At 68.3% G+C, this 57,671-nt stretch carries 50 protein-coding genes and 3 pseudogenes; 32 read left to right on the top strand and 21 right to left on the bottom strand.

What is annotated here, in order from left to right; all coding sequences use genetic code 11:
- Nucleotides 1-57: 57 nt before the first annotated feature.
- A complete protein-coding gene (locus tag AC07BS_RS03510) occupies nucleotides 58-297 on the top strand; it encodes a hypothetical protein (protein WP_478929885.1) in 240 nt (79 codons plus the stop codon).
- On the opposite strand, the gene AC07BS_RS03505 is transcribed toward AC07BS_RS03510, so the two are convergent.
- From AC07BS_RS03505 to AC07BS_RS03450, 12 genes are all read right to left on the bottom strand, one after another.
- On the bottom strand, nucleotides 285-968 hold the full coding sequence (locus tag AC07BS_RS03505; RefSeq protein WP_478929883.1) for an NAD-dependent epimerase/dehydratase family protein: 684 nt from the start codon (nucleotides 966-968) through the stop codon (nucleotides 285-287). The two genes, AC07BS_RS03510 and AC07BS_RS03505, sit on opposite strands and share 13 nt — an antisense overlap.
- Nucleotides 965-1,690, bottom strand: coding sequence for a coenzyme F420-0:L-glutamate ligase (locus AC07BS_RS03500; RefSeq protein WP_478929881.1), 726 nt, complete (start codon nucleotides 1,688-1,690; stop codon nucleotides 965-967). Before AC07BS_RS03500 ends, AC07BS_RS03505 begins: the two co-directional genes overlap by 4 nt.
- Nucleotides 1,687-2,748, bottom strand: coding sequence for a hypothetical protein (locus AC07BS_RS03495; RefSeq protein ID WP_478929879.1), 1,062 nt, complete (start codon nucleotides 2,746-2,748; stop codon nucleotides 1,687-1,689). Before AC07BS_RS03495 ends, AC07BS_RS03500 begins: the two co-directional genes overlap by 4 nt.
- Complete coding sequence (locus tag AC07BS_RS03490) at nucleotides 2,745-3,629, bottom strand: phosphoenolpyruvate carboxykinase (ATP) (RefSeq protein ID WP_478929877.1); 885 nt, start codon at nucleotides 3,627-3,629, stop codon at nucleotides 2,745-2,747. The genes AC07BS_RS03495 and AC07BS_RS03490 overlap by 4 nt, the downstream gene beginning before the upstream one ends.
- On the bottom strand, nucleotides 3,626-4,792 hold the full coding sequence (locus tag AC07BS_RS03485) for a methionine adenosyltransferase (RefSeq protein WP_478929875.1): 1,167 nt from the start codon (nucleotides 4,790-4,792) through the stop codon (nucleotides 3,626-3,628). The genes AC07BS_RS03490 and AC07BS_RS03485 overlap by 4 nt, the downstream gene beginning before the upstream one ends.
- Nucleotide 4,793: 1 nt before the next feature.
- Entirely contained in the window at nucleotides 4,794-5,714 is a 921-nt protein-coding gene (locus AC07BS_RS03480; RefSeq protein WP_478929873.1) for a Gfo/Idh/MocA family protein, read from the bottom strand.
- A complete protein-coding gene (locus AC07BS_RS03475) occupies nucleotides 5,714-6,490 on the bottom strand; it encodes a sugar phosphate isomerase/epimerase family protein (protein ID WP_478929871.1) in 777 nt (258 codons plus the stop codon). The genes AC07BS_RS03480 and AC07BS_RS03475 overlap by 1 nt, the downstream gene beginning before the upstream one ends.
- Before the next feature lie 637 nt (nucleotides 6,491-7,127).
- A complete protein-coding gene (locus tag AC07BS_RS03470; protein ID WP_478929870.1) occupies nucleotides 7,128-8,369 on the bottom strand; it encodes a helix-turn-helix domain-containing protein in 1,242 nt (413 codons plus the stop codon).
- A 283-nt stretch (nucleotides 8,370-8,652) separates the two neighbouring features.
- A complete protein-coding gene (locus tag AC07BS_RS03465; protein ID WP_478929868.1) occupies nucleotides 8,653-9,255 on the bottom strand; it encodes a DciA family protein in 603 nt (200 codons plus the stop codon).
- The gene (locus AC07BS_RS03460) at nucleotides 9,252-11,669 is read right to left on the bottom strand and encodes a hypothetical protein (protein WP_478929866.1); all 2,418 of its coding nucleotides are present in this window, start codon (nucleotides 11,667-11,669) and stop codon (nucleotides 9,252-9,254) included. Before AC07BS_RS03460 ends, AC07BS_RS03465 begins: the two co-directional genes overlap by 4 nt.
- Nucleotides 11,670-12,853: 1,184 nt before the next feature.
- Complete coding sequence (locus AC07BS_RS03455) at nucleotides 12,854-14,032, bottom strand: type III PLP-dependent enzyme (RefSeq protein ID WP_478929864.1); 1,179 nt, start codon at nucleotides 14,030-14,032, stop codon at nucleotides 12,854-12,856.
- Between the two features lie 19 nt (nucleotides 14,033-14,051).
- A complete protein-coding gene (locus AC07BS_RS03450) occupies nucleotides 14,052-14,798 on the bottom strand; it encodes a GntR family transcriptional regulator (protein ID WP_478929862.1) in 747 nt (248 codons plus the stop codon).
- A gap of 329 nt (nucleotides 14,799-15,127) precedes the next feature.
- Here AC07BS_RS03450 and AC07BS_RS03445 point away from each other — a divergent pair, with 329 nt between their 5' ends.
- The 10 genes from AC07BS_RS03445 to AC07BS_RS03400 all read left to right on the top strand — a co-directional run bounded on the left by AC07BS_RS03445 (nucleotide 15,128) and on the right by AC07BS_RS03400 (nucleotide 23,717).
- Nucleotides 15,128-15,940 carry a hypothetical protein gene (locus tag AC07BS_RS03445; RefSeq protein ID WP_478929860.1) on the top strand — a complete coding sequence of 271 codons (813 nt, stop codon included), beginning with the start codon at nucleotides 15,128-15,130 and terminating at the stop codon, nucleotides 15,938-15,940.
- A gap of 115 nt (nucleotides 15,941-16,055) precedes the next feature.
- On the top strand, nucleotides 16,056-16,433 hold the full coding sequence (locus tag AC07BS_RS03440) for a hypothetical protein (protein ID WP_478929858.1): 378 nt from the start codon (nucleotides 16,056-16,058) through the stop codon (nucleotides 16,431-16,433).
- Between the two features lie 5 nt (nucleotides 16,434-16,438).
- Entirely contained in the window at nucleotides 16,439-16,717 is a 279-nt protein-coding gene (locus AC07BS_RS03435) for a WhiB family transcriptional regulator (protein ID WP_478929856.1), read from the top strand.
- Between the two features lie 194 nt (nucleotides 16,718-16,911).
- The gene (locus AC07BS_RS03430) at nucleotides 16,912-17,394 is read left to right on the top strand and encodes a hypothetical protein (protein ID WP_478929854.1); all 483 of its coding nucleotides are present in this window, start codon (nucleotides 16,912-16,914) and stop codon (nucleotides 17,392-17,394) included.
- A 106-nt stretch (nucleotides 17,395-17,500) separates the two neighbouring features.
- The gene (locus tag AC07BS_RS03425) at nucleotides 17,501-17,932 is read left to right on the top strand and encodes a hypothetical protein (protein WP_478929852.1); all 432 of its coding nucleotides are present in this window, start codon (nucleotides 17,501-17,503) and stop codon (nucleotides 17,930-17,932) included.
- A 136-nt stretch (nucleotides 17,933-18,068) separates the two neighbouring features.
- Nucleotides 18,069-20,270 carry a coiled-coil domain-containing protein gene (locus tag AC07BS_RS03420; protein ID WP_478929850.1) on the top strand — a complete coding sequence of 734 codons (2,202 nt, stop codon included), beginning with the start codon at nucleotides 18,069-18,071 and terminating at the stop codon, nucleotides 20,268-20,270.
- A 21-nt stretch (nucleotides 20,271-20,291) separates the two neighbouring features.
- A complete protein-coding gene (locus tag AC07BS_RS03415) occupies nucleotides 20,292-20,834 on the top strand; it encodes a DUF6197 family protein (protein ID WP_478929849.1) in 543 nt (180 codons plus the stop codon).
- A 2-nt stretch (nucleotides 20,835-20,836) separates the two neighbouring features.
- Complete coding sequence (locus AC07BS_RS03410; RefSeq protein WP_478929847.1) at nucleotides 20,837-21,439, top strand: hypothetical protein; 603 nt, start codon at nucleotides 20,837-20,839, stop codon at nucleotides 21,437-21,439.
- A gap of 1,292 nt (nucleotides 21,440-22,731) precedes the next feature.
- Entirely contained in the window at nucleotides 22,732-23,331 is a 600-nt protein-coding gene (locus tag AC07BS_RS03405; protein WP_478929845.1) for a hypothetical protein, read from the top strand.
- Between the two features lie 5 nt (nucleotides 23,332-23,336).
- Nucleotides 23,337-23,717, top strand: a complete 381-nt coding sequence (locus AC07BS_RS03400; RefSeq protein ID WP_478929843.1) for a hypothetical protein — start codon at nucleotides 23,337-23,339, stop codon at nucleotides 23,715-23,717.
- A gap of 140 nt (nucleotides 23,718-23,857) precedes the next feature.
- Here the strand turns inward: AC07BS_RS03400 and AC07BS_RS03395 are convergent, their stop codons facing one another.
- Nucleotides 23,858-24,331, bottom strand: a complete 474-nt coding sequence (locus AC07BS_RS03395; RefSeq protein WP_478930062.1) for a nuclear transport factor 2 family protein — start codon at nucleotides 24,329-24,331, stop codon at nucleotides 23,858-23,860.
- A 236-nt stretch (nucleotides 24,332-24,567) separates the two neighbouring features.
- On the opposite strand from AC07BS_RS03395, the gene AC07BS_RS03390 reads away from it, so the two are divergent.
- The 5 genes and pseudogenes from AC07BS_RS03390 (at nucleotide 24,568) to istB (ending at nucleotide 30,382) form a co-directional block, all read left to right on the top strand.
- A complete protein-coding gene (locus AC07BS_RS03390; RefSeq protein ID WP_478929841.1) occupies nucleotides 24,568-26,838 on the top strand; it encodes a P-loop NTPase family protein in 2,271 nt (756 codons plus the stop codon).
- A 616-nt stretch (nucleotides 26,839-27,454) separates the two neighbouring features.
- Nucleotides 27,455-27,661: a VOC family protein gene (locus tag AC07BS_RS03385; RefSeq protein ID WP_478929839.1), complete on the top strand. Its 207-nt coding sequence runs from the start codon at nucleotides 27,455-27,457 to the stop codon at nucleotides 27,659-27,661.
- 162 nt (nucleotides 27,662-27,823) lie between these two features.
- Entirely contained in the window at nucleotides 27,824-28,228 is a 405-nt protein-coding gene (locus AC07BS_RS03380) for a GNAT family N-acetyltransferase (RefSeq protein WP_478638031.1), read from the top strand.
- Nucleotides 28,229-28,333: 105 nt separating this feature from the next.
- A pseudogene (gene istA / locus AC07BS_RS03375) lies at nucleotides 28,334-29,573 on the top strand (IS21 family transposase).
- Nucleotides 29,570-30,382, top strand: a complete 813-nt coding sequence (istB, locus tag AC07BS_RS03370; protein WP_478929837.1) for an IS21-like element helper ATPase IstB — start codon at nucleotides 29,570-29,572, stop codon at nucleotides 30,380-30,382. The pseudogene istA and the gene istB overlap by 4 nt, the downstream one beginning before the upstream one ends.
- Nucleotides 30,383-30,446: 64 nt before the next feature.
- Here the strand turns inward: istB and AC07BS_RS03365 are convergent, their stop codons facing one another.
- Nucleotides 30,447-30,806, bottom strand: a complete 360-nt coding sequence (locus tag AC07BS_RS03365; protein ID WP_478929836.1) for a hypothetical protein — start codon at nucleotides 30,804-30,806, stop codon at nucleotides 30,447-30,449.
- Between the two features lie 1,561 nt (nucleotides 30,807-32,367).
- On the opposite strand from AC07BS_RS03365, the gene AC07BS_RS03360 reads away from it, so the two are divergent.
- The 3 genes from AC07BS_RS03360 (at nucleotide 32,368) to AC07BS_RS03350 (ending at nucleotide 34,959) form a co-directional block, all read left to right on the top strand.
- Nucleotides 32,368-33,366, top strand: coding sequence for an NUDIX domain-containing protein (locus tag AC07BS_RS03360; protein WP_478929834.1), 999 nt, complete (start codon nucleotides 32,368-32,370; stop codon nucleotides 33,364-33,366).
- Nucleotides 33,318-33,998 (top strand): DUF6907 domain-containing protein, encoded by a 681-nt coding sequence (locus AC07BS_RS03355; protein WP_478929832.1) that lies wholly within the window; start codon nucleotides 33,318-33,320, stop codon nucleotides 33,996-33,998. The genes AC07BS_RS03360 and AC07BS_RS03355 overlap by 49 nt, the downstream gene beginning before the upstream one ends.
- A 214-nt stretch (nucleotides 33,999-34,212) precedes the next feature.
- Nucleotides 34,213-34,959 (top strand): aminoglycoside phosphotransferase, encoded by a 747-nt coding sequence (locus AC07BS_RS03350; protein ID WP_478929830.1) that lies wholly within the window; start codon nucleotides 34,213-34,215, stop codon nucleotides 34,957-34,959.
- 3 nt (nucleotides 34,960-34,962) lie between these two features.
- Here the strand turns inward: AC07BS_RS03350 and AC07BS_RS03345 are convergent, their stop codons facing one another.
- Nucleotides 34,963-36,000 (bottom strand): pentapeptide repeat-containing protein, encoded by a 1,038-nt coding sequence (locus AC07BS_RS03345; RefSeq protein ID WP_478929828.1) that lies wholly within the window; start codon nucleotides 35,998-36,000, stop codon nucleotides 34,963-34,965.
- A 320-nt stretch (nucleotides 36,001-36,320) separates the two neighbouring features.
- On the opposite strand from AC07BS_RS03345, the gene AC07BS_RS03340 reads away from it, so the two are divergent.
- From AC07BS_RS03340 to AC07BS_RS03330, 3 genes and pseudogenes are all read left to right on the top strand, one after another.
- Nucleotides 36,321-36,719 carry a lamin tail domain-containing protein gene (locus tag AC07BS_RS03340; protein WP_478929826.1) on the top strand — a complete coding sequence of 133 codons (399 nt, stop codon included), beginning with the start codon at nucleotides 36,321-36,323 and terminating at the stop codon, nucleotides 36,717-36,719.
- Between the two features lie 555 nt (nucleotides 36,720-37,274).
- Nucleotides 37,275-37,463: pseudogene (locus tag AC07BS_RS03335) on the top strand (IS630 family transposase); the annotation flags it as partial.
- Nucleotides 37,464-37,603: 140 nt separating this feature from the next.
- Nucleotides 37,604-38,083, top strand: coding sequence for a hypothetical protein (locus tag AC07BS_RS03330; RefSeq protein WP_478929825.1), 480 nt, complete (start codon nucleotides 37,604-37,606; stop codon nucleotides 38,081-38,083).
- A 13-nt stretch (nucleotides 38,084-38,096) separates the two neighbouring features.
- Here AC07BS_RS03330 and AC07BS_RS03325 read toward each other — a convergent pair whose 3' ends face one another.
- The 3 genes from AC07BS_RS03325 to AC07BS_RS03315 all read right to left on the bottom strand — a co-directional run bounded on the left by AC07BS_RS03325 (nucleotide 38,097) and on the right by AC07BS_RS03315 (nucleotide 41,503).
- Nucleotides 38,097-38,798 carry a hypothetical protein gene (locus AC07BS_RS03325; protein ID WP_478929823.1) on the bottom strand — a complete coding sequence of 234 codons (702 nt, stop codon included), beginning with the start codon at nucleotides 38,796-38,798 and terminating at the stop codon, nucleotides 38,097-38,099.
- Nucleotides 38,795-39,070: a hypothetical protein gene (locus tag AC07BS_RS03320; protein ID WP_478929821.1), complete on the bottom strand. Its 276-nt coding sequence runs from the start codon at nucleotides 39,068-39,070 to the stop codon at nucleotides 38,795-38,797. The genes AC07BS_RS03325 and AC07BS_RS03320 overlap by 4 nt, the downstream gene beginning before the upstream one ends.
- Before the next feature lie 951 nt (nucleotides 39,071-40,021).
- Entirely contained in the window at nucleotides 40,022-41,503 is a 1,482-nt protein-coding gene (locus AC07BS_RS03315) for a UDP-glucose dehydrogenase family protein (RefSeq protein ID WP_478929819.1), read from the bottom strand.
- On the opposite strand from AC07BS_RS03315, the gene AC07BS_RS03310 reads away from it, so the two are divergent.
- Nucleotides 41,486-42,742, top strand: a complete 1,257-nt coding sequence (locus tag AC07BS_RS03310) for a UDP-glucose dehydrogenase family protein (protein ID WP_478929817.1) — start codon at nucleotides 41,486-41,488, stop codon at nucleotides 42,740-42,742. The genes AC07BS_RS03315 and AC07BS_RS03310 overlap by 18 nt on opposite strands.
- Nucleotides 42,743-42,788: 46 nt before the next feature.
- Here AC07BS_RS03310 and AC07BS_RS03305 read toward each other — a convergent pair whose 3' ends face one another.
- Nucleotides 42,789-43,619, bottom strand: coding sequence for a class I SAM-dependent methyltransferase (locus tag AC07BS_RS03305; RefSeq protein WP_478929815.1), 831 nt, complete (start codon nucleotides 43,617-43,619; stop codon nucleotides 42,789-42,791).
- A 79-nt stretch (nucleotides 43,620-43,698) separates the two neighbouring features.
- Complete coding sequence (locus tag AC07BS_RS03300; protein ID WP_478929813.1) at nucleotides 43,699-43,899, bottom strand: hypothetical protein; 201 nt, start codon at nucleotides 43,897-43,899, stop codon at nucleotides 43,699-43,701.
- Between the two features lie 205 nt (nucleotides 43,900-44,104).
- Between AC07BS_RS03300 and AC07BS_RS03295 the strand changes: the two genes are divergently transcribed.
- The 7 genes from AC07BS_RS03295 to cas3 all read left to right on the top strand — a co-directional run bounded on the left by AC07BS_RS03295 (nucleotide 44,105) and on the right by cas3 (nucleotide 53,641).
- On the top strand, nucleotides 44,105-44,827 hold the full coding sequence (locus AC07BS_RS03295; protein ID WP_478930061.1) for a GntR family transcriptional regulator: 723 nt from the start codon (nucleotides 44,105-44,107) through the stop codon (nucleotides 44,825-44,827).
- Between the two features lie 976 nt (nucleotides 44,828-45,803).
- Entirely contained in the window at nucleotides 45,804-47,561 is a 1,758-nt protein-coding gene (gene casA / locus AC07BS_RS03290; RefSeq protein ID WP_478929811.1) for a type I-E CRISPR-associated protein Cse1/CasA, read from the top strand.
- Entirely contained in the window at nucleotides 47,558-48,181 is a 624-nt protein-coding gene (locus tag AC07BS_RS03285) for a type I-E CRISPR-associated protein Cse2/CasB (protein ID WP_478929810.1), read from the top strand. Before casA ends, AC07BS_RS03285 begins: the two co-directional genes overlap by 4 nt.
- Nucleotides 48,178-49,431 carry a type I-E CRISPR-associated protein Cas7/Cse4/CasC gene (gene cas7e / locus AC07BS_RS03280; RefSeq protein WP_478929808.1) on the top strand — a complete coding sequence of 418 codons (1,254 nt, stop codon included), beginning with the start codon at nucleotides 48,178-48,180 and terminating at the stop codon, nucleotides 49,429-49,431. Before AC07BS_RS03285 ends, cas7e begins: the two co-directional genes overlap by 4 nt.
- Nucleotides 49,428-50,168, top strand: coding sequence for a type I-E CRISPR-associated protein Cas5/CasD (gene cas5e, locus AC07BS_RS03275; protein ID WP_478929806.1), 741 nt, complete (start codon nucleotides 49,428-49,430; stop codon nucleotides 50,166-50,168). The genes cas7e and cas5e overlap by 4 nt, the downstream gene beginning before the upstream one ends.
- Entirely contained in the window at nucleotides 50,165-50,827 is a 663-nt protein-coding gene (cas6e, locus tag AC07BS_RS03270; protein ID WP_478929804.1) for a type I-E CRISPR-associated protein Cas6/Cse3/CasE, read from the top strand. Before cas5e ends, cas6e begins: the two co-directional genes overlap by 4 nt.
- Before the next feature lie 69 nt (nucleotides 50,828-50,896).
- Nucleotides 50,897-53,641, top strand: coding sequence for a CRISPR-associated helicase Cas3' (gene cas3, locus AC07BS_RS03265; RefSeq protein ID WP_478929802.1), 2,745 nt, complete (start codon nucleotides 50,897-50,899; stop codon nucleotides 53,639-53,641).
- A 322-nt stretch (nucleotides 53,642-53,963) separates the two neighbouring features.
- Here the strand turns inward: cas3 and AC07BS_RS03260 are convergent.
- Nucleotides 53,964-54,116: pseudogene (locus AC07BS_RS03260) on the bottom strand (IS701 family transposase); the annotation flags it as partial.
- 1,100 nt (nucleotides 54,117-55,216) lie between these two features.
- Between AC07BS_RS03260 and AC07BS_RS03255 the strand changes: the two are divergent.
- Both AC07BS_RS03255 and AC07BS_RS03250 read left to right on the top strand, forming a co-directional pair.
- Nucleotides 55,217-55,624, top strand: a complete 408-nt coding sequence (locus AC07BS_RS03255; RefSeq protein WP_478929800.1) for a hypothetical protein — start codon at nucleotides 55,217-55,219, stop codon at nucleotides 55,622-55,624.
- 248 nt (nucleotides 55,625-55,872) lie between these two features.
- On the top strand, nucleotides 55,873-57,671 hold a 1,799-nt coding region (locus tag AC07BS_RS03250), incomplete at its 3' end, for a tetratricopeptide repeat protein (protein ID WP_478929799.1).

Genomic DNA, 57,671 nt, shown 5'->3' with positions numbered 1-57,671 from the left:
CGCCTGGGATGCCCTGGCTGAACATAACCTGATCCCGGCTCTGCCCATGGAGGAAGCGTGACCACGGTGATAGGCAAGCGGCCGTCCGACCGTCTGCGCGGCGCCCTTGAGGAAGCACAGCAGGCCGGGCAGATCGTGCAGGCGATCGGAGCCGCGAACGCCGTGGCGGCCCGTATCGCCGCGAATGATCAATGCCTGGCCGGTGGGATCGGTTGGTCTGCGAATATTCCGCCCTGCCAGCGGTCGGTGAGTGGTTCGGAGGCAGGGTGGTCAGCGGCGCTGTCCTACGGGTGGTAGCCGAGTTCGTCCCACCCGGTGCGTGGCCACCACTGTTCGGGGTTGTCGGAGGTCGCGTAGGTGATGAGGAAGGGATGGGACAGGGGCCGGGTAGCGGCTGCGTGGAAGAAAGCGGTGGCGTCTCGTGGGCTGAGCCATGTCGCCTGGTGACGGGGTTCGCTGGGGTGGGGGCGGTAGCTTCCGATGCGCACGGCGACGACGGAGATGTCTTGCTTGCTGGCGTAAAGAAAGCCGAGAGATTCCATAGCCGTTTTACTGACCGCGTAGAAGCTGTCCGGGGCGTTCTCATGGCGTACTGACGAAGCTGACTGGGGCCGTACCGGTTGCATGCCGGTGGCATGGTGGCTGCTCGCCAGGACCACACGTGCGACGCCGTGCCGTCGTGCGGCCTCAAGCACGTGGTAGGTGCCGATGATGTTGTGCTCGCACACCTCGTCGAACCGGGCTTCGTGTGTGATCCCGGCCAGGTGAATCACCGCGGAAGTCCCGGCGACCGCGTTTTCGGTGGCGCGGAGATCCCGCAGGTCCGCCTGAACGAATTCCGCTCCGCTTTGCGGCTGCTCGGCCGGTGGGCGCTGGTCGAGCAGCCGCAAGGGAAGGCCCATGGAGGCCAGGTCGGCGGCAAGGCGGGTGCCGATGGTACCGCTGGACCCAGTGATCAGCAGGCTCACGGGCGGTGGTGGAGCATCGCGGACACGCCTTCGTCATCGGCGTCGAACATGATGCCGCGCAGGACGACGACCGGGGCGCCGCGGCCTCGCTGGCCGAGGATGATCCCGGCTGCCGCCGTGATCATGTCGACGAGGGTCTCCTCCTGGCGCTTGCCGCCTGGTGCTTCGGAGACACGCAGAGGTGCGATGCCGGCGGCGCCGATGGCAATGACGGTGGAGCCGCGCCGGTCGGCACGGCCGTCGGAGTCAGCGATGACGACAGCGACCCGGTTGCCGGTGGCTTCGGCAAGTTCGTCGCGCAGGCGTCGGGCGGAGCCGTCGGGATCGGCTGGGAGCAGCCAGGCACCGCCGGGGTCGGCGCGATCGACGCCGGCGGAAGTGAGCTGGTAGCCGAGGTGGTGCTGGGCGATGATCGGGCCGCGGTCGGTGGCGAGGAAGTGGCTGGTGGATTCGTCGAGGATGAGCTGGATGACCTCGGCCGGTTTCCCCGTACGGGCTGAGAGCTCGAGTGCCTCCTGCGTGGGCGTGACGGTGTCGAGGCTGACGTGGCGGCCCTCGGCGACGGAGACCGGCTTGGAGGCGATGACCACGATGTCACCGGAGTGCAGGACCTGGTCGTGGTCGTGGAGTGTCTTGGTGATGGCCTTCGAGATCGAGGCTCCTTCCTTGATCTCGGGGAAGGGCTCGAGCGCGAACGCTTGGAAGGCGGAGGTGATGTTCACGGGGTCATCTCCTGGAGAGTGGTCTCGTTGGTGATCCAGCGGACGAGCCGTTGGTGGGCATCGGTCAGTCGAGCTCCGCGCGCGGTGATGGACAGTTGGGGCGTGGTGAGCCAGGTGCGGATGCGCTCGATGTAGAAAGGCCACAGGGTAGTGGCGGCCTCTACGGCCGGGGCGCCGTTGCGCACTGTCTGCCAGGTGGTGAAGAGGGGGGCCGGCCACGGGTCGGCTGACAGCTCGGGCGTGTGGGGAGCGAGTCTGTCCAGTTCGGTGACCATGGCGGTGAGACGGTCGGCCGGGAGGGGTCGGTCAGTCAGCTGGTAGGCGACCTTGCCAGGATGTGCTGCCGCCCGGAGAGGGCGTGCGGCGGTGACGGCCAGCAGGACGGGCACGGCCTGCTGGAAGATCGCCGGGAGATGTGGGAAGGAGGGGGCGTGCTGCTTGGTGCGCTCCAGATGGACGCTGGTGATCCGTTGTCCGCTGCGTGCCGCTGCGGTGACTAGGAAGGCGTCGATGCCGTAGCCGTCCACGCACTTCTCCAATTCGTGCGGGAGGTTGCGGCGGTGGGTGAGTGCGAGGGTGCAAGCTTCGCCCGAAAGGGCGATGTCGCCAGCGAGCGGTCGCGGGAGATCAATGCCGGTGGTGGCCAGGAGAGGGCGGGCGATGTGGTGGGTGAGGTTGCCCTCGTCCCAGTACCGGCGGTAGTCCGCGACAGCGCAGTCGGCACCTACCCATGCTGCGTCGAGGAGCGCGCGGTACATGGCCGGGTCGGGGTTGCGGGTGTCGGTGTCGGCGATCAGCACGACAGTGTCCGGCGGCATCTCGAGGAGCTGGAGCGCGTGGAGGACTTGGCGGCCCTTGCCTGCGGGGATCTGGGTGATGGGCAGCTTGCGGGCGCGGGTGGGGACGGCGGAGAACGCCGTAGTGGTGGCGGGGTCCGGAGAACAGTCGGCGTTGATGATGAACGCGGTCGAGTCGTCGAGGGCCTGGTCGACGGCGGCCGTGACGGCGGCGATGGTGGCGGGCTCGGAGCGGGAGGGGAGTATGGCCACGGCAGTCACGACATCAGCTCCTCGATCAGGTCGGCGGCGGCGTAGGCGGTGGGTGCGTGTAGGTAGAAGAAGCGGGACTTGCCGAGAAGGGCGATCAGCTGGGACCGCCACCGGGCGCACCGCGGGGTGTCCAGCGGCCAGGTTGTCCCGTACGGCATGCCGGTCAGGCCGTTGATTGGAGTGGGCAGGCCGGTGATGTAGCGGGCGAGGTTCTCGTGCAGGCGCAGCAGTTCGGCGCTGGAGAACGGTGTGGCGGGCGTGGTGAGAGCCTGCGAGTGGGGATGGACGGCGAGCCGGACGATCAGAGCTATGGGGGCTGGTGCGGCCTGGAAGCCGTCTCGGAGGTCGAGGACGGGCTTTGGCCGATAGAACCTGCCAGTGTCTGCCGGACGGACGGCCGCGGTGGGCTTGCCTGGAAGGGCGAACAGCTCGCCGTCGGCCTCGCGCAGGACTAGGAGGTCGTCGCCGGCATGGGTCCATCCCCGCTGTGCCAGAGCCAGTGCGGTGGTGGTCTTGCCTGCGGCTTTGTGGCCGATGAGCAGCACGGCTCGACCCTGGCGGGTGACGGCGGTGGCGTGCACGGTGACCATACGGTGCTGTTGGCGGGTGCGTTCGAGGGCGGTGTAGGTGATGAAGGCGAGGGCAGCGGAGTGCGCCGCCTGCTCCGTCAGTGCGAGAGCGACCATCCCCTCTTCGGTGACCTCTACCTGCCCGGGGCCGGCGGTGATCTCAAGGGTCATCTGGGTGTCGGTGTCGTGCTGGGGCGGGCTGGGCGTCCAACCGCCCGGCAAAAGGTGTGCGACGTCCGGGGAGGGGAGTGGGTGCCCGGTCGGCAGGTGAAGGTTGGCGGTGGCGTAGCCGGTGGTGAGCGTGGTTCGGCCGGTCATCATGGCGAGCGCTCCAGTTGGTCCAGGAGCTCGGCCATGGGTTGCACCGTGGGGCGGTAGCGTTCACCGCTGGTGAGGTCGGTGAGCCAGTCGGTACGGGCCAGTACCTCTCGTACGAGTTCCTCGGCTTGGTCTGGGTCCGCGTCGATGGTGATCTCGAGGAGGGCCGGCTCAGGGTAGGGGGAGCCGATGCGCCAGACTGCGGCGACGCGGGACGGGCCGAAGTGTTCGCTCAGCTCGGCGGCGGCTTGGTCCACTAGCCAACCGCCGACCTTGCCTACGTGGTATGCGGGATTCTTGCCGAACAGTGCCTCGTTGCCCGCACCCTGGGCGGGGGTGATCAGGCCGGAGCGGGCGTTGCCTCGACCGACGAGTCCGTCTTCGCCGTAGTCGACAGCGGAGCCTGTGACGGTGAAGTACTGGCCCGACAGCGGCCCTGTCGCGCTCCCCCGGGTGTTGGCGTGGATCCGCACCGGTCCGGGCAGACGCTCGGCTAGCAGGATCTCCAGCTCGGCGGTGGCCGCGATCAGCAACTCCTGGAACTCCAGCGCGCTTTCCATGGTGCCGGCCAGCGCTGGCACGCACACTGTCAGGTCCCACTCGTGCCCAATGCGCACCGCGAGGGCCTTGATGTCGCTGCCGGCCCACGGCAGGGAGCGCAGGTAGGACTCGGCCACCAGCGCGGCGGTCTCGGTGCGGGTGCGCGGGGCGGTGCCGACAAGAAGTGCGGTGTCGTTGGAGCAGACGCTGCCGCGTTCGGGAAGGTCGGCAAAGCCGCGGGGCGTGAACCAGTGCGCGAACTTCGAGGAGTCAGTGGTCTCGTGGCGGATATCGATGAGGGCCCGGCCGTAGCCGGGCAGCGCCGCCTGGAGCTGTTCGTGCGCGGCCTGGGCGAGGATCTCGCGCACAGGGAGGGGCTGTCCGGCGAACGAGGTGGAGGCGCGGCCGCCGAAGACGATTCGCAGCGGCCGGTCGTACGTGCCATCGGCCGCGCTGAAGAGGGCGCGGCCACCAAGGACGGCGACCTTGTCGAGGTTGTGGTGCAAGACAGCGCCGAACTCGCGCTGGCAGTACTGGGCGTAGCGGATGGAGGCGAGCTCGGCGATGCCGTCAGCGAGGGTGTCCGGGTGGCCGATGCCTTTGCGTTCGACGATCTCGACAGCCACTTCATGCGGCCGGAGAGTGCCGGCTGTGTGCATGACGGTAGACATGGTCGATGACCTCCAGCGGGTGCCGCAGGGCGGACAGGGGGAACAAGCACGGGTGGGCGGGCTGCCCATGATGGACGGCGCGCAGGGCCCGGTAGAGCTGGCCGCGCAGCGCCTGGTGGGTAGGGGCCTCGTCAGTGAGGCCGAGGCCAGCTTCGAGGTTGCGGCCCCGCACCCGCCAGGTAGTGCCGTCGGCGTCATGGAGGGTGACGTCGTGACGGGCCGGGCCCGGGTCGTCGACACGGGCCGAGATCGTCAAGGCCCGGCCGCGCGCGAACTCGATCTCGGCATGGACGCGGTCTTCGGTCTCCGAAAGCTGACGCCATCGGACGGTCTGCGCGGCGCAGCCGGTGACCGGGTGGTCGCCGAGCAGGCGCAGCGCGAGAGCCAGGCCGTGGATGGCCTGCTGGTGCAGGACTCCTCCGGCCGTTGCCGCGGTGCGCCGCCAGTCCCGGTAGTAGTGCGGGTCACGGCGGCAAGCGAGCAGGATCTCGGCGCGCACTGCTTGCGGGGGCCGGGCCAGCAGCGTGTGCAGGCCGGGAGCAAAGTGCGGCTGGAAGGCGACATAGATGCGCTCGTCGCCGGGCTGTGGTGCGAGATCGTCGACGTCGAGCGTGGCCGGCTTCTCCACCAGGACCGTCGCTCCCGTCCGGGCGGCATCCCGGGCGATGGCCAGGGCGATACCGGGCGGGGTGGCGACCACGGCCAGGTCGGGCCGGAGCAGGGTGAGCGCCTGGCGGTGCCCAGCGAGCACGGGCACGCCCAGCGGGTGCTGGTGCGCCGGGTCGGCCACGGCGACAACGTCGAGTTCAGGTATGTCGGCGAGCGCGGACAGGTGCTTGGTCCCGACCTCGCCCGCCCCCACTACGAGGGTGCGCATCACAGCCCCGGGAGCACGCGCCGAAGGAACTCCGCGCCTTGCTTCAACGCTGCGGCGGGGTCGTCCTTGACGTGGGTTTCCAGCGCGTACGGCAGACCGGGGTGCTCCCGGTGGAGCACGGACAGGAGCTGGGGGTAGGGGACGTCGCCGGTGCCGGCGGGACAGAACGCGCGGATCTGCCCGGGAGGCTGTCGGAAGTCCTTGACGTGGACGTACTCGGTGAAGGGTGCCAGGGCGGTGACCGTTTGCTCGTCTGCGGCGCCGACTTCGTGGAGGTTGCCGAGGTCCAGCCACAGACCCAGGCCCGGGTGGCGGTGCAGCACGGACAGAAGCCGGTCGGGGCTGGCTACCGTGCACACCGGTTCGTTCTCCAGCAGCAGCCGTACCCCCGCCGTGTGGGCGCGCTCCAGCGCCCAGGGAAGCAGAGGGTCGTCCTCGAAGTCGTCAGTCAGGTCGGGTTCGGCCCGCAGGTGGGAGAAGACGCGGACCCGATCAGTGCCGAACAGGCGGGCGACGGTGAGGGCCCGCTCGATCCAGCGGGTGCGGTCCTGAAGGGGTACGCGGGTGGGGAACCCGAAGCTGTCGACACGGCCCACGGTGGCCTCAGGGCGGCGCCACTTCCACAGCGGCGATGCCAGGGCGGCGACCCGAAGGCCCCGCGCCTCGGCCATTACCCGGATCTCCTCGATACGCGGGTCGCTGAGCATCAGCAGGTTGGAGCCCCATGAGGTGCGCATCTCCAGCCAGGCAATGCCCAGCGAAGCGGCCAGGTCCATGCCGCGAACCGGGCTTTGGCCCAATTCATCCGGGTTGAGGACAAGGGTGTCTTTCGAGGCGACGACGTCCACGACGCTCCTCCAGGTCGACGGGATCTCTGGAACGAGAAGCCCCTTGTGGGCCCACCTGGCGTGCGGTGGGCCCCACAAGGGGCGGTTGAGCCGCTACGTCAGACGGCCCCGGTGTGCGGGGGCGGCGGGTCCGGAATCGGCGGAGGAGGCGGGGGTGGAGGCGGAGGAGGCGGGGGCTGGGTCGGCGCGTCCCAGCTGGGGATACTGATAGGTGCCACGACAGAACTCCCTTCGAGACGGGTGTCTTTTGTGGTCCGTCCCGTCGCCGCCGCTTTCGGATGCAGCCGGAAGCCATCGCGCGGCGGCGGGGTGGTCATGGAGCACGGCGTTGCGGGCACAGCCCGACGCCAGCCCGGCCCAACGCAGCGAGCCGGGAGTGTTCTCGGTGCGAACGGCCGCACCATGTGCGGATGCGACAGCCTCCACGGGCACACGCCCCAAGGGCTGATACGAGGAAACCGCGTCGCGCCGGATGAAGGAACAGACCGAGCCATCGCCAGCATGATCGCCAGCGGCGAGGTGATACACGGTGTAGCAGTCAGCCTCCGGCTTCCCCGGAACAGGACTAGCGCATCGCCACGTTCATGTGCTTAGCCAGAGGCACCAGCCCATCGACGCGGCGACGGCCCTTGCCCTCAAAGATCTGCTGGACCGTGTCACGGGCAAGGACCTGGTAGCGCATCCACTCCCCCGCCATGGTCTGCACGCGGGTCAGGGTGGCCACCGCGTCGGCAAACCGGGACTCCCAGGTCTGGGCCTGCGCTACGTCCAGCAGATGCCGACCACGGGTTGCGGGCGGCAGACGGCGGGTGGGAGAGACCTCCTTCGCGAGCCTCAGTGCCTCGCCAGAATGGCCCTGGGCCATGGCAAGCTCGACGGCGACCATCGAGATCTTGGACGGCCCGAACGCCGATCCGTGACCGCCGTTCACGTAGTCCATGCTGTCCGCACGGACCACCGTGGTACAGCGCTTCGCCGACGCAAGCAGCTCCGCAGCTCCATCGAAGTCTTCCTGGCGGGAAGCCGCCGTCACCGCCGACAGCATCAGTCGGCCCCACATCCGCAGGGCCGCAAAGTCAGAGCGTGCCATGCGCGGGTTGAGCTCCTCCGCTGCGCCCACGGCCAGTTGTGCTGCCAGCCCCGGCTCCCCCTGCCGCAGCAGCACCCACGACAAAGCGTTACAGCCCGCCGCGACCAACAGCCGGTCCTCCGCTTTGTCCGCCGCCGCCATGGCCTTCTCCAGCGCGGACCGCGCCAGGTCGTCCTGAGACAGATGGACAGCAACCATCGCCGCGACCTGATAGGCCCGGCTCAACTCCGCCGACGCCACACGCCGGCCAGAACGCGAGGACTCACGCACAGCGGCCTTCGCACCGCTCAGTAGGCCCGGCAGCCCGGCGACCAGACCCGAGAACTCCCCATGGTGGTACTGGCGCCACAAGATCTCGACCGTATGGCGTAGCTCGTCGGCCTGCGGAGCGCGCTCCGCCCCGGCGACCGCGGCCAAGGGAACGCCGGGCACCTCATCGAGGGCCAGCACCGACCGGCGTAGCGCGGCGACACTGGCACGATGCCCTTCCTCCTGGCGCAGCGTCTGGGGCTGTCCGAGGAGTGCCTGGGGCTTCACGTCGAGGGCACGGGCCAGCTTGGCCAGGGTGCCGATGAGGGCGGTGGTGCGGCCATTGCGCTCCAGCACGCGGATGGTGGCCGTGCTCACCCCGGACTTGTTGCTGAGCTCCTGCTGGGTGAGACCAGTCTGGGCCCGCAGACGAGCCAGGTTCTCGCCGATCGTGGGCTCATCAGCCATCGCACGCTCCGTTCCTGCCGGGACCGTACTGGGACGGTACCCCTGCCAAGCCCTCCAGCCGAGAGAGCTGGAGATAGTTGCCGTGTTCAGTGGGCCACCTGGGCTGGCAGCGGACTGCTACTGCGTTGCGGACAGCCCCATGAAATGGGGGCGGGCCCTCGACGATATATCCGGGGCCCGCCCCCATCTCCGTTCAGCACCCGAGCGCCCGACGATGGCCAGTAACGAGCAGGCCCTTGCTCATCTCAGCTCCTGCATCGCGGCGGTCTGCCGATCCACCGCCTCAGCGATGGTCGGGTCCACCCGGCACGGAGGTACGGCCTCGCGTGGGCAGGGAGCGCGCGGTGGTACCCCTCCGAGGCGGTCTGCCGAGTGCGCACCAGTCCAGCGGGCGTGACTGTTTGCGGGCCTGGGCCGGCGGCCATGCCGGGACTTGCCTTCCGGGAGCAGGTGCCAGAACGTGCAGGTGCGGACGTTCGCGCGGCGGCCCCGTGGTGTTGGCTGCCGCGATCAGCTTCGGAGCGCTCCAGCGCAGCTTGGTGCCGTAGTCCGGTGCGCCTGGGGCAATGTGCAGGCGGCCGGTGTCCGCGTCGAGCGCAACCGCGCGGGTATGCCCGGCGAGTTCTGGCGCGGCCGCGGGGAGAACGTCGTGCCAGTGGGCGAGGACGCTGCCGCCGGCTGCCGGGGCGGCCAGGCCACGCTCGGTCATCATCATCGTGATCGCGGCACCTAACCCGAGCGGCTCGCGGCCGTCGCGTCGCAGGACCTGGCCGGTGTGCCGCTTTGGCTTCGCCTGGCGGAGGCCGCCGGCGTTCTTCTTCGCTGCTTCCCGGGCCGCGACCAGGGCCTGACGCGCGAGGTCGACCCCGCTCGGCTCGGTGCTCACGCGATCACCGCCCCTGCCTTCTCGCTGTTCAGCGGCCGGGCGGCCAGCTCGGTCAGCCGGGCCGACCACGACGCGGGGGCGGACTGCTCGGTACGTGCCGCCGTCTGCTCGCGCGCCTGCTCCAAGCGCGTCGCCAGGAGGCACTGGGCGGTGCGCGCCCGCGCGGTGTCGCTGGCTTTCGTCGCAGCGGCGATGGCGTCCGCGCCGGTGGGGTTCGCCCGGAACCAGCGGCGCTTCTGTTCGGTCTCGTACGCTCGCCGCGCCTCCGCATCAGCTTCCTCGGTACGGCCCAGCGGCCCCAGGGCGCTGCTGCGGTACTCCTTCAGGGCCTGCTCCACGGCCTGGAGTGCGGTGAAGGCGAGCGCGGACGCTGCCGCGAGCGGGTTCGCCTCCAGCTCACCCGGCTCCAACAGCTCCAGGAACTGGTCGAGGGCGGCTTCGATGCCGGCTTCCAGCGTCACGCGAACGTGCTCGCAGACGGCAGCGACATCACCTGGGTCGGTCAGGTCGGCGGACCAGATGGCCGCGACCAGCCCGGCCTCCGTGATCGCTGCCTCGGTCCGGCGTCGGTAGCCGCACGCCTCGCACAGCCCAGCCGACCGCTCCTGCCCGCAGTCCTCGCACACCAGCGCCTGGCAGGCGGCTTCAGCGACGACGGCGGCCTGGCGCTCGCGCTCGGCCCGTTCCTGGGCATCCGCACGGGCGGCATCGCGGCCGGCTTGTTCCGCAGCGGCCTGCTCATGTCGCCGCGCGAAGTCTTGCGCCTCGACGGCGGTCTGCTGTCGCAGCCGGTCCTCGAGGACCCGGCGCCGCTCGCCGGCAGCGAGCCTGGGCAGCTCCCGGTCGACCTCTGCCGCGATCCGGGCACGCCGGGCACGGCGCAGGTGGATCACATTGCCGCAGTTCTCGCACTCGCCACCGGTGTCCAGCCGAATCCCGTCATCGCACCGCCGGTCCGAGCAGGCCCGCCGCTGCACCAGACCCCGGCGGATCAGCCACCCGTACGGGCGGTCAATCAGGGCCTCGCCGCCGGTCTCCTCAAGCCTGCCTTTCAGCCGGTCGGCCAGCAGCTTCGGCGCGGCCTCCGGCTGGGCCAGCAGCCCCGCCAGATGAGCCAGCTCCGTCTTCGCCGCCGCCTCGACCTGGCCCTGCTGCCAGCCGGACAACCGCTCCCACAACCCCGCGACCGGACCCAAAGCCACCCACAGACGAAGATCCGCCAGCAGGCCCACCCTCCGCTGCTCCTGCGCCTTTGCACCGCCCACGGCCTTCGGCCAGCCACCGGCCCCAGCCCCGGCAGCACGCTGCCCACCCTGCTCATCGACCGGGGAATCTGTGGGCTTCTCCCCGCGAAGCGGGCCGCCCTCGGCCACCGGCGACGCGGCCACGGCAAGGCCCGCCTCACCGTCGGCGGCCTGGTCCTCACGCATGCACGCGCGCTCCGGCCGACGGCCTTCACTCCCACGGCCTTGGCCGGAAAAACCCCCAGAGAGCGAGAGGGGAGAGACGGGAGTAACCAGGGGAGGGTGGTCAGTGTGAAGGGCTGCCGCAACGTCGGGCTCTGCCGCCCCAGTCCCAGCCAGCACCGGCAGGCCGCTGGCCTGCGGATCTGCCTCCAGCTCCAGCGCCTCGATAGCCCCTGCCGTAACGTCGGGGCCTGAAAACACGGGCTCCGGGGCCACTGCACGCCCCTCCCGGGCGCCGTCGGCACCGGTACGGCCATGCGCGGTGGCGACAGCCGGCACCATCAGGCGCGACCGGTTCGGGAGCCCGGATGCCGTCTGTAAGCGCACCCGGCGTACCAGGTCCCGGTTCTCCAGGCGCTCCAGCACCCGCTCCCCCGCCGACGCCGTGCAGCCCAGCAGCCGGGCCACCGTCGCCGCCGCACGACCACGCCGGGTATCCACCGCACCGCCGCACAGCCGTACCCGCCCGGTCTCCCGCGCCTCCAGCACCAGTAACAACAGTGCCAGCCGGTCCGTCGCCGCGCCCCGGCCTGTACGCGTACCGATCAGCCCAGCAGGGGTGACCCGGCCGTCCTTGTGCGTCCAGCCCGGTGCCATCACGGCCTCCATCAGCCGCAACAGCGTCGCGAACTCTTTTTTCGTCAGCGCCAGCGGATGCCCGACCACACCCTGCGCGGCCCACAACGGCAGCACCCGGCACTCCAGCCCGTTGTCCTGACCGAACTCGCCCTCCGCTGTGTCGACCGTGACCACACCGGACCGGCGCAAGCCAGGGAGTACCTCGGACGCGACGTAGGACGCGGACAGCCCTAACCAACGGCCCAGTTCGCTCGTACGGATCTCCACCACACCCGAATCCGACGGCGTCCGCGACGCCAGCACCACCACCGCCAACCGAACTGCATCCGGCGCACCGTCTAGGCCCGCCGCGTCCAACAGCGCACGCACCGCAGCACCCAGACGAGCACGCGCATCACGCCCTAACGCCATCGGACGACCAGGACCATGCACCGGCTCCGGGCTGGCCGACGCCGACCGCAGAGCGCTGCGCTGCCTCGGCACGTGAAGACGGACCGCAGCCGTCGCCGCGGCGCTCATCGGCCCACCCCTACGACGCAACCGGACGTGGACACTGAAGAACGGGCGCAGGAGATCATCCGGGCAGGCTCACCGGCTGACCCTGTGGACAGAGACCGGCCGCCGAATGCGAAGCGGCCCCCCTCCATACAGGTGGTCCGAAGCAGAGCCGGTGTGACACCCGAGGTCACACGAACTTTCGGACTAAGCGCGTAAAACCCCCCAAGCTGGAGAACGGATCTCGGTAGGCGGGGAACTCGTGCGCCCCGAATAGAGGGGAAATAGGCAGGGTGGAGCTGACAGGGGCCAGCGTATTCAGGCACTATGACGAGGACACCTTTCAAATACGCGGCCGCGCCTTCCCGTTAGGGCGGGCAGGTCGACCGGCGGATATGGGAGGTGGCGCCCTCTCCGTGAGGAGCGGGCAGCTGCAACGGGCGGGAGAGATCTCTCCTCTCATCTCGACGTGGGCCCCTGTGGTGGGGGCCCTGCGGACGGGCCGTTGTGGTGGAAGCGCAGCTGGTACTGCTGCGGCTGTGGTGGCCGTGGTTAGTGGCCAGTACTGCGGTTGTGTGGAACTGGCTCGATGAGCCGATGTTCAGATCCACCCGGGTGGTGCCGGGAGAACTGGGCGGCCGACACGGGTGGTGAATCCGGTCGGCAAGATGGGCCGCGAGTGCCCAGGCGGGTGGTTAGTCCGCCTTGGGCGCGCGGCTGGTGGCACCTAGGCCATCCCGACCCCCCTCGAATCCGTAGGCGGAGTCGGCATGCCGCCGCGCGGCGATCGCGAGGCCATCCTGCGTCGCCCCTCCCCGCATGATGGGCCGCGTCCAGGTACTTCTCTTGGCCAGCCGGCGCAGCGGATGCGCACACATGTCGCGATGGGGCCTTCAAGGGCGGACTGCCCCTGACCCCCGCCGTGCGGCAGCTAGGCTCTTAACGCCGAGGGCCTCAAAAGCTTCAACCTGAGACAGACCAGCCGCGTCCCGGAGCCGCTAGCAAAGCCGCGATGAGTGCTCGCGCCTCCTCCGGCCGGGTTTGTGGCGGCTGGTCGGTCACAGCGAACCCTCTCCCTCCACAGCGGCGTTCAGGTAGTGGAAGGAGGGTTTGGGGTGCATGAGGAAGTCGTGGTGAGAGATGTTCCAGGCGTACGCCCCGGCCATGGAGAATGCCACGACATCGCCGATGCCAAGCTGCTTGACCGGGACCTGGCGGGCGAAGACGTCCTTAGGTGTGCAGAGTTGCCCGACGAGAGTGACCCGCTCGTTGGCTAGGCGCGGTCCAGTGTGGTCCGACGGCAGCACGAGAAACGGGTGGTTGTGCTGCTTGGTCACTGGTGTCCTGATTTGCATGGTGCCGCCGCGGAGTACGGCGTACCACTGACCGTGCGCCCGCTTCATGTCCAGGGCCTCGGTGATGTACCACCCCGCGTACACGCTGATGGCGCGGCCGGGTTCGATCCGCAGGGTCTCCCCGGGCCGGGCCAGTGCCGCGATCTCTCGACCGTAAGCAGCCCAGTCGAAGTGGCGGTCCGGGGTGGTGTAGTCCACAGCCATTCCGCCGCCCAGGTTGAACTCCGGCGCCTCCACCTCGGCCTTCTCCAGCCACGGCCGGGCCCATTCCAAGATCTCTGCGGACTGGCGCTGCATTGCCGGCGCGTCGAGGCCAGAGGCGAGGTGTGCGTGGATCCCACGAAGTCGTACCCACGGTGCCGCAGCCAGGATGTTGCGGCAGTCCTCAATGAGGGTGGAATCCATGCCGAATGGCCCGGACATGGCGAGTGCAGCCCCTGAGCGGTCGCTGGCGAGGTTGACCCGCAAGAGGATGTCCACCTCGCGGGCGTTGCGACGTGCGAGATCGGCCAAGCGGGACAGCTCATAGGGGCTCTCGACGTGGATACGTTCGACGCCCAGCTGCAGAGCTAGTGCCAGTTCGTGATCGGTCTTGCCCGGCCCGCCAAAAGCGAGGCGAGCACGAGGTAGAACGCTGCGCACATGCTCGAGCTCGCCGCCGGAGGCAACTTCGATGCCGTCCACGTACGGGGCGACGGCGCGCAGAATCGGTGCCTCGGGGTTTGCCTTCGCCGCGTAGAAGATCTCCGGCGCCCCGGCGGTCAGCGATCCCTTGATGTGCTCGGCATGAGCGCGCAACGCACCGAGGTCATAGACGTAGGCGGGCAGCTGGCCCGACGTGGCCAGCGCCATGGCCCGCTCAGCAACGATGTCAGTGATCACTCAGAGGCTCCTTGCCGTGTCAGGTGAGCGGGAACGCATGCTCGATCACGATGTAGTGGGCAGGGGCTACGGTGGCTGTTACCTCGACGGATCGTCCCTCGGCCGTCTGGCCAACGTGGATGATCTCGGTAACGCTCCTCTCGGGGCTGATCTCAAGCGCGCCCACCTCGGCCTCCGTCGGCAGTCGACTGGGAACGATGCGCTCGCTTGCCGAGGTCTGCGGATACCCGAGGCTGGCCAGCGCCGTTTTGACCCCTCCCTTGATCACCGGTCCGGGCTCCTCCAGGACCGTGTTCTCTGCAATCTCCAGGGGAAACCACGACTCGTTGATCCTCACCGGGATGCCACTGGCGAGCAGGCGGCGCCGCCGCACGAGACAAGACTCGCCATGTGCCACTCCGAGCGCTTCCGCAACCTCGGTGGGTGGCACAGCGCGTTCCACCGTGATCTCATGCTGCGGCTCGAGGCCTATGGCCTTCACGTCATGATCGAAGGCCCCTCGGTTACCGGCGCGCTCGCGGGCCGAGCGGGAGTACCGGGCGGCTGAATGAAGCATGGGCGGCAGCCAGGTAACGATGGTTCCGCGGCCCTGGCGGGGGCGCACCATTCCCTCAGCGGCGAGGAGCCCCATCGCGCGGTTCACCAGGCTGCGGGAGGCGCCGTATTTCTGAGCAAGTTCCGGCTCAGGCGGCAGGACGGACGCCGGCGGGTAGCGGCCGGCCTTGATGTCCTGGCGGAGCGAAGCGGCGATTTCGCGGTAGCTCATCCTCTGCGGGGGCATCCTTGACGACCCTTCTGCTAGTACCTGCCTTCACCGTACCAGTCGCCAAACGTTTGGCGAATCGCTTGACGACAGGTTGATGAAGTGCCACTCTCGGAAACGCCAAACGTTTGGCGTTTGGTCATAACAGTCGCCACTTCGGTGGCCCCGGAGTTTCAGAGGCACCTCCAACTCCTCCGGGTCCAGGACTGCTGTGCGCACGTCGCAGCGCAGATGCGCTGTCTGTCCGTCAGGGCGCCGGTACACCGTGCGGCCTGACAGGCAGAGAGAGCACCCGCGACGCCCCCTGCCACTCCGTCTGTGAGGAGTCCCCCATGCCTGCAGCCGTCCGTGAAATCGAGACCACTGCCCGGCGACGTCAGCGCCGGACCCGGTCCCGCACAATCAGCCCCCTCGAGCCCCTCTCCGTCTCCAGCCTCAAGCCGCACGAAATCGACCTCCGGCCCGACTGCCTGTCGCTGGTCTGCCCGAGCTGCCGGACCTGGGTCCCGATCGAGGTCGCCGCCACGTCGAAGGCAACGGCGAAGCTGGTTGTGCACCACATGGAGACGGCTGGCACCCCGAACCCGCACCGCTGCCTCGGCAGCTACCGCCTGGTTGTCCTCGACATGAACATCCAGCACTGGAAGCGGCGCCTGGAGGAAGGAGTCTCTGAAACCGGGGGCCGCCGCCCGACCCGCGTCATCCGGAAACCGAAGGTCGCGGTCGCCCCGGCTGTCACCCAGATCCTGGCGCCGCTCCTTGACGCTCAGGCCGCGCTCAAGCTCTACAAGGCCCACCGCAAGGGCTGCGCGATCTGCCGGCAGCCCGGCCACAGCCGCTGCACTGACGGCGGCCGGCTGGCTCGCCTCTACGCGCGCACGCAGCGCACCGAGCCGGCCCGCCGCGCGGCCCTCACCATCCGAGAGGAGCTGGCGGAGCAGCGCGAGCAGGGCCTGTGGCTGCTGCGCGACCTCCAGTGGTCGTCGACGGCCACCTCGGTCCGCCGGGCCGACATCCAGCGGGTCCGCGACGCGCTGGAGGCGACGCTCCGCCAGTACAGCCCGGAACTGACTCCCTGGGAGCGGGCCGACCTGATGAGCGCGATCACGATGCCCGCAACGAAGGCCGAGCAGCTCAACCGCTAGATCCGCAGCACACGAGCAGCCAACTCCCCACTCGGGAGTTCTCAGACAGCGACAGCCCCGGGGCTTGCACCCCCGGGGCTGTCAGTGCGTCGCATCAACTGGAAGGAGCGCGACGTTGACCATCATGACACCGGTGCCCGATCTCGTCGATCCGACCCAGCTCGAGAAGCGTTTGTCGTTCGAGGCCGGTTTCACCGCCGGCCGGACGGCGTCTCTGTCGGACGATACCGACAGCATGGTCCGGGCGCTGCTGGCCAACGAGGAGTACGCCGCGGTCGCAGGCTACCTCCACGGTCTCGCGGCCGGCGCGCGTGCCCGGATGCGCACCCACACCCGTACCTGCCGCTGCTCGCACTGCTCCTACGAGCGTCGCCGTCGGCACCGGCAGGTCGTACTGGCCGCCACGGCACGTAAGGACACCACCCAGCCTCGCCCTGCCGACTCCGACACGGACATGGACGAGGCGCTGCGCCGCGTCCGGACCGGGAGGTGAGGGTCGTGGACTGGCGTCACAACGCGATCTGCCGCGAGGAGAACCCCGAGTTGTTCTTCCCTGTCGGTAGCACTGGTCCTGCGCTGCTGCAGATCCAGGAAGCCAAGGCCGTCTGTTGTCGGTGCCCCGTGATCGGGCAGTGCCTGACCTGGGCGCTGGAGTCGAATCAGGCGCACGGCGTGTGGGGTGGTCTGAGTGAGGACGAGCGTCGTGCGATGAAGCGCCGGGCCGCCCTCAACCGGGCCAGGAAGGCGCAGAGGCAGCAGGGGCAGGTGTCGGCGTGACCGACGGCGAGAGGCAGCGCCTGGAGGAGCAACTCCGTCAGGCGAATGCCCGTAGTGCGGCTGACCGGCGAGCCCGTGGCTGATCGCGGTTGATCGCCGCCTTGCCAGGCGGCTCGTGGAAGGTCACCCCTGCTCTCGGGGGCGGGATCACCACGCGACGTCTGGCCCATCCCCATCTACACCCAGGAGTTGCAGTGGACAGTGTCACCTTCTCCCAGCGGCATGGCGACCCCGGCTCGTGGAGCGCCGCTGAATGCGAGGTCTCCCAGACCCTCGCCGCTTTGGTCCCGCCGCAGCCAGCTGAGCCCGTCGCGCTGCTCGTGCCCTCGCGCGGGGGCGGGCGGAGCGCCGTCCAGGCGGAGCGCACGGTCACGGACGGCCTGCTCGTCTACCGTGCGACCGACCTGGTCGGCTGGCGGCTCACTCACCATTCCGGCCTGGCCATCGCGGTGTTCGCATCCCGGTGGCAGGCGTTGATGGCTGCCGCCTGCCTCGCCGGTGTCGCCGACTGGTCCCGTAGCCCGTCCGCCCTGCGTGCGGACACCGACGTCGTGATCGCCGAGGTCGATGCCGGGGTACGGCAGGCCGGCGGCGTGTTGCTGGTGACCCCGGGCGGCGTGGCCGACCAGGTGCTGCGCGCTCTCCGCATGCTGAGAGCCGTGTCCACGGCCGACTGACTGACAGCTGCCTGGTCCGCCCGAACCGGCCCACCGCCGGGTCGGGCGGTGACGGGAGCCGGACAGTCCGTCCGGACCTGACTCGTCACAGCCGTGGAGGCCCGCCATGCTGCACGTTCCTACCGCACCGGACCTGGCCGACGCCATCGCCGAACAGATCCGCGAACACCGTACCCACCTCGCCAACGGCAGCCGCTTCCTCGCTGAGCACTACACCGGCCTCGAGACGGCCGGCCGCTTCACCACCGCCGGAGGCGCCCTCGTGGTCGTCCAAGCGCTGGTCAAGTTCGACAAGATGCACTTCTACAACCCGTCGAACTTCAGCTCCCAGCACTGCGTACAACTCACCGCCTCCGCGACGTGCCACGGCCACGGATGCACCGAGCCCGAGCATCAGCAGCCGTTCAGCGACACGTTCCTGCTGGACGACGACGCCCGTATCTCCGCGGCCGCTGCGCTGCCACTGGTGCGGCAGGCCCGCGCATGGGCCCAGGAACACGCTGCGACCTGCCGCGCGATGCCCTACGACGGCCGCTGACAGGCTGCCTGATCTGTCCGATCGCTGGCCGACAGCCTGCACTCCCCCAGCAGCACCACGACGCCCGCCCCCACGGCCCGTACCGATTCCTACCGGTGCGGGCCGCCGCTGTGTTCATGAAAGGACGGCAAGAGCAATGGCCGCGCGCACCGCGACCCGTACCCGTAACCAGAGGAAGAAGACGCCGACGAACACGTCGGCCGCGGCACCGACGCGGCGCGCCGCCGTTCCGGCAGCACCGAGGCCAGCTGTGGCCACGGGGCGGCCCGAGGCCGACGCCCAGGTCGCCGACCGACGTGATCGTGCCGCCGATCTCCTCGACGTCGCGCGCGAGACGGCCATGGCCTTCCAGGGTGTCAGTGTCGAGCGGGACACCGACGCCCGCGACCGCGCCGCAGACATCCTGGACCTGGCCCGCGAGGAGGCCGGCGCTCTGCAGGCTGCCGCATTCGAGAGGGCGGCTGATACCCGGGACCGTACCGCTGACCAGACTGATCTCGCGCGGGCCACCGCCGAGCTTCTGGTCGCAGACGCGTCGTCCCGGGCCGGTGCCATCGTCGACGCGGCGCGCGCTACGGCCGTCGGCCTCGAACGAGAGGCCGAGCGGGATGCTGAGCATCGTGCTGAGGAGGCCCGCCGTCAGGCCTCGGCTCTCCTCGAGGACGCCCGGGGCCAGGCCGAGTCCCTCACCAGTACGGCCGGTCTCGAGGCCTGCGAGCTTCGGGAAGCGGCGGACCGTGAGCTGGCCGATGCCCGAACGGTCGCCGACCAGTTGCTCATCGACGCCCGCGCGGACGCCGAGGCGTTGCTGGAGCAGGCTCGTCAGCAGCTGGCGGACGCCGAGGCCGTGGTGGCGAAGGCTACGGAGGAGGCCGAGGACCTCCTGACCGCGGCGTCGGACCGGGCCCGACGGCTGAGGACCCTGAACGATGAGCAGGTGGCGGCCTCAGAGCAGGCCGTGGTACGAGCCCGTGAGATTGCCGAGGGCGACCTCGCGGCCGCGGAGAACACCGTGAAGCAGCGGCGGATGGCAGCCGAGCGCTTGCAGTCCGACGCGGAGGCCGAAGCCGAGCGGCTCCTGGCGCAGGCCCGGACGCGTGCCGAGCAGATCCGTACCGAGGCCGAGCAGGAGCAGACCGCTGCCCGCCAGCACGCCGAGACCGCCGCCCTGAAGGCCACCCAGCTCGTGGAGGAGGCACAGCGGCGGGCCGAGGCTGTGCTCGCCAGGGCTGACGAAGAGGCGCGTGGCCGGCTCGAGGCGGCGGTCGGTCTGCGCGAGCAGGCCGAGAAGGAGTCGGCTGCAGTGCTCGCCAAGGCGAACCGCGAGGTCAGTGAGCTGAGGGCACGTGTGGCGCGTGAGGTGCAGCAAGTGCGGTCGGAGGCCGAGCGGCACGCCTCGTTGGTGGAGGCCGCGGCGCAGGAGCGGTTGGCGGAGGCCGGGCGTGTGCGGGCCGAGGCTGAGGAGGATCGAGAGGCGGTGCGGCGGGAGCTGGAGGCGGTGGCGCGGCCGGGGGCTCGGAGCAAGGTGACGCGGTGGGTGTGGGCGCGGGCGCCGATGGCGACGCTGGGCGCGGGGATCGGTTTGACGGCGATGGGCGAGTATCACCTGGCGCGGCTGGTGGGGTTCGGCTGGGTCGGCTTCCTGCTGCCGGTGTGTATCGACATCTGGGCCGCCGCTGCCTTCCATCGCAAGCGCGATGTGAAGCTCGCGCTCAGCATGATGATCACGACGAACGTCGTTTACCACCTTGCCGAGCGGGGGATCTTCGGCGTCCAGCCGGACGGTCACCCTGAGTGGTGGCTGGTGGCGTTGGTCGCATGCATCGCCCCGATCGTCGTCTGGCGAGTCCACCACCTTCTCGGCACCCATCCGGAGCCGTCACATGACGCCGGCCTGACGCCGGACACCGCAAACACCACCAGCCCGGACGGCGACCGGACTCCATCGGACGCCCCGCCCGGCGAGTCTGCGGCCAACCGCCCTGGCGACGACCGGACGGCAGACCGTACAGCTCCGGACAAGCAGAGCGAACGGACGGGGCGTCGCCCCGTCCCACCTGCGGATTCTCCCCCGTCCGATCGACCGTCCGGCAAGCGTCATGCCGGGGCGTCCGGTCAGCGTCCTGCCCCGTCCGGACCTCCCGCCATACGCCCCGACAGCGAGCTCCTCGCACGGCTGCGTCAGGTACCGACCGACCCGGACGGGCGCATGCCCGTCACCCGTGCACGGGACGCACTGGGCTGCCGGACCCAACGAGCCGTACGCCTCATGCGCGTCGCCGGCGTCCTGCGTCCGCAGGACGACCCGGAACGCGCAGCCATCACCAGCAGTAACTGACTGCACGGAAGGTCCTCCGTCATGTCCCCCGTTCGTCCGGCGCCGCCCTCGACCGCGGTGCTGCACCACCCCGGCACCCCCCACGCGCCCTATGGCGGGGGTGCCTCCAGTCCCCTACGGCAACCGGCCGCCAACGCTTCGCGAGGCCTGCCGGAGGGCGCGTCGAAGCCGCCGACACCGCCGTGGACTCACCGGCTCCTCCCCCGGTCCATACGCATCCTGCTCGCCGGCCTGGGCTGGTGGCAGGACCCGGCCCCGCTGGCCCCCTCCGCCCACCTCGAGCAGGTCCTGGCGGTGCTCCAGCGGTACGGCTGGTGTCAGTCCCTGGATGTCACGCCCACCGGCCGGATGTGTATCCGCGGCGCCCAGAACCTGCTCGAGAAGACCGGACACGTCACCCCGCAGGGGCGAGAGCGGGCCGTCCATTGTATGCAGCACGTCTTGTCCGAATGCGGCGTGGACATGCAGTTCTTCGCCTGGAATGACCTGCCCGGCCAGCACTTCTCGGTTGTCGAGGAACTGCTGACCAGGGCCGCAAGCACAGCACGAGAGAACGGAGAGTGAACGTGTCCGTCAACGAAGACAAAGAGTGGTCCCGGCTCGTCAAGGGACTGACCGTTACTTCCTCCACGGAAAGCATCGATCAGAACCCCTACGGCGCACCGACGCAGCCGCAGAAGCCGGGGCTGACGAGGCGCGGAAAACTCGCTCTGGGAATCGGTGCGGCGGTCATCGCCGGAGGCAGTCTCATCGGCTACCAGGTGTATTCGGCTGAGGCTGCCGAGAGCGAGGCCAAGGCCCAGGAGATCGCACTGAAAGCGCAGGCCCTGGAGCTGGAGAAACTCCGGGAAATCAACCGCGCGAACGAAGCCGACCGTAAGGCGGCGGCCAGTCAGGAGACGGCCCGTCAGGCGTCCGTCGACGCATGCGTGAAGAACAACTCCACCCGGGTCGGTAAGGGCTACGGCTCCCCCTCGCACCAGGATGTCGTGCGCGACTGCCAGACCCAGTACCCCGGCGCGTCCGCCGGCGACGCCATGGCGGCAGCGGGTTCCTCGAAGGGCGCCGACGGAGGCGGGGGTAACCAGGGTCTCCTGATCGGCGGCGGGGTCCTGGCCCTGTTCCTGATGGCCGTCGCGAAGAAGGGCACGCGGAGCAACAACGCGTAGTCACTTCCCACTTACCTCCCAGCTCGAGCACGCCCCATCCGACCCCTCAGAGGCCCTGACCGTGGATTTCCGGCTGGGAAGTAAGTAGTAAGTAACTACAGAGAGTGAGGTGTGCAATGGCGGCAGACACGATCCCCGCAGCCGCTCCAGGGCCGGCCGACCCTCCCGATCCGAACCTCCCCAGCACTCCCCCGCCGGGGCGGCTGGCCTCCGTGCTGGCCCCCATCGAACCCGCCAGGCCGCCCTTCGATGCCACCCCCCAGGCGGTATCGGCCGAAGGAGCCCAGGAGGCACCCGTGGCGGGCGCCTCGAGCGCCGTCTACCACGGCGACGGCACCAGTGCACAGGCCAACAGTAAAACCATAGGGCCCTTACAGAAGCAGGGGATTTGGCGCGCCTGGCTGCTGGCCGGTGCGGCCCGTTGGGGCAAGGGAGGCGGCGCGCTGAACAAACGCCTGGAGCTCGCGAAGGCCAGGGCTACGGCGCATCAAGTGAAAGAGGCTCGGACGGTCTCCGTGAACAAATCCAATGGCCTTCCTGGCAGAGGGCCGAATGGAGCCGCATCCGGTGGAAAATCGTTGGGTAATAAAGGCTCCGCGTCACCCTCTGGAAGGAGCGGAAGGAATTCCAACGGGACTGCACATCAGGGCCCCGCCGGACGTTCCGGCGGCGTGGCTGGGTCCGGTTCCGGCGGTGGCCAAGGACGCGGCCCAGGTAGTGGCGGGCCGACCGGCGGAAAGGCGAATGGGCATACCTCCAAGAAGCCGGACGGCAGCGGGCAAACGAGGCCTGGGAACCATGCCGCGAAGGACTCCGGCAGCACGAAAAGCCCTGGACCGGGTTCGCCGAGGAACGGAGGCACCGGCGGCAAGGCCGACGGTACGAGCGGGAGCCGGAGACCCGCAGGAGGCACCGGGAAGAACGGTTCCCGAACCGGCTCTGGCTCCGGCACGGGGCCTGGAGGAAGCGCCAGGCCGGGCGGTGCGTCGTCCGGTGGCACCGGCACCAAAGGAGCAGGGGAGAAAAGCTCCGGCAAGAACAGCACCGGCCCCCGTGGGGGCAGCGCCCGTGCCCCTGGTACGCCAGGCACATCCGGTGGCTCCGGCAAGGGGCAGGGCGGGGCGTCCCGCTCCAGTCCGAAGCCCGGCTCGAAGCCTGGCCGGCAGCCGGAGGCCGGACAAGCAGGGAAGGGCGGGAAACCCTGGTCCACGCGTGAGTCCCGCGAGGCCGGATACCGCGACGGTCACCGCGCCGCCCGCACCGTCGCCCAGGTCCAGGCCTACCGCGACGGTGTGAAGGACGGCTGGCAGGACGGCAAGGAGGCAGCGGCCCGTGACAAGGAGCGCCTGGACGAGGCGCGTGAGGAGCGCAAAAGGGATCGTGACAAGGAGAAGCCAGTGAGCGGAAGCAGCGCGGACTACCACACCCCCGAGCCCAAGCCCGAACCGATCGGAGTGACGGAGGTCAACGGTTCCCACGTCCTGCTGGGCGACGGCGCCGAGAGGGAGTCCATGAGCCGTGGAGAAGTCCGCTCCTTGAAAGCCTTCGAGCGGCGTCTACAGGCGAAGGCCGAGTCCATGGTGAAGATCGCGGAGCGCACCAAGAACCTGCAGGTACACGCGGAAGAGCAGGTGAAGAAGGCCACGAAGCTCCTGGAAGACGCCAAGGCCGTCCAGGGAGGGCAGAAGATGGCCGCCGCCCTGACCAAGGTGGAGGAAGCCGCGAAGGTCCAGGCGATCAGGGCCGCGGAGATCCACAAGCGGGCAGTGAAGGCGGCGGAGAGCGTGACAGTCGTCCTGGCCAATGCGGAAACCCGGTACGGCGCCATCTACCGGGCCGTCGTCGACTCCGACGAGACGGCGCCCGCCGAACTCGCCTTCTACAGGAGGTAACACTCATGGCTGACTTGACCTACACCCAGCTCCAGAGGGCCGTGACCGACCTGAAGAAGGACGTCACCAAGGCCGCCGAAGCGATCCGTAGCGAAGCGCAGAAGATCGAAGACGAGGCTCAGGACACCGGCCGCGTAGCGGAGGTGATCGGCGGAATGGGCGTGGACTCCTCCACCGTGGCGGAGACCCGCGACCTGTCACGGATCATGAAGGGCGTCTCCGAAGCCTCCATCGCCTACGCCGCCTCCGCGGACGACACCGCCAAGGCGGCCAAGGGTGCCTACGACCAGGCGCACACCACCCATGGCGGTATCCAGGAAGCCGTCTCCCGCGCACCTGTGGACAGTGTCCACTCCATCAACCGCGAATGGTTCCGCCAGGAATAGACCATCCCTCGCGAGTCGGGACCAGAAAGCACGCGGTCCCGCCTGGCTTTGTTCACGAGAGCCGGTTCTGGCTCAGGTTCTGTGGAGTGTCACTCCTCGTGGCGCAGGTCTCTTGGCGGCCGGCCGAGCGGGAGCCGAGCTCATGACTGGCCAGGCCCCCCGAGGCGTTCCGTGGGACCGGCAAAGGAGAGGAAGAGAACCCGCGTGGTGAGCAGCCAGGTGTCGTCCACCTTGCGGAATGTATCTTCGTAGTGCCCCACCTGGACCGGGGGCCGCGGTGGTACGAGGCCCTCTCTGTAGCCGTCGACACGGTACGTGGTGAAGTAGGTGGTGGCGGAGGCGGTATCCGCAGAGGTCACGGTGACCAGGATGTTGGTGCATATACGGCGTGACAGCCGGTCTGCGGGGCGGTTGCCGAAGTAGGTGCGCAGGGCGTCGTGACCCGCAATGCGGCGGTCGCCAGCAGGCCATTCCCAAGTGCCGTCCCGCGTGAACAGCTCCGCCACCGAGCCCGGGTCCCCGAGGTCGAGCCGGTGGACGAACTCGACGACCAGCCGCTCACAAGCCCGCTCTGCGAGCAGGCGTTCCACGTGGTCAAGAGATTCAGCATTCATCATCAACTCATATCAGATCACTCCCGGCTGAGTGGGCCTCACCCGAGCTGAGCCCCGGTTCCGGACTCACGTTCTCCGGAACCGTGCCCGTCCGTGAGTCGCCCCCACATGCCGATCCGTGACTCAGCGTGGCCGGACCACGGAGCCTGAGCCAGAACCAGATCTCGCTGACAAAGCCCAGTCCCGCCCCTCCTCTCCCAGGCAGCGTCATCACTCAGCCATCTAGGAGTACTTCCGTGTCCTCGAATGCCACATCCGTGTCGCGTGAGTCCTCTACCGAGCGCGCCATCGCCATCGCCACCACCGTCGCACCCCTCGCCACCGGTGTCCTGGCCCCGTTCCTGGACACCGCAGCGGCCTCCACCGCCGTCATCGCCTACAGCGGCGGCGCCGGCTTCATGGCCGCCAACTACATGGTCCGCCTCCCGGCCGGCCTCGCCGACAACATTCCCGCAGGCGACATCATCACCGCACACCGTTCCCCGATGTTCATCTCCACCCTGACGGCCGGCATGGCCCTGGGCATGGGCACCCTGATGGGACCCCAGGGAGCGGACGCCCTGATGGCCGGAGCGCTCACGTTGCCCTCCATCCCCGGCATCATTTCTCTGGGCTGGTGGGCGGCCGTCGCCCTGGTGCCGTGGAAACTCCGCAACGTCCTCCGCCGCCAGCAGACCACCCCGGCACCGACCACTGCCCCGCAGAGTGCACCAGCTCCGCCGCCGACCGCCGCGGAGCAGATCCTCAAGCAGTGGGCCGAACACATCTCCCACCCCCGCGACGGCGCGCACAAGGGCCAGGAGCTGATCGTGCGCACCCTGGGCCCGGCCCGCTGGACCGGTACGGTCACTGCCCCGGCCGGCGCGTCCGTCTCCGTCACCGCACAGACGGTGTCCTCCGTCTACCGCGTGCCCGCGGCCTGGATCCAGTTCGCCGACGGCGCCCACGCCGGGGAACGGCACATCACTGTCAACCTGGTGGCCCCACCGGAGATCGACTCCTCCACGCTGGCCGGGGCCTGGAGGAAATTCGTCGCGCGGCCCGGCGGCGTCATGCCCGGAACCCACCTGCGGGATGTTCAGGACGACCCCAACACCGGCGGTCAGGTCGCTCTCGTCGTCGCCGACGAGACCACCGACAAGCTGAACGTCCCCGACCGGGCCGCGCTCGCCGGCGCCCTGCGCACCACGCCGCTCCTGGTCTCATACGAGCCGCGCCAGAACCCGCGCGAGGCGGTCATCCGGAAAATGGACACCAACCCCCTGGAGACGGGCGTCCCCTTCCCCGGCGTACACGTCCTGAAGGCCGACACTGACGGGTTCATCGTCATCGGCCGCGGAGTGTCCGGCTTCCCCTCCCGCATCCAGCTCTTCGACCCCAAACTGGGCGCCCAGCACCTGCTGATCGCCGGGGTCACCGGCTCCGGCAAAGGCGGCACCCTCCAGATCGTCACCCTGGCCCACCACGTCAACGGCTCCGCGATCCTCTACGCCGACCCCAAAGGCTCCTCCAACCCGTCCGTGGAAGCCATGTCCGCCCACGCCGGCCTAGGCATCGAGGGCGCCATCGCAACCATGCGGATCGGCTACCACCTGCTCCAGCACCGCATCGCAGAATCCGCCCGCCTGGGCCTGAAGAACTTCCACCCCTCCCCCATGCGCCCATGGGCACCGCTCGCCCTGGACGAAGCGTCCAAAATGCTGGGAGAACACGCCTCCTACAAAAAGGAAGCCACCTTCATCGCCAACGCCTTCGCCACCCAAGGCCGATCGCTGGGCATGCCCATCATCCTGGCCAACCAAATCATGAACCTCGCCGAACTCGGCGGAGACGCCGCAATCCGCGACAACATCGTCTACGGCGGCGCACTGATCCTGCTGCGCTCCGACTCCGACCAGAAGCACCGCGTGGACCTCCCGGAGAACTTCGCCGGCTGCAACCCCTCCGACATCCCCGCCGTCTGGGCCGAGGAACGGGGCATGCTCTACAACCCCAACACTCCGCCGAGCAACCCGGAGCGCACGTTCGGCCTGGGCTTCGCCGCCGGCCCCGACGGAGCCCCGGAGATGATGCGGAACTGGATCCTTGAGGACGCCACCCCCTACATCGACCACAACAACATCGCGGTCCCCCAGGACTTTCCGCTGTGGGACGAGCGCGAGGAGCTGGCCGCCCGCTCCGTCCTGCCGGACGACGAGGACAGCGCCCCCACCACGTTCGTGGGCGGTATCGACCTGCCCAGGAAGGCGCTCAGCAGCGATGACAAGATCCTCCAAGCACTCGAGGACGTCGCCGACCCGCTGGGCCTCGAAGTGATCTACAAGCACAAGGACGAAATTTCCGCCTTGGCAGGGGTGAGCGGATCAACGTTCGACAATGCGCTGTCTCGGCTGGTCAGGGCGGAGAAAATCCACAGGCAGACGAAGGGGGGCAAGGAGCTCCGCGGCATGTACGGCCTAGGGACAGCCCCGGAGCCAGACAAGGCCGACGAGAACCAGGCGGCCTGACCTGCCCACCCGGCCAGGTCAAGCCCATCTGGCTCACCCGTAGCTGCTGGTCAACTGACTCCGATCACACCGGAGTTCCAGGTGCAGGCTGCAGCTCCACAGCAACGGTCAGATGTATCACCCGCTAGTGACATCCAGCCCACCAACGATCACTGCAGATGTGGCTCAGGAGCACTCAGAAGGAAGCAACATCGTGTTCAATGGGGGCCGTGGCGGCCGTCCCTTCACGTCAAGAGAATGCAAAGCCACCGCAACGCCGCAGGTCGCGAAGGGTGAGCTCCGCGCGAGCGGAGGTGAGCCGGCCGCCCAGGCGGTCACGGTGGGGAACGGCGCGTGAGCTCCGCGCGAGCGGAAGTGAGCCGACAATGGCAGGGGTGCCATAGGCGCGTCGGGCGTGAGCTCCGCGCGAGCGGAGGTGAGCCGCTGATTCAGTGCCAGCCCTTGCCCTGCCGAGGGTGCACCACGTACGCAAGCTCGGCGCTCAGTGGAACGACCACGACCTCACACGCACCCTGACGGCGTTCGCCGCCGCCACCGGCCTGCACTCCCTGCACGGCGCCCACGAGTGACCACCCCGGCGGTACCGTGCCACTTCCCGACACAAGGAGAATCCCCAGTGCGCGGTATTCGCACGGTCATGGTCTTCGTCGAGGATCCAGAAGCTGCCGCCCGCTGGTGGGGGGAGATCTTCGACGCAGAGGTCAAGCTCGACATCAACGGCATCTCCGGCTACGCCTGGCTCGATCTCGACGGACTCGAGTTCGGCTTTCACCCGGTTTCCCCCAAGGCCAACGTCCACGGGCGAAGCACCGTCCCGTACTGATCCGTCGAGGACCTCGACACCGAACGCAAGCACCTCCTCGAAGCGGGCTGCACGCATCACCGCGGCCCTCTCGACGTGGAGCCCGGCCGCCGCATCTGCCAGCTCATCGACCCGTTCGGCACTGTCTTCGGACTCGACGGGCCCTGACCCCCGGAGCCCCCAATGCGCCACTGGCCCCTCACCGTGCTCCAGCTCACCACCGCCGATCTCGTTCTGCGCCTCCCCTCGGACGATGATCTCGACGCCCTCGCCCAGGTGGCCGCCGACGGAGTCGTCCCCAAAGGCACCGTGCACTTCCCGCAGCCCTGGGCATCCGCCCCGCCGGCCGAGCGGGCCAGGAGCGTCGTGCAGAACCACTGGTGGGCGCGAGGCGGCTGGACCCGCGAGTACTGGCGCCTCCTCCTGGCCGTCTTCCGCGAGGGCCAGGTCATCGGCCAGCAGAACCTCTCCGCACGCGACTTCGCCACCACCAGCGAAGCCCGCACCGGCTTCCCGGTCGGTATCCCGCAAGTTCGGCTACCACCCCAACGGAACGCACCGCATCGCCGTCGACGGCCTCCTCTATGACGCCCATGAGGAGTGTGGGCGTCGTCTGAAAAGTGGACCAGGATCGACGTTTGAAAGTTGACCCCCTCTGGCGGTCTGGCTCGTTGAGTCAGACCGGGAGGGTGGGTGATCAGCGTGGAGGACTGGGCAGAGATCCGGCGGTTGCACCGGGCCGAGAAGATGCCGATCAGGGCAATCGCCAGGAAGCTGGAAATCGCCAGGAACACGGTGCGGCGGGCGGTGGCCAGCGACGCGCCGCCGAAGTACCAGCGGGCTCCGAAGGGCTCGATCATGGACGCGGTCGAGCCGCAGATCCGCGAGTTGCTGGAACAGTGGCCGGACATGCCGGCGACCGTGATCGCAGAGCGGATCGGCTGGAGCCGGAGCATGACCGTGCTCAAGGACCGCGTGCGTGAGCTCCGGCCGGCTTTCCAGCCGGTGGACCCCGCTTCGCGGACAGTCTATGAACCGGGCGAACTCGCCCGCCCAGTGCGACCTGTGGTTCCCGCCCGCGGAGATCCCGCTGGGCTTCGGTCAGACCAGCTCCCCGCCAGTGCTGGTGATGGTCTGCGGCTACTCGCGCTGGATCAGCGCCCGTATGCTGCCGTCGCGCAACGCGGCCGACCTGATCGCCGGGCACTGGCGGCTGCTGACCGACCTCGGAGCGGTGCCCAAGGCCCTGGTCTGGGACAACGAAGGCGCCGTCGGCTCCTGGCGGTCCGGTGGCCCGCAGCTGACCGAGGACTTCGCCGCGTTCGCCGGCCTGCTGGGAATCAGGATTATTTTGTGCAAGCCCCGTGACCCCGAAGCCAAGGGACTGGTTGAAAGGGCGAACGGGTACTTGGAGACCTCGTTCCTTCCCGGCCGGGTCTTCACCTCGCCGGCGGACTTCAACGTCCAGCTCGCCGACTGGCTCACCAAGGCCAACCGGCGCCTCCACCGGACCTTGCAGGCGAGGCCTGCGGACCGGCTCGACGCCGACAAGTCCCGGATGCTCGGCATCCCACCCGTCTCACCGCCCGGCTGGTGGAAGTCCAGCCTCAGGCTGCCGCGCGACCACTACGTCCGCCTCGACACCTGCGACTACTCCGTCCACCCGCTCGCCGTCGGCCGGCGAGTGGAGGTGACCGCCGACCTCGACCAGGTCCTCGTCACCTGCGACGGCACGGAAGTCGCCCGTCACACCCGCTGCTGGGCCAAGCACCAGACCCTCACCGACCCCACTCACGCGGCCGCAGCCGTCGCTGCCCGCACCACCATCAAGCCCGAGCCCGCCGAGAAGCTCGAGGTCGAGATGCGGTCCCTGGACACCTACGACCGGATCTTCGGCGTCATCGACGGCGGCCTCGGACAAGGAGTCGCATGACCACCACGAGCTCGAAGAAGATTGCCGGCATCGGCCGGGACGTCACCTCCGAGATCTTCTTCCTCACCCGCGCGCTGAAGGCCCCCTCCCTGCGGGAGGCAGCCGGCCGGCTCGCCGAGCGGGCCCGAGCGGAGGAGTGGAGCCACGAGGAATACCTCGTCGCCTGCCTCCAGCGCGAGGTCGCCGCCCGCGACGCCCACGGCGCCGAAGGCCGCATCCGCGCGGCCCGCTTCCCCGCCCGGAAGTCCTTGGAGGACTTCGACTTCGACCACCAGCGGTCCCTGAAGCGAGAAACGATTGCTCACCTGGGAACCCTCGATTTCGTCGCCGGGAAGGAGAACGTGATCTTCCTCGGACCGCCCGGCACCGGCAAGACCCACCTCGCCACGGGACTTGCGATCCGGGCCTGCCAGGCCGGCCACCGCGTCGCCTTCGCAACCGCCGCCCAGTGGGTCGCCCGCCTCCTCGATGCCCACAAGGCCGGCAAGCTCTCCGACGAGCTCACCCGCCGCGGCCGCTACCCGCTGATCGTGGTCGACGAGGTCGGATACATCCCCTTCGAACCGGAAGCGGCCAACCTCTTCTTCCAGTTCATCTCCGGCCGCTACGAACGCGCATCCGTGATCGTGACCAGCAATAAGCCCTTCGGACGCTGGGGAGAGGTCTTCGGTGACGACACCGTCGCCGCCGCGATGATCGACCGCCTGGTCCACCACGCGGAGGTCATCAGCCTCCGCGGCGACAGCTTCCGCATGCGCGGACGCGACCTCGGACGCGTCCCACCCGCCGAAAGTACCAGCAACGACTAGGGCGCGAGGCCCAGTGCGAGGGTGCGGCAGCGGGGCAGGTGCCCTGCTGCCGCACCGGACGCCCCTATGCCTGGGATTCGAGTAGCCAGCCGACGGGCGAGTTGTCGTTGGTGTCGGTCGCGGACTTCTTCACCCGGCCGATGCTGATCTTGGTGGTGCCTGTGGTGACCTCGAAACCGACCCTCGGGCCGCCGGCCAGGACGTCATAGTTGTTGACGGTCCAGGACGTGCCGTTGTGGACGGCCACCTTGATGCGGACGTCCACGTAGTCGGCGCCAAGAGAGAACCAGAGCTTCTTCCAGCCGAAGCCGGAGGCGTTGGGTGGCGGAACGGGGATGACCTGCGCGTCCTTGTAGTGGATGCGCTTATCCGCCTCGTCGATGGTGAAGCCGTGCGGGACCGAGCCCGTCTGGAACGATGGCACGCAGTACTCCTCTCACCAGCGGTGATTGCAGAGCGATGCTCCATGGATACGATGCGCTACCTAACGGGCATATACACCAACTCGCATGGAACTAGACAGACTTGGCGCGAAACGCTCGTACTCATATCCAGACGGGAAGTAGTGCCACAATCCGGTGGGGTAGCGCGAAGCTGCCTTCCGGACAGCATCAAGATCAACTGATGGACCGGGGGTCAATAGTCACCCGTCGCCAGCGGGTCGCGTTTCAGGCGTCGCCGACAGAGGAGGTCATCGAAGCAGCCGACTGGCAGGGCTACGCCAGCATGACGCCTGTAGGAGTAGTCGGGCTGTCGGGCTGCATCCCGCTCTTCCGCTGATCACGTATGACCTCGCCAGGGCTGAAAGCGCTGCGCCGAGGCTTCATCCATATTGTGCGGCTACTCGTCTCGGGCAATCGGCATGTGAAAAGAGCTGTTACGGAGCGCGCGTAGGACAGTCCGCTGGCGCCGTCGGATGGATGTCGCTCCCCAGGAGGGCCCGAGTGAACCCGGCGTCCGGGTCGTCCTCATCCCTCAAGCAGTGCAAGGCTGCTCGTGCCACAGCGAAGGGGAGGTAGTCCGCAACGCTGCCGAGCCCCGGAAAGCTCCGAAGCGGGAGGCCGAACAGGCGTTCCAGGGCCAGCGGTGAGCTCCGCGCGAGCGGAGGTGAACCGGAGCAGGCCGACCACGGGGTGACCCAACGATCACGGGTGTCAAGGTGAAGATGCGGGGTTATCCCAGCGGGGGGCAGGCGTGGGCGCTCCGCTTCCCCATGAGCCTGGCGGGACCATCTCCGCCTGCGCGAAGCGGACGTCGACGAAAACCAGGCGGCCTGACCTGCCCACCCGGCCAGGTCAAGAAACAACCCTCGCAAGCGAGACGAGGTTGGCAACAGCTCACCTTCGCCTGCGCAGAGCGGACAGGCAGCGTGCATGGACACTCAGTCCAACTGACTCACCCCATAACCACTGGTCAACGGACTCCGAGCCCATCGGACCTCCAGTTGCAGACCGCAGCGCCACAACAACAGCCAAGGTGTACCACCCGCCACTGACAACCAGCCCACCAACAATCACTGCAGATGTCACTCGGGAGCATTCGGAGGAAGCGAGGATCGTGTTCAATGGGTGCCGTGACGGCCATCCCTTCACATCAAGAAAATGCAAAGCCACCGCAACGCCGCAGGTCGCGAAGGGGTGAGCTCCACGCAAGCGGAGGTGAGCCGCCGGGCTGTCCGGGGCGGAGCCAGACGCCTCGGTGAGCTCCGCGCAAGCGGAGGTGAGCCGGTGTTCGTGCCCCGGACACGGTGGACCGGGCCTGAGCTCCGCGCGAGCGGAGGTGAGCCGATCCACGAGGTCGGGCCGACCCTGGTGGGCGTGGGGTTCGTGCTACCGGAGGTGAGCCAGCAACGGAAGACGCGATACCAGTCCCGCTACTGTGCGAGCTGGGACGACACGGTAGTCCGGTCCCGATGGGTACCGATGGGGTCCAGCCTATTCGCTGGATCGTCCGGGCTGGTGGCCGGCTCCCCTGCGCTGTGCCAGGTGACCGAGACCAAAACGCTGCCTTCGGGCATGGAGCTCTTTGACGTTCACTGCCTTCGTCTGATTGAAAGTGAAGCTCCCGTGCTGTCCGCGGAGCTTGCAGCGGCGCAGGATCTGGTGTGGGAGAAGGCAGTTGCGGCCAATCCGGCGTTGTTCGATGGGCCGGTGGTGGGGTGTACGGAGCCCCGGTGGAAGGAGCCGGACACGCCGTTCCTGCGCTGGACTGCGGTGACGTACCGCCACTATGCCCTGCGCCGCGTTCCCGGCGGTCAGGCGTTGCTGTCGTTGTTCGTGAACGTGGTCCAGCCGACAGATGACGGCAGGGTCGTCGTGGCGAGGTTGTCGCCTGCGACGGCTGCGCCTGGCCGGTGGCAGCTGCCTGGCGGCTCGGTGGAGCCGCCCCGGGACGGCGAAGTGCTGGATGAGGAAGCGCTGAGTGGGCAGGCGGCGCGGGAGCTGGCCGAGGAAGCCCGGGTGGAGGTCAAGCCGGACGAGCTGCGGCTATGGGCGGCCACCCGCAGCGAGAATTTCAGCGTCGGTCTGACCTATCTTGCTCCGGCCCTGCCGGAGGCCGAGCTGAGGAACAGGTTCGCCGCGATGGCGGCGACGGAGCGCACGGCGGGACGTGAACCGAAGCTCGCTGAGATCGCGTTCGTACGTTCCCCGCATGAGCTGGACAGTCTGACAGGGCCGCATGCGGACTACCTGGAGCCACTCGTCTGCCGATACGCCGAGGCCCGCTGCGGCACGGGGTCTGACTCAGGTACTGGTGAGGACGTCGCGGCCGCGTTGGTCGAGCTCGGTTGCGCAGCGCAGGCCGCGGGCCCGGAAGCGGGCGAGGTCGCTGCGCATGCGGGAGACTGCCTTGCGGGTACGGACGGAGGGGACGCTTCCATGTGGTCGATCGCCTGGTGCCAGGTGGCGCGTGCCTGCTCGATGCTGCGCTTGAGATGCATCTCGGCACCGGCGACCAGGTCCAGGGCCACGATCCGCGCGTAGGTATCGGCCGGGCGGGTGATGGCGGCCAGCGCGGGGCGCTCGGGGACCTGACGCACACGTCGTCCGAGGTGGCCACGTACCTGCTGGTGTTCGACGCGACGGAGGGCACGCTGGTGATGCCCGTGTTGTCGGCGCGGATCAACGCGGACCCGTACAGCGAGGTGCCGGAGCGCAGGGTGCCGCATGTGGTGGTGGAGCCGCAGCAGGACGAGGTGATGGAGCGCCTGTCGCCGGAGGAGCTGGCGGCTCTGATCGCGCAGGTGCGCTCATTGCGACCGGCTGGATGGGGTGCTGGCGCGGCTGGTGGCAGCGCGAGCGGAGTTCGGCTCGGGGCTGATGCCGCCTGGCCGGGCGGCTGGGTACCGTCCGGCCAGCTTGGGCTAGTTGAGGATCCAGGTTATGGACGCGATGGCCAGGATGCCGAGAAGCCAGAAGGAACAGCCCTGCTTGGGGTTGCTGCCGCAGACCCAGCCGCCTCGGCGTCTCACGCCGGTCTTCGTCACGGTGCCCTTTCGCCAGTGCTTGGCCATCCCGCCCCCTGTCGAGTCGGTTGCTTCCGGCTTGGTGGAGCTTGCCTGTTCGCGGGTGTCGTTGGTCAGGGGTTCGTTGGCCGTTTGTGCTGGTGGCCGTAGGCGTGGATGGGCTGCTTGTCGGCCCGCGGGGGCCACTGAGCCCGGCTGTGTGCACGACGACTGGCTGGTGGCGTGGTCTTGTCAAAGGTTCCCGGTTCGTGGGGGCCCGGACGGTTCCAAGACGTGGGAGGAGGTGGGTTGCGATGGCGGAGTGCGACCACGACTGGACGCAGTGGAGTGGTAAGACGCGTTGCCGGCGGAGGTGCGGGCGGCGGTGCTGGAGCGGACGGGCCCGGTGTCGGCGGTGGACGATGTGCCGCACGGAATCACCTGCCGGTTTGCGGCGGTGTTGTCGTTGGCGTCCGAGCGGGTGTTCGTGAAGGGGGTGCCGGTGGGCGACGAGCGGGGGCGGGCTGCGCAGGCGTGGGAGGTCGCGGTGAACCCGCTGGTGACCGAAGCGAGTCCGCGGCTGCTGTGGCAGCTTGAGGCCGAGGGCTGGGATTTGCTGGCCTTTGAGTGGGTGGATGGCCGGCACGCGGACTTGTCGCCGGGGTCGCTGGACGTGCCGCTGGTGGCTGTGGCCCTGGGTGCCGCTCAGGGTTTGGTGGCGCCGGCTGGCGTGCCGCAGCTGGTGGACCGTGACTTGGCCGACTTCGTCTCGGCGGAGGAGCTGGAGCTGCTCCTGGGGGATGCCCTGCTACATACGGACACGAACCCGCACAACCTCATCGTCGGGGATGAGGTTGCGTGGCTGGTGGATTGGGCGATGCCGGCCCGGGGGCCTGCATGGGTGGATGTGGCGCAGACGGCGGTGCGGCTGATGGAAGAGGACGGCCATGCCGGCGAGGCGCTCGGGTGGGCGGCCCGGTTCGAGTCGTGGCGGTCGGCGGACCGGGACGCGGTGGAGGCGTTCGTGGGGGCGACGTGCCGGGCGTGGGAGGCACGGGTGGGGGTGCGGGGGGCCCGGGCATCGAATACGCGGTTCGGGGCGTTGCTGAGGACGTGGTCGGTGTCGACGTGACGGTCAGTCCCTGGTTTCGTGCGATGTCTCGCTGTCCTCTTCCTGAGGCAGGAGATGCTGTAGACGTGGTGGAAGCAGCGTTGTCGGCCCGATTTGGGCTGCTTGCAGCTGCTCTTCTGTGAGGTCCCATGCGCCTGAGAGGTTTGCGGCGAACAGGCAGGTGCCATCGAGGGTGGCGCGGGTTAGGAAGGTTCCGGTCAGGTCAGCGCCAGCAAGGTTGGCGTCTGTGAGGTTGGTATCGACCAGTACGGCGTCCCTGAGAATGGCTCTGGGTAGGTACGCGTTGGTGAGGGTGGTGCCGCGCAAGGAGGCGCCTGCGAGGTCGGCCTTCCGCAGATTGCTCCCGGTCAAGTTCGCGTGGTCCAGGCAGGCGCGCCTGAGATCAGCGTTCGATAGTTCCACTCGCGGAAGGTTGAGCCGGGCGAGATGGGCTCGAAGACGTGTTTTGTGACTGGCCAGGATTTCCAGCGCCGCCTGCACGTCATCGTCTACCGGTCGGGGCAATGTGTAGCTTTGGATTCCTCGGTCCGTGGCGAACGGGAGCGTTTCGGTTGAAGCGGCCTCTGAGGCGCACGGAGCGCGGTGCCGGATGAATTGGTTGAGGATTATGGCTGCGTCGTATGCAAGTTCTGGCGCGTCCCGTGTAATTCGTTTGAGCGCCAGGATTCCGCCGATCCGGACGTAGTCATTTTGAGAGTCGAGGCGCTCGAGCGCTTTGGTGAAGCGGTCGGTGGCCTGGCCTCGCTGGGCAAGTCGGTAGGTCCGGGCGGTGTAGAGCAAGGCGATTGCTGCGCCGAGTGCAGCCATGTAAGCGACGATCGCGGTTCGTAGTCCGGTGACGAGCGCGGCCGATCCAGTGCCCTCACCAATCGTGCTGGTGTCGATGTACTTGTCGTCCAACAGGTATGGCCCTTTCCATACCAGCAACGGCAGGACGAGAAAGACGACAAAACCAGCCCCTGCTATCAGGGTGTGATTGGCGTAGCGCCGAAGGCGCTGGATGCGGTGTGTGGTCCGGCGACTCCCCATGACAAGGTACATAGCCTTCCGCCGCACTGTGGTTGCGTTTGCCTGGCGTCTCACCCCTGATCGCCGTTGCGAGGTGCTCCTGAATGTGCCCCGTAGTGCGCGCCGTCGGTACTCAGGTCGCGTGGTCGTCAGGGGTGAGTAGCACGAAGCATGATCGTTCCGTGGGACTGAGCAGTGCCCGGGAGATTGATCACCTCGGTGATCTCCGGGGGTTTCCTTGAGGAGAGGTGCATGATGCGCTTCGCTTTCCGTTTCACCGCCGCGGCTGTCACTGGCCTGTTCCTGGCCGGCCCTACCGCACTGCCGGTATCTGCTGCGTCGCCCGCGGCAGCTTGGGTACGATCCAGTACGACAGTCCGGGCAAGGACACGCGGTCCAACAGCAGCCTGAACGCGGAGTGGGTGACGGTCGTCAACAAGTCCGGCCGGCCGCTGGACCTGAACGGCTGGACGTTCGCCGACGCGGACCGGCACACGTACCGGTTCCACTTGAAGCGGGGCGCCGGCAAGTCGATGCGGGTCCACACAGGCTCGCGCCGGGACTCGACCAGCGACATGTACTGGGGCTCGCCGGCCTATGTGTGGAACAACGACCGGACACGGCGACGCTGCGGGGCGTGCGGGGCCGCGTGGTGGCGTCGAAGTCCTGGCGCTGAGACGCCCAGCAAGTCAACCGGCCGGCTGATCACTGCTGCTGCTTGCTGCGCCGCGTGGGGTGCCAGTGTTCAGTGATCCAATTGCAGCTGGTAGTCGATTTTCCGGGGTGGGTTCACCTCTAGCGGCCACTCGTTTGGCGGTGCCATCGTAGGGTTTGGGCGTCGTTGTCAGTGCGGCCTGCTTGACTGTCCGCGCGACCGATTGGGGAGTCCGCCATGTCAACCATGATTCGCACGACGCGCGAAGAGCGGGAAGCGCAGCGCCGGCGCCTGCTGAGGTCCGGATGGACTACGAGCAGCTGAGTGAGCAGGCTGCCACGTACAGTCTCAGCTCCGACGACCTGGATATTTGGCACACAATCAGGGGAATCGGCTACCTTCTCGAGGGTGACAGCTGACGAGGGCACCCTCGATGACAAGGCGACGCGGTTCGCTGACAAGCTCACAGCTCTAACTCGGGGAATCCTCGGTGAGGACTCCCCGTCGTTTTCAGCGCACAACATGGGGCAACGTATCCGTGTTGGGCCGCTAGCGGAGGGTTTACTTATTCGACGTATCCCGGTGCGGATCAATGGTGAGACGTGCATGAATTTACTTGTTGAGCACTTCTGTTGCTGGGACGGCGATGGTAGCACCCGACCTCAACCCGGTCGAGGGCATCTGGTCACTCCTGAGGCGCGGAACACTGGCGAACACCGCCTTCACCATCCCTGACCACCTCACCCGGACCCTCGGCACCGGATTACGCGCGGTCCAGTACCGCAGCCACCTCATCGACGGATGCCTCACCGAAACCGGACTCACTCGAACCAGCTCATAACCACAACGACACTGGCCTTTAAAGTTCAGTAGCTGAGGTATTGGATAACGACACGTGAGGTGAGGATGACGCGGTGCCGGATGACGGTGGTGCCAGCCATGGAGTGAGCCCCGGGTCGGCTTTCCGTGGGAGGGGACGCATTGAGTACAGCACTGCTGGCTGCGATAGCCGGTCTTATCGGCATCGCTTTGGGGAGGCTTTGGGACGTCCGGTCCGAGAGTTCGCGCTGGCGGCGGGACCAGAAAACGGCTAGTTACCAGCGTCTCGCCGAAGCGTTCATCTTGCTCTACGAGGACATACGTTCCATCGCCTTGGCAGAGTCAGGAACAGAGATATTCCTGGACGCGGTACAGCGGGGTCGATGCGACAAGACCTGGGATAACGCGCTCGTCGCGGTGTGGATTCATGGATCGGCGCCCGTTGTCTCTGCTGCATCCTCGATAGATCGGGCGGTAACTGAGCTCTTCTACGAGGCACAAGAACGCCTGTACTCCGTCGAAGACTGGAACCGGGCAAGGTTGTCATCGGCCGACGCCTTCGAGAGTTTCATCGCCGCCGCTCGCAAGGAGCTCGACCTCCCTCCTGTTCTGATCCGGATCTTTCCACATACGCCGAGTTGAGGGGTGGAACGTTCTAGGCGGTGTTCTCGGCGGCTCGGCAGTCCAGGGTGTCGGCTTCCCTGTCGAGGATCTTGGCATCTATCTCCGGTGACTGGTCGCCGTCATAGTCGCGGACGAGCGCGGCTATCACTCGAAACAGCCTGACCACTTGGTCGAGGGCTACGCAGGGCCAGGGCTTCGACGAAGTCGCCTGACGCCCGTTTCGTGACCATGTGAGTCCGAGGAGGGTGAATGGTCGACTGGCGTCGCGGGCTTTGCGCCGGAGGCCGGTGGCGATGCAGCTCTTCCCGGTGAGACGAAGGGCGCCGATGGCGAGGTCGCACCAGGTCGCCATAGCGTGGGGTGCGGAGCCGATTCGCAGCCGGGAGGCGTCCTCGGCGAACATCACGTCCCGGACGTGCAGGGCTTTGATCTTCCAGTGCCGGCGGACCAGCCGGGCGGGCTCGGCGGGTGTGGTCTGTTCCGCGGCGAGGCTGGTGATCGCGCGGGCGGTCTTGATGCTGACCTTGCCGGTCTTGCGGTCCACTCGGTGGCGCTTGAACTGGATAGCCTGGCGGGGGCCGAGGAAGTGCAGGTCGTTCACCGTGCATACCTTGATGTGGCGGATCTCGCCGCGGCCATGGCCGGTGTCGCAGGTGCGGCCCTGAAGGGATCTGCTTTCAAGGAAGGGATTCGAGCTGCTTGTGGAGCTTCTTCTGGTTACCTTCACGATCACGATGTAGTACGCGCCTCGGACGAGCAGGTAGCTGGCGCGCTCGCGCTGGGTGTGGTGTCACTGATCACGACCACGCTCGCCAGGCCGGAGAGATGGTCGCGGGCGACGAGCGGATGAAGCTTGCGGCCCTTGATCCTTGCTGCTGCGCGCAGGGTCTTGCCGCCGACCGCCACTGCAGGCAGGCGACGGTCGGCCCCAGCGCGCCAGCTGGCCAGCCAGGGCCCCGTCGCCCGGTCCAACGCGTCGTCGATGCGGCCAGGCAGGCGCGGCACCGTCGCCTCCGTCGGCAAGCACCGCATCGGGGGCAGCGGATCGTGCTGTATGCCAAGGCGCTCCAGGACGGACAGCGGGTGCGGACCCACACGGAGACACCGCCCCACGCCTGCGCTTTCACCTGCCACGTATGAAGGGGCTCCGCCTCCACCCCAACGTCCGGCTATCGCACCAGCATCCAGAAGGTGGCAGACCAGCGGATAGCGCGCATGAGCACCCAGCTCATCCGACTTACCCCATAACCACTGGTTAACGGACTCCGGGCACACCGGACCTCCAGGTGCAGACTGCAGCGCCACAACGACAGCCAAGATGTACCACCCGCCGCTGACACGCAGCCCACCCGTGATCACTGCAGATGTCACTCGGGAGCACTCAGGGGAAGCAACGATCGTGTTCAATGGGTGCTGTGACACCGTCCCTTCACGTCAAGGAAATGCAAAGCCACCGCAACACCGCAGGTCGCGAGTGGTGAGCTCCGCGCGAGCGGAGGTGAGCCGGCCGCATCGCCGGTCAATGCATAGGGGATAGCGTGCGCTCCAGGCGAGCGGAGGTGAACCGCTGTACCAGACCGTCCGCGCGATGCAGGAGGAGTGAGCTCCGTGCGAACGGAGGTGAGCCGCAGTCCGGGATCCGGCAGTGCTGCTCGATCCAGTGAGCTTCGCGCGAGCGGAGGTGAGCCACTGGGCGAGAGAGACGATGCTGGGTCGATGGGGTGGGCTCCCGCGAGCGGAGGTCAGCCGAGCAGGCCGATCACGAGGTGACCTGACGATCATGCGTGTCAGGGTGAAGATGCGAGGCTATCCCCGCGGGGAGGGGCAGGCGTGGGCGTTTCGCTTCTCTATGAGCCATGCGGGGGCCATCCCTGCTTGCGCGGAGCGGACATCGACTCTCATCGCAAGGGAAATTGACCGGCTGAGATGACGGCGGCCGCCTCAGCCGGTTGCCCTTCAGCTCGTGAGGGCGTACCCGAGCCCCTGGCAGGCCCATCCAGCGTTGGTCCAGCGGCGAGCGTCAAGGGTTCCGCGTGCGTCCACCAGGCAGTACTGGGCGGGCTTGGCGATGAGGCGTTCAGGGTCGGTGTCGGCGTACTGCGGCCAGTGGGTCAGGTGGAGCAGGACGTCAGCGCCGTAGAGGACCTGTTCGATGTCGTCGACGCATTCCAGCTCAGGGGCCTGGAGACGGACCCTGGGCAGGGCCTTGGGATCGTGGACCGCAACGGAGGCTCCGGCGGCGTGGAGGTCGGCGGCGACGGCGAGGGCGGGCGAGTCCCGTATGTCGTCGGTTTGGGGCTTGAAGGCGGCGCCCCACAGGGCGATCCGGCGTCCGGTGAGGTTGCCGTCGCATGCCTGGCGGGCCAAGGCGATGACGCGGCGCCGGCGCCGGATGTTGATGGCGTCGATGTGGTGCAGGAAGCCGATTTCGGGTACTCCGAGTTCCTTGCCCCGTGCGATGAGAGCGCGGATGTCCTTGGGGATGCAGGAGCCGCCGAACCCGAGGCCAGAGTCGAGCATCGCGCGGCCGATGCGGGGGTCGTGGGAGAGGGAGTCCGCGAGGGTGCGGATGTCGGCGCCGGATGCCTCGCACAGGGCCGCCATCGCGTTGATGAAGGAAACCTTCGTGGCGAGAAAGGCGTTGGCGGCCGACTTGGCCAGTTCCGCGGTTGCCAGGTCCGCGACGACCAGGGGCACTCCGGCCTCGGTCCACGGTGCCCAGATCTTCCGAAGGGTCTCCTCCGCCTGCCTCGCGTGCTTGGGGAGGCCAACGATGATCCGGGTGGGGCGGGCGGCATCTTCGAGTGAGGTGGATTCGCGCAGGAAGTCCGGTGACCACGCCACTGTCACGTGGGCGCCGTCGGGGGCGTGCTCGGCGGCGAGCCGGCCCATGCGTGCGGCGGTACCGACGGGGACGGAGGACTTGCCGACGATCAGGCAGCGTCCTGAGGCTTGGGAGGCGAGCGAGGTGACGGCGGACTCGATTGCTGAGAGGTCCGCGCCGAGTCCGCCGTCCTGTTGCGGGGTGGGCACGCACACGAAATGCACGTCCGCGAACGCGGCGGCCTCCTCGTAGGAACCGGAGAACTTCAGCCGACCCGCAGCGTAGTACTCGGCGATCGCTTCTTCGAGTCCTCGTTCGTCGAACGGGGCGAGGCCCTGGCTCAGACGTCCGAGAGCGGCGGGCGAGACCTCTACGCCGAGCACGTCGTGCCCGATCGCCGCGAGTGAGCAAGCGTAGGGGGCGCCGAGGCGCCCACAGCCGATCACGGTGACTTTCACGGGCTTGACCTCCGTCTTTGTGTGACTGTGCTGAATGGTGGTTGTGTGGCGGGCCACGACATCGCCGAGAGAAAGGCGCTTGCAGTGCGGATGACCGTCATTGGGTGCGGGCACCTGGGAGCTACCCACGCCGCCGCCATGGCCGAGATCGGACACGACGTCATCGGAGTCGATATCGACCCGGACAAGATCGACACACTCAACTCGGGCCGGGCCTGGTTCCGTGAGCCCGAACTCGATGACCTGCTTGCCCGGCACGTCGGCGGCCGGCTGCGGTTCACCACCGACATCCGGGCCGCCGCCGAGCACGGCGAGGTGCACTTCATCGGTGTGGGGACGCCGGACCTCCCCGACGGCAGGGGTTACGACCTCTCGCAGGTCTTCACCGCCGTCGAGGCGCTCGCCCCGCACCTGAGCGACCGATGCCTGATCGTCGGCAAGTCCACGGTGTCCGTCGGCACCACGGCGGCCGTCCGCGAGCTGGTGCACCGCCTGGCTCCGGCCGGTGAGGCCGTCGAGGTCGCCTGGTCGCCGGAGTTCCTGCGGGAGAGCCACGCAGTCGCCGACACCCTCCGGCCGGACCGGATCGTGGCCGGCGTCTCCTCCTCATGGGCGGAGAAGACCATCCGGGAAGCGTTCGCCCCGATCGTGGACAGCGGTTCTCCCCTGATCGTCACGGACCCGGAGACGTGCGAGCTCGTCAAGGGAGCCGCCAACGCCTACCTCGCCACTCGCATCTCGTTCATCAACGCTATGGCGAACCTGTGTGAGATCACCGGGGCGGACGCGGCCGTGGTCGCCCAGGCCATCGGCTACGACACCCGCATCGGGCACCGGGCCATGAGCCCCGGTCTCGGTTACGGCGGCGGCTGCCTGCCCAAGGACGTTCGGGCCTTCACCGCCCGTGCCGAAGAACTCGGCGTCGGTGACTCGTTCGTGTTCCTGAAGGGCGTAGACGCCATCAACCGTGACCGCAGGTCGCGTACAGTCGAGCGGGTCCGTGCGGTGGTCGGCGGAGACCTGGCGGGGAAGAAGGTCACTGTGTGGGGCGCGGCGTTCAAGCCGGGAACCGACGATGTCCGCGACTCCCCCGCCCTCGACGTCGCCGGCCGCCTGCACGAGGCCGGGGCCCTGGTGACGGTCTTCGACCCGATGGCGAACGCCAACGCCCGTGCCAGGTACCCAGAGCTGTCCTATGCGGGAAGCGCCATCGAGGCCGCCCGGGATGCGGCCGTGGTGCTGCTGGCCACCGAGTGGCCGCAGTTCGCCGACGCCGACCCCGAAGCCATCGGTCAGGCCGTGGCCAGCCGCATCCTGATCGACGCCCGTAGCAGCATCGACCGCGACCGGTGGGCGATGGCCGGATGGACCGTTCACCGCCTTGGTAAGGGCTGACCGGTGCCACATGTCCCGCGTCTGGCGGGCGCGGGACACCCCTGCTTCAGCCACGGCGGCCGGTGGTCAGTGCGGCCGTCGCCGTGTGCTCGAACCTGCCCGACGGCTCGGCCACGAGGAGCACTTCGCGTAACGCGTCCTCGAAGGCCCGCCGCTTGTCGCCGAGCACCACCGGTGAGGAGTACGCATAGGTCAGCTGGGCACCGATCAGTTCCTCCGTGCTGTACGACACCACGTGCTCGGCCCGCGTGACAGTGATCTGGCTGAAGGCCGAGCGCCGCAGCACGCTCTCGTGGTCACCCTCGGGCACCCGGTAGGCCTCCCGCGGGCCAGCGGCCGGATCGGCGCCGACGAAGCGGGCCCGCACCTGGCCGATGACCGTGTGCCACCACGGGCGCGGTGCGCCGGCGGCCTGGGAGCACAGCACGGCGGCGAAGCCTCCCGGCGCTGTCACTGCATCGAGCTGCCGCAGGACCAGCTCCCGGTCCATCCAGTGGAAGGCGTCGGCGGCCACCGCCCCGGAGATCCCACGTACTCCGGGAAGGGAGGCCACGTTCTCCGCAGTGGCCTGGCGCCAGTCGGTGCCGGACAGCCCGCGGTCCTTCTCTTCCGCACGGGCGGCGTCGAGCATCTCCGGGCTCGGGTCCACGGCGACGACGTCGATACCGCGCACGGCAAGGTCAAGGGAGACCAGGCCGGGGCCGCACCCAAGGTCGAGCACCCGGGGGGCCGCCGTGTGTTCGTGGGCCATGGACGCGATCAGGTCGAGCAGGACCGGCGAGTGCGGGCGTCGGTAGCGGGCGTACCAGGACGCCGTAGTGGAGAAGATCTCCGAGGGCCTTTGGTACGGGGTGGGGTGGGCGGTGGTTTCGGTCATGGGAAGTGCACCTCCGATGGTCGGTGGTGTGCTGTGCGACATGGGCATCGGCGAGTTGGCCGTCGCCTGGCCGGGGTGGTTACTCCTGCGTGAGGTCCGGAAGCGAGCTCCCGGATTGCAGGCGCAGAGCCTTGCCCGCGTGCTCCTGGCAGGCCGTCAGGCCCAGGCACGCGACGGTGGCGGCGATACCGAGGCCGTAGACCCAGGCCGCGACGGTTCCGACGAGATCGACGGGCTTGCGGAGCCGTCGACGAGGGCGGTGCTGTGCGTGGTGGCTCACAGGTGCGAGTCCTTCCAGGCATGCGTGATCGGCCCAACACAGAACGTGTGGCCTAGGCCGTAAGGATGCTCGACCTAGGCCACTCAATGCAAGACCAAGGAGTGACCTAGTACACTCAACTGACCTAGGCCACACCACACTTGGGAGCCGCGCCGTGAACAACGTTCCGGAATCCGCAGACCTGACCGAGGCCCAGCACCCCTACATGCGCCTCGCTGCCGAGTTCCGCCGCCGCATCCTCGACGGCGACCTCCCCGAAGGCACCAAGCTCCCCAACCACCGCACCCTCGCCACCGAACACGGCGTCGCCGTCGCCACCTTGCAAAAGGCGCTTGGACAGCTCCAGGTCGAGGGCTACATCCGCACCAGCCAGCGCGGCACCTACGTCGCCAACGCGCCCAAGGCCGGGGCCTCCGGTTACGACCGCATCACTCGCGTCCTGCGGACCGGCAGCGTCCTGGGCGACGGCGAGAGCGTCATCGTCACCGAAGCTTCCCTCGTCGTCCCGCCGCTGTACGTCGCCGACATATTCGACCTTGACGAAGGTGACCAGGTCGTACGCCGCCAGTGGCACACCGGCCGGGGCCAGCAGAGGCTGATGCTCGCGGTGACCTGGTACCCGGCCGAGTTCGCCGTCCTGGTACCCGAATTGCTCTCCACCGCAGCGGGCAAGGCCCCCGGCCTGCTGCCCCGCATCATCGAAGCCACCGGCCGGCGTCCCGCCGAAGGCCGCGACGACATGCACGCCCGGGATGCCGATGCCCGAGAAGCCGACTTCCTCAGCCTGAAGACCGGCACCCCGATACTTGCCGGAGCCCACCGCCTGTGGGACGACCAGGGAATCATCGAATACGGCGAATGGTGCCTGCCGTACCGCCACGTCATCGGCTACGAGTACCAGTTCGACGCCGCCCCCGATCAAAGGTGAGCGACCTCACGAGCACAGTGATGCACTGAAACCGGCACCAAGCCGGCCATGGACACGAGCCTCAAACGGACAGATAAGGAAACGGGTACACCGAGTGAAACTGGTGGACCGCCTGCGAATGGGCACCCCACGCGTCAACGCGGTCTGCCACGACCATCAGGATTCCGACAGCTTGATCAGGTACTCAAGCTCGTCCAGGCTCGCGACACCTACCTGAATCGGAGAGCCGCCCGGGCGGGACAACTCCGCACGGACGGGCCAGCCAGTCCAGGCCGAGAAGGTGGCATTCGCACTCGATGATGCGCACTGCCCGGTCCGTAGCCTGGTCTCCCCATGTCCCGAACGCTAACCCGAACATGAGCACGAGCAGGCGCTCCATCATCAACCGCCGCAGCTCGTCGTGCTCCGGTCGAGAGCGGCAACGCGTTCGGCGAGATCTTTGGACACGTCCTTGCAGGCGGCTCGCCTCCGCCTGCGCGAAATGGACTGAAGGCCGAGGCTGTAAAGCTCCATTCGCTCCGGATCATCTCCGCCTGCGCGGAGCGGACCCCGCCTCGGTCGCTCGTCACGTGCTCTGGCACGGCTCACCTCCGCCTGCGCGGAGCGGACATCAGCAGGATTCCACGCTCAAGCCCTGGAGTCTTCGGACCTTCAGAAGTGCGCGACCCCCGCTCGCCTTGCTAACTCAGCAAACGCCTGCGTCCTAAGCTTGGCCCAATTCTCCACGGCTGTCTCAGATGCCTGGTGAGTGTTGTCAGATGGTATCCCCGCGCGGGGCTCCTGTGCACCACGTGGTGCAGAGCTGCTGGGGCTGGCCATGCGCTGATGCCTCAAGGGCTTCTCAGCGCAGTCATGCGAAGCGCACGGCACTCGAGCGTCAGCAGGAGCGCGCCCGCGGCTGCCGACTGGGTGACGCAGCCGGCAAAACGCTACGACCTACCTCCGCCACTGCAGAGCGAGGTACTTTTGACGCCTTTTGTCTGATACGCACGAGAGGGACCTTCGCACGGGCGGAGCAGGCTCGGTCCGACTGTACCGGGCGCCACTGACAATTCATTCGAGTCCATGGGATCTGGTTGCGCGCTCTCGGATAGACACGCTTAGCTCGCCTCCTCGGACACATCGGCGTCCTACAACTTCCAAGCGTCAGCTACTTGTTGGCGTTAGCCATGGTGAGGGAGGGGGCACTTTGCCTGTATGGAATGCGGCCGACCAGCCGTGCCTCACGCTGGTCGTCCGCGAGGACGCGGACCCCGGGCAGCTGGGGGCGCTCCTACCGGGTGCCGCACCCGGCTCTCACCACGAGACCGGTCTGCGAGGCGCGCTCTTGGGCGCCCACCTGGCCTCTGACCTCGAGGTGCCGAATCCGGCCGTGGAGTCGATGCTCCGCCGGCTGCTGACAGCGCTCGCCATCCGGGTCGGCAGCCTCGATGTAGCGGAACAGCCTGCGTGGGAAGACCAGTTCGATGCTCTGCTTGCCGTCGGGCGGTTCGAGGCCGAGGCAGTCAACGCGTACTTCGACCGCTGGCTGCACCGATTCGACCTCTACGACGGTCGGCGTCCGTTCCTCCAGGATCCTCGGCTGGCCGAGGAGTGTTCCCGGCGGGCGGCGCCAGGGAAGCTGGTGATGCCCCGTCCGTCGGGTGCGAACCAGCCGTGGCTGGATCACACGCCGCAGGACGAGCCGGTTCCCTCGGCGGAGGCTCTCGGCTGGGTGCTGGCTTGGCGTGGGTATGGCCCGTCGGGCACGGGTGCGCAGCGGCAGCACGGTGGTGTGAACTCCAAGAACATGAAGGCCGCCCCGTTGCGGTCGCTGGTGTCTTTCCACCCGCTCGGGTCGAGTCTGTTCACGTCTCTGGTGCTGTCCTGCCCGCCTCCGACGGGGGCCGAGGACGTGGGTGGGGATCTAGCGCCTTGGGAGCGGGACGAGCTGGAGGATCCGCTGTTGCCTGCCCCGGTGAGGGGGCCTGTGTCGCTGCTGACCGGCAGGACGGCGCATCACGTACTGCTGGCGCCGGACGGCAATGGTGCGCAGGTGGTGGGCTGTTGGGTGGCGTGGGGCGGCCGTGCGGACCTGCCTGCGGCCCGGGATCCGTTTGTCATCGATCGTGTGAAGTCCGGCCCGGTGCGTGCGAGCTGGCGTCGTTCGCTGCTGCGGGATTTCGATGCGTTCATCCATGCCAAGGACCCTGCGGCAGCTGGCATCAAGGGCGTGATCCTTCCTGGCTGGCTGTCGGTGTACGCGGATCTGCCGCAGGAGGCTCTCGAGGCATTGTCGGGTGTGCGGGTCAGGGCACTGGGCTGTCACCAGGAGAAGCAGGACCGTAACGAGCACTGGTATGCCGCGACCACCCCTGCGAGCATTGCGCCCTATCTGCCGTCGGCGCATCCTCAGCGAGCGGCCCGCGTCGCGCAGATCCGGCTTGCCGCGGAGATGACGGCTGCGGACATGGCCCGGTCCCTGCGGGCGGCGTGGAAGGCGCTGTCTCCGGGCGAGAAGACCTGTCCGTGGGCAGACGAGGGCACTGCGCAGTTCTGGGATCGAGCGGAGTCCCTTTTCTGGGTGGCGATTGCCGACGACGACGCCCCTGCGCCGCGCTTCAAGGCGCTGGCGCTGGAGATCTACGACGTCGTCACCCGTCCGGCTGCGACCACTCCCGAGGGTCTGCTCCCGATCGCGCAGTTCCGCTCGGCGCTCGCTTACCCCCGTACCGGAAAGAAGAAGGCCGCATGACTGCCGAACCCCTGCCGGCAACGCCGGCCCCGGCCCCTGGGGCAGCGTCACCGGGCCCGCTGGAGCGTTACGAGAGGTTTCTGCGCATCGTCCGCAAGGCGTGTTCCGACCCGGGAGGCAGGGCCGCGCTGCGTCAGGGCCTGGCCGACGAACTGGCCTCGCCGTGGCAGCTCTACATGCATCTCCTGCCCGCAGGCGGGATCCCGGCCTACGCGGCGACCCGCGAGGCGGAGCGGCCCTACCTGCTCGTCGCGTGTCTGTACGCGGTCCGTGACGCCCCCAACCCGCGTACTGCCAAGACCAATCCGTCTCCCGCGCCGAAGCCGGCAGACGCCCGCAAAAATCTTGGCTGGTCCTACGCACGTGCCGCGGCCACCGGTGCCATGCGGCAGCAGAACGCCGCCGACGCCCTCTCCTACCTGGCGCAGCTCGATACCGAAGGGCTCTACCGCGATCTGCCCGGCGCGATTTCGCTACTGCGATCCCACTGCATTCCGGTGCAGTGGCCGGTGCTGCTGCGCGATCTGACCCGCTGGCCCATGTGGGCAGAGGACGTGCGCATCGAATGGGCCCGCGCTTTCCATACCCCCGCTCGTTCCAATGAGGAGAACACGAAGTGAGCAGCCCCATGTCCGGCAGCCTCTACGTCGACGTCCATCTGATCCAGTCCTACCCGTACTCGAATTTGAACCGCGACCGGCAGGGGGCCCCGAAGACCGCGAAGTACGGCGGCGTGATGCGTGCCCGGCAGTCCTCGCAGAACGGCAAGCGGCATACACGTCGCGCTGTGGAGAGGGCCACTGGCATCCGTGCGCTGCGCACCCGAGGTGTTCCCAAGGCTGTTGCCGAGCGCCTGGGCGATCGGGGGTGGGACAAGGAGGTCGCGCTGGCCGCCGGGCAGATGCTCATCCTGGCCGCGGGCGTCAAGGGGCTGGGGATTGCCGACAGCCAGGGCACCAATGCCCTGCTGTTTTTGCCTGAGAGCGCTCTGGACTCACTGGCGGAGCTGGCCGATGCCCATCGTGGTGAGATCACGCAGGCTGTGTACGACATCGAGGCGGAGGCGGCGAAGGCCGCGAAGAAGACCACGCGCAAGACTGCCGCCGCACAGGAGGAGCTGGGGGACGACGAGGAGGAACCAGCCCTCGGTGAGAACAGCCTGCTGGCCAAGTACGCCGCGAAGGTACTGCCCAAGGCCGCAGTCCTGGCTATCTTGCAGAGCAGGAACGCCTCCGTCGCCGCATTCGGCCGCATGCTTGCGAATGAGGCCGGCTCGACCGTCGACGGCGCCGTGCAGATGGCACATGGGCTCAGCACCCACGCTGCGACCACCCAGCTCGACTATTTCACCGCTGTCGATGACATCCTCGAGGACAAGGGGACGGAGACCGGCGCCGGGCACATGGGCGACAACCGCTACACCTCCGCCACCTTCTACCGCTACGCCTGCCTGAACGTCAACGAACTCATCGGCAACCTCGATGGTGACACCGACACGGCGCAGACAGTGACCGCTGAGTTCGTTCGGGCCTTCGTCAGCACGGTGCTGCCCGCGAAGTCCTCAGGAACCGCACCGTTCACGGTCCCTCACCTCGTCTATGTGGCCGTGCGGTCCGACCGTCCGGTCAGTCTGGTCGGCGCGTACGAGACGCCCGTTCCCGACAGCCCGGACGGCTATGTCCCGGCCTCGCTGACCAAGCTGGCCGAGCATGCTGCCGCTCACCACCGCTTCCTGGGCACCGATGGCCTGATCACCCATGCCCACAGTGGCCTCACCGACCAGGCCTTCGACGCGCTGGGCGACCGGCTCGAGGGCCTTGACGCCCTCATCGCGCGAGTGGTCAGCACGGTGGCCAAGGAGAACGTGTGAACGGGCTGCTCCTGCATCTCTCCGGCCCGCTGCAGTCCTGGGGCAGCGACGCCGACTTCGAAGTCCGCACCACGCACCGCTGGCCTACCCGCTCCGGCCTGACCGGCCTGCTCGCCTGCGCCCTGGGCCGCCCACGCGGCAGCGAGAACAGCGACCTGGCCGAACTGCGCTACACCATCCGCGTCGACCGGCCCGGTCAGCGCGAGATGGACTTCCACACCATCGGCGGCGGTTACCCCCGGCATCTCACCCCACCCACGGCAGAGGGAAAGTTCAAGAAGCTCGGTGAAGGCGCCATGCTCACCGAACGCTGGTACCTCACCGACGCCGCCTTCACCGTTGCTGTCACCGGTCACCCGGGCACCATCCACGTCGTCGGCACAGCCCTGCAGCGCCCAAAGTTCGGGCTCAGCCTGGGACGCCGCTCCTGCACCCCGGACACCCCCGTCCTGCTGCGCGCCGCCATTCCCGACGCGGTGGCAGAGCTCGACCGCCTGCCGCTGCATCGGATGCCCCGCCGCGGCACTCCGGAGCAGGTCACCTTCATTTACGACTCGGCGCCCGAGCCGGCAGCGCAGCCGGACACCGAAGTACGTGACCAGCCCGGTCCCCGTCGCACATCTACCCGCAGGCCCGTATGGCAACGGCAGCGCCTGCTGCCGTACGCGCTGGAAGCCGGCCGCGGCACTCAGTGGATCGACGCACTCACCGCATACCGAGAGGCATCAGCAGCGTGACCACCATCCCCGCCACCGGCACCCACAGCCTGCACCTTGCCCAGCTGCACCTGGAAGCCCGCAGCCACGCCGTCCACCAGGATTTGAAGGACGCCACCCGCCTGCACAACACCGTCCAGGCGCTCTTCCCCGACGCCCTCGGCGCCACCCCGCGCGCCGCCACGCACACGCTCTACCGGCTCGAGCGCGAGCAGGCCGGTGCCACCCTGCTCATCCAGTCCACGCTGCCCATCAACCGCAATGCCCTCCCTCATGGCTACGCCCGCCAGGTCGGCTACAGGGATCTCGGCCCTCTCCTGGGCTGGGTCAGGGCAGGCCAGCTCGTACGCTACCGCATCGACGCGAACCCACTCAAAAGCGTCTTCGTTCCGGGAAAACGCGGCAAACGCACTCCGGTATCCGGGGACGAAGCCATCGCGTGGTGGGAACGCCAGGCTGCCAAGGCCGGCCTGGCCAACCAGCTCGTCCTGGATCTGCCCCAGCCTCCCGTACGAGCCACCCGCGGTGACGCCAAGCCGATCCTGCTGCGGGCCATCCGCTTCGAGGGCGTCGCCACCATCACCGACGCCAACGCCCTGCACACCGCCATCACCGCAGGCATCGGCCAAGGACGCGCCTACGGCCTGGGCCTGCTGTCCATCGCCCCCTACCGCCCCTGACCGCACCACCATGCACCAACCGGGGCCCGAGTCATCACGCCTCGGGCCCTCCTCAGGTAAGGACCGCGAATGCTGCCACCTCCGCTCGACACCCGTCTATGGGGCAAGGAACGCGGCCTCGACTGTCCCTATCCGCTGGGCTGTCACGCCATCGACACAGCAATCATGGCCGCCGCCTTATGGGACCGCTACCTCACGCCCCGCCAACGCCACGTCATTGCCACGGGCTGGGGCATGAGCGAGACCGACGCCCGCCAGTTCCTCATCTGTCTCGCCGCCCTCCACGACCTGGGCAAAGTCACCCCCGGCTTCCAGGCTTGTGCTCCTGCGGCCGACCAGGTCACCGGACTCCCCGGATACGACCCCCCGCCCTCAACCGCCCGCTCCCCCAGCCACCAGCACGCCGCACACCTCACCCTGCCCGAACTCCTCAACCGCGTAGCGGGACTTCCCCTGACCGGCCGCCCCCTGTCCATGGCTGCCCACCAGATCGCACAGATCACCGGCGGACACCACGGCACCTACCCCCAGGCCCTCTCCCACCAGGGCAATGCGATCTCCTGCCCCCTGTCCGCAGCACCCGCTCTGGGGGACAAAGAGTGGGACACCCAACGTGAAAACCTCATCCACCTGATCCACCATCTCTTCGGCACCCCCCGCTATCCCACCCGACCAGCCACCGGGCCGGCCGCCGCCGTGACCACAGGCCTGATCGTCCTCGCAGACTGGCTCGCCTCCCAGCTTCCCTGGATCCGCGACCGCCAACGACGCTGGAACAAGGACCACACCGCAAGCTGGGAAGCCCACGTCCGCCGCGCCCGCCGCGCCGCACCCAAAACACTACGCGAAGCCCAACTCACCCCACCCGTCTGGCGCCGCCGCAAAAGCTTCCCCACCCTCTTCCCGCACTTGCGTGGCCACAAGCTCCACCCCGTCCAAGAAAGCCTCGCCACACGACTGCCCACGCTCGCCAGCGACGGCCCCGGGCTGCTGCTCATCACCGCACCACCCGGCGAAGGCAAGACCGAAGCCGCGCTCTACGGCGAACGCATCATGGGACCCGCCGCCGGCACAAAAGGCCTGGCATTCCTCCTACCGACCATGGCCACCACCGACGCCATGTGGACCCGCGTACGCGACCACACCCGCGCCAACTGCCACACCCCACCACCCGTCGCCCTGCTCCACGCCATGGCATGGCTCGACGCCACCTACACCCCCGACGACCTACACAGCGCCACCTGCGAGGCCGACACCGTCGCCGAATGGCTACGCGGACGCCACCGCGGCCTCCTCACCGGCATCGCCGTGGGCACCTGGGACCAAGCCGCCCTCGCCGTCCTCCCCCACCGCCACATCGCCATGCGCTGGCTCGGCCTTTCCGGCAAGACCGTCATCATCGACGAAGCCCACGCCTACGACGCCCACGGCCACGCCCTCACCCTGCGCCTCCTGCAATGGCTCGGTGCCCTCGGCGTCCCCGTCATCCTGCTCTCCGCCACCGTCACCGGCAACACCGCAGCAACCCTCGTCGACGCCTACCGACATGGCGCTGGCCACACCGACACCCCACCCATCACCCTCAGCTACCCCGGCTGGACCTACACCGACCACACCACCGGCACCATCACCACATCCGAGGCACTCGGCTCCCATCGGGCCCACACACTCACCGTCAACACCATCGACTGTGTCTCCACCCACAACCCCGCCAACCCCAAAGGCCGCGCCCGAGCACTCCTTGACCTCCTCGGCCCCCTCCAAGAGACATCCACTGGCAGCGCACTGATCGTCTGCAACACCGTCGCCGACGCCCAGGCCACCAAAGACCTCCTCACCGCCGCCTGGAGCACCATCGACCGACCACCACTGGTCCGGCTCCTGCACGCCCGCATGCCTGCCCGCCAACGAGCCGCCGTCGCCCGCCGCATCCAACGCTGGACCGACCGCGGCAGCAAACGGCCCGCCCGCCCATTCGTCCTGATCAGCACCCAGGTCGCCGAACAATCCCTCGACATCGACGTCGACCTCGTCATCAGCGACCTGGCCCCGCTCGCCCTCCTCCTCCAACGCGCCGGCCGAGGCCACCGACACCCTCGCACCGACCGCCCCGCCTGGGCACCCACGGGCAAACCGCGCCTCGCCGTCCTTGTCCCCACAGGCCAGCTCCCGCCCCGTCACTGGGGCGAGGTCTACCCAGCCTCGATCCTGCGCCGTACCCGAGACCTCCTGAGCACTCTGAACAGCGAAGACGTCGATAAGAAGATTAAGATCCCCGACGACATCCAGGAACTCGTCGACCAGGTCTACGGCCCGGAATTCGCCGGAGACGACGACATCGGCCGCATTGCCGAGGACACGCAACGCGCAGCCACCGCCAACCTCTACGTGATCCCCCCGCCAGGCTCGGTCCGTGACCTCCACCCGCTGACCAACACCGACGAAAACCCCGAAAAGATCGCCACCCGACTGGGTGCCGACAGCATCCGCATCCTGCCCACCTACCTCACCCCCGACGGCCGGCAATGGCTGCACCCCACCCACCACACCGACCTCACAGCCGTGCCCCGGCAAGTCGACCCCGGAGACCGGCGGGTCATCAGAAGGTTGATGAACGCCACCATCCCCATCAACAGCGAGTGGCTCGCCAGCCGCAACCCCGCAACCGCCCCACCAGCCAAGTGGTCGGATGTTCCCGGCCTCCGCGACCTCGTACTCCTCCCTCACCCGGTCAACCGAACCACCATCAGCGCGTACCGACTGGGGAAGAGACGCCTCATCCTTGACCGGGAGAACGGTCTCGTGCGCTATTGACCCCTGATTTCGCTGAGGTGCCTGCCGATCAGGATGCCGCGCGCGTGCGGAGGTAAGTCGTCGTTCTGCTCGTCGGCCAGCTTGACAGCCGAGTGCACTCCGCGCGAGCGGAGGTTAGCTACCGACGATGGAGCCGTCGGGCATCAGGTCCAGGTGAGCGGTCAAGCCCCCTACCACGACAACGACACTTCGTGATGGCCCCGTCTCCGGTAGTGGCTGATGCAGGCTCTCGCGCTGCTTCTCCGCCAGCAGATCGACCACTTCTCCGCCTGTTGTGGGGATGACTTCGGTGTTTGCACGATGTGGTTCTTCCGGGCTTCGTTCACCGTGAAGGGAAGGAGACCTGGTCTCTCGTCGTGTGCGGATCCCCCTTTTTGGAAGCACGTCGGAGAACCACGAGGAAAGCAGCGGCGGTCATGGACAGGGTGATGTGCCGGGGCCATGCTTCGTAGCCGCGGACTTGGTAGTGGTCCAGCCGAGGAGCTGGCGGCTCTGATCGCACAGGTGCGCGCTCATTACGACCGGCTGGTGGCGGCGCGAGCGGAGTTCGGCTCGGGGCTGATGCCGCCTGGCCGGGCGGCTGGGTACCGTCCGGCCAGCTTGGGCTAGTTGAGGATCCAAGTTATGGACGCGATGGCCAGGATGCCGAGAAGCCAGAAGGAACAGCCCTGCTTAGGGTTGCTGCCGCGGACCCAGCCGCCTCGGCGTCTCACGCCGGTCTTCGTCACGGTGCCTTTTCGCCAGTGCTTGGCCATCCCGCCCCCTATTGAATCGGTTGCTTCCAGCTTGGTGAAGCTTGCCTGTTCGCGGGTGTCGTTGGTCAGGGGTTCGTTGGCCGTTTGTGCTGGTGGCCGTAGGTGCGGGTGGGCCGTCTATCAGCCCGCGGGGTGCCGCTGAGCCCGGCCGTGTACACGACGACTGGCTGGTGGCGTGGCCTTGTCAAAGGTTTCCCGGTCTCGTCCGGGTCCGGGATGGTTGCGACGCGTGGGAGGGTGGATCGCGATAGCTGAGTGTGACCACGGCTGGACGCAATGGAGTGGTAACAGGAGCTAACACAAATCCCGCCAGCTCCAGAGCCTTTGCTGTTCTGGTCGCATGCACGCCCGTTCGGTGAGGTAAACCCGGACAAACTCGCCGCGTTAACCATGCCAGGTCCCCGGGCACCGGCGGACACTGATGACCAGCAGCCGACCGAGGGTACGTGAGCTCGCATGGCGGAGCGGGACGTCCTGCACGAGGTACTGGCGCAGATCTCCCGGCTCCCAGCTCGGTGGTCAACTACTACGGGAAGACCTGCGCGGACTGCGAACGCGAACTCGCCCAGCGTGGCGAGATGGTCACTGAACGCTGCGGCGGCGCGTACCGGCAACCACGATGGTCGGCATCTGGCGGGCACGGCTGGCGACGAGGTGGACCGCGGTCATCATGGGCAGCTGGCTCGCTGGTCGCCTGGGTATGGCGTTACGGTTTAAGGAGAGTCTCCGATATCGGTTCAGGAGGCCGGGATGTTGGATAAGGCGCTGCTGGCGCTGGCTTCGGCTGGCGGCCAAGCGGTAGTAGCAGCTGCGGGCACAGATGCGTGGAACGGCTTCCGGCACGCGATCGCGCGCTGGTTTCGGGCGGGGCGATGCCCAGCGAGAGCAGGCGGAACTGGAGTGTCTGGACCGGACGGCCACCGCTCTCCAGGCCGCCGAACCGGATCAGAGGGAACAGACCCACATCCGCCAGGAGTCATCGTGGCAGACCCATATCCAGGGGATGCTGGAGAACCTGCACGAGGCGGAGCGGCAGCTGGCCGCCGATGAGCTACGGGCCCTGCTGACACCGTACATCCCGCAGGGCGGTGTGACGGCCGGGCCGCGCGGCGTCTCCATCGGCGGCAACATGAGTATCCGCGCCGGGCCCGACTCGTTCGCCGCCGGGGTTGTCCAAGGGGATGTGCATCTCGGCCCCCCTCCGGAGCCGGATCCGCCGCCGGGCTGAACGGACCGGCTACTACCAGCCCGTCCCCCGAATCAACACCCGGATTCACGGGCGTACCGGCCAGTATCAACGCCTACGCCGACGGGTCCGGCATCGCCTTCGGCGTCGTCGACAAAGTCGTCTTGCCGCCGCGCCCTGCGGTCAGGTGGCCGCATCAGGTCGGTGTGCTACCCCGGCCCTCTGACTGCTTCCAGGACCGGGGTACTATCCACCAGCTGGACCAGGCGATCGCTGAGGGCGGCAGCGTAGTGCTGGTTGGCATGGGCGGTGTCGGTAAAACTCAACTCGCCGCCTACCAAGCCCGCAGCCTGCTGCAAAGCGGGCAGCTCGACCTCCTCGTATGGATCACTGCCGCCACCCGGGCAGCCGTCATCTCCGGCTACGCCCAGGCCGCAGTCGAAGTACTCGGCGCCGACCCCACCGCCCCCGAGACCGATGCGCAAGCCTTCCTGGCCTGGCTGGAGCCCAAACCCTCCACCGACCAGCGCCGCTGGCTGGTCGTCCTCGACGACCTCAACGACCCCGCCGACCTGCGCGACCTGTGGCCCCCCACCAGCCCCCACGGCCATACCCTGGTCACCACCCGCCGTCGCGACGCCGCCCTCACCGGAGGCGGTCGCCGCCTGGTGACCGTCGGCCTGTTCACCGCCGACGAGGCTGTCACCTATCTGGCCACCGCCCTGGCCGCACATGGCCACCCCGAGCCCGCCGACCGGCTCGCCACCCTTGCCGACGACCTCGGGTACCTGCCCCTGGCACTGTCTGGGGCCGCCGCCTACCTCATCGACGCCGACCTTGACTGCGCCACCTACCGGAACCAGCTGGCCAACCGCGAGAGCACGCTCACTGCCGCGCTGCCCGAAGCCACTGGGCTCCCCGACGACCAGCCGACCACCCTCGCCGCCGCTTGGTCCCTGTCCCTGCAGCGTGCCGACCAGCTACGCCCGGCGGGACTGGCCCGGCCAATGCTTCAGCTTGCCGCCATGCTCGACCCCAACGGCATCCCCGCCCCGGTTTTGGAAAGCCCACCAGTCCTGGCCCATCTCGCCCAGTACCGCACCACTGCGGCATCGGGACAGGCACACGCCGGCCCTGTGGCGTCCGCAGATGCCAGAGGGGCGCTTCGGGCGCTGCATCGCCTGAGCTTGGTCGATCACACCCCCGATACCCCTCACGAGGCGGTACGCATTCACCAGGTCCTCCAACGTACCGTCCGCGACACCTCCGCCCCCCAGGAATACGCCCCGGCTGCCCGGGTCGCCGCCGACGCCCTTGTCGTCACCTGGCCCGATGTGGAGCGCGACACCGCCCTCGCCCAGGCCCTGCGCGCCAACGCCGACGCCCTCACCCACCACGCCGAAGACACCTTGTACCAGGCCGACGCCGCCCACCCGGTTCTCTTCCGCACTGGCACAAGCCTCGGCGAGGCCGGCCAGGTCAAAGCTGCCATCGCTCACTTCCGACATCTGGTCAGCGCTGCCCAGCACCATCTGGGGCCGGACCACCCCGACACTCTTGCCACCTGCGCTGGTCTCGCACGGTGGCGTGGGGAAGCGGGAGACGCAGCTGGCGCCGCGGCCGCCTACGAGCAGCTGCTGGCCGACCGGAAGCGGGTTTTGGGCGCTTTCCACCCCGATACCCTCACCACCCGCAACGACCTTGCTCACTGGCGAGGCACGGCCGGGGACGCGGCCGGTGCAGTCGCGGCCTACCAGTGGCTGCTTGCCGACCGGGAGCGGGTGCTGGGGCCGGATCATCCTGACACCCTCACCGCCAGAAGAAATCTCGCTCGCTGGCGTGGGGAGGCGGGGGATGCGAGCGGTGCTGCAGCCGCCTTCGAGCAACTCCTCACCGAGCACGAGCGTGTTTTGGGTGCCGATCATCCCGCCACACTCACCGCCCGGAACAACCTCGCTCACTGGCGTGGGGAGGCGGGGGATGCGAGCGGCGCCGCAGCCGCCTTCGAGCAACTCCTCACCGAGCACGAGCGTGTTTTGGGTGCCGATCATCCCGCCACACTCACCGCCCGGAACAACCTCGCTCACTG

This window comes from Streptomyces sp. NPDC044063, from assembly GCF_056434285.1.
Note: the sequence above shows the minus strand (reverse complement) of the source record. Positions and strands in the feature narration are given on the sequence as shown.

What these genes read in the sequence shown, in the direction of transcription:
- AC07BS_RS03490 (WP_478929877.1), bottom strand. Translation starts at nt 3,629, where the DNA reads ATGATGACCGGCCGAACCACGCTCACCACCGGCTACGCCACCGCCAAC.
- AC07BS_RS03480 (WP_478929873.1), bottom strand. Translation starts at nt 5,714, where the DNA reads ATGCGCACCCTCGTAGTGGGGGCGGGCGAGGTCGGGACCAAGCACCTG.
- AC07BS_RS03475 (WP_478929871.1), bottom strand. Translation starts at nt 6,490, where the DNA reads ATGGACCTGGCCGCTTCGCTGGGCATTGCCTGGCTGGAGATGCGCACC.
- AC07BS_RS03470 (WP_478929870.1), bottom strand. Translation starts at nt 8,369, where the DNA reads ATGGCTGATGAGCCCACGATCGGCGAGAACCTGGCTCGTCTGCGGGCC.
- AC07BS_RS03450 (WP_478929862.1), bottom strand. Translation starts at nt 14,798, where the DNA reads ATGAGCTACCGCGAAATCGCCGCTTCGCTCCGCCAGGACATCAAGGCC.
- AC07BS_RS03445 (WP_478929860.1), top strand. Translation starts at nt 15,128, where the DNA reads ATGCCTGCAGCCGTCCGTGAAATCGAGACCACTGCCCGGCGACGTCAG.
- AC07BS_RS03425 (WP_478929852.1), top strand. Translation starts at nt 17,501, where the DNA reads ATGCTGCACGTTCCTACCGCACCGGACCTGGCCGACGCCATCGCCGAA.
- AC07BS_RS03420 (WP_478929850.1), top strand. Translation starts at nt 18,069, where the DNA reads ATGGCCGCGCGCACCGCGACCCGTACCCGTAACCAGAGGAAGAAGACG.
- AC07BS_RS03415 (WP_478929849.1), top strand. Translation starts at nt 20,292, where the DNA reads ATGTCCCCCGTTCGTCCGGCGCCGCCCTCGACCGCGGTGCTGCACCAC.
- AC07BS_RS03400 (WP_478929843.1), top strand. Translation starts at nt 23,337, where the DNA reads ATGGCTGACTTGACCTACACCCAGCTCCAGAGGGCCGTGACCGACCTG.
- AC07BS_RS03395 (WP_478930062.1), bottom strand. Translation starts at nt 24,331, where the DNA reads ATGAATGCTGAATCTCTTGACCACGTGGAACGCCTGCTCGCAGAGCGG.
- AC07BS_RS03380 (WP_478638031.1), top strand. Translation starts at nt 27,824, where the DNA reads ATGCGCCACTGGCCCCTCACCGTGCTCCAGCTCACCACCGCCGATCTC.
- istB (WP_478929837.1), top strand. Translation starts at nt 29,570, where the DNA reads ATGACCACCACGAGCTCGAAGAAGATTGCCGGCATCGGCCGGGACGTC.
- AC07BS_RS03355 (WP_478929832.1), top strand. Translation starts at nt 33,318, where the DNA reads ATGCATCTCGGCACCGGCGACCAGGTCCAGGGCCACGATCCGCGCGTA.
- AC07BS_RS03345 (WP_478929828.1), bottom strand. Translation starts at nt 36,000, where the DNA reads ATGTACCTTGTCATGGGGAGTCGCCGGACCACACACCGCATCCAGCGC.
- AC07BS_RS03310 (WP_478929817.1), top strand. Translation starts at nt 41,486, where the DNA reads ATGGCCGAGATCGGACACGACGTCATCGGAGTCGATATCGACCCGGAC.
- AC07BS_RS03305 (WP_478929815.1), bottom strand. Translation starts at nt 43,619, where the DNA reads ATGACCGAAACCACCGCCCACCCCACCCCGTACCAAAGGCCCTCGGAG.
- AC07BS_RS03295 (WP_478930061.1), top strand. Translation starts at nt 44,105, where the DNA reads ATGCGCCTCGCTGCCGAGTTCCGCCGCCGCATCCTCGACGGCGACCTC.
- AC07BS_RS03285 (WP_478929810.1), top strand. Translation starts at nt 47,558, where the DNA reads ATGACTGCCGAACCCCTGCCGGCAACGCCGGCCCCGGCCCCTGGGGCA.
- cas3 (WP_478929802.1), top strand. Translation starts at nt 50,897, where the DNA reads ATGCTGCCACCTCCGCTCGACACCCGTCTATGGGGCAAGGAACGCGGC.
- AC07BS_RS03255 (WP_478929800.1), top strand. Translation starts at nt 55,217, where the DNA reads ATGCGTGGAACGGCTTCCGGCACGCGATCGCGCGCTGGTTTCGGGCGG.